At 58.7% G+C, this 56,139-nt stretch carries 56 protein-coding genes (2 of these 56 cut by a window edge); 38 read left to right on the top strand and 18 right to left on the bottom strand.

Annotated elements, in window-relative coordinates; genetic code table 11:
* From HQ945_RS17945 to metH, 8 genes are all read left to right on the top strand, one after another.
* Window positions 1-955: the 3' portion of a LacI family DNA-binding transcriptional regulator gene (locus HQ945_RS17945; RefSeq protein ID WP_174208377.1), read on the top strand. The gene continues 62 nt to the left of window position 1, outside the view; only the last 955 of its 1,017 coding nucleotides appear in the window; the start codon falls outside the window, past its left edge; its stop codon occupies window positions 953-955.
* A 26-nt stretch (window positions 956-981) separates the two neighbouring features.
* Complete coding sequence (locus tag HQ945_RS17940; RefSeq protein ID WP_174208350.1) at window positions 982-2,037, top strand: sugar phosphate isomerase/epimerase family protein; 1,056 nt, start codon at window positions 982-984, stop codon at window positions 2,035-2,037.
* A 10-nt stretch (window positions 2,038-2,047) separates the two neighbouring features.
* Complete coding sequence (locus tag HQ945_RS17935; protein WP_174208349.1) at window positions 2,048-3,220, top strand: Gfo/Idh/MocA family protein; 1,173 nt, start codon at window positions 2,048-2,050, stop codon at window positions 3,218-3,220.
* A 34-nt stretch (window positions 3,221-3,254) separates the two neighbouring features.
* Entirely contained in the window at window positions 3,255-4,808 is a 1,554-nt protein-coding gene (locus HQ945_RS17930; RefSeq protein ID WP_174208348.1) for a sugar ABC transporter ATP-binding protein, read from the top strand.
* A complete protein-coding gene (locus HQ945_RS17925; RefSeq protein ID WP_027232300.1) occupies window positions 4,805-5,818 on the top strand; it encodes an ABC transporter permease in 1,014 nt (337 codons plus the stop codon). Before HQ945_RS17930 ends, HQ945_RS17925 begins: the two co-directional genes overlap by 4 nt.
* Window positions 5,819-5,929: 111 nt before the next feature.
* Window positions 5,930-6,874 carry a substrate-binding domain-containing protein gene (locus tag HQ945_RS17920; protein ID WP_027232299.1) on the top strand — a complete coding sequence of 315 codons (945 nt, stop codon included), beginning with the start codon at window positions 5,930-5,932 and terminating at the stop codon, window positions 6,872-6,874.
* A gap of 194 nt (window positions 6,875-7,068) precedes the next feature.
* The gene (gene hemP, locus HQ945_RS17915; RefSeq protein ID WP_174208347.1) at window positions 7,069-7,278 is read left to right on the top strand and encodes a hemin uptake protein HemP; all 210 of its coding nucleotides are present in this window, start codon (window positions 7,069-7,071) and stop codon (window positions 7,276-7,278) included.
* A gap of 174 nt (window positions 7,279-7,452) precedes the next feature.
* Window positions 7,453-11,241, top strand: coding sequence for a methionine synthase (gene metH / locus HQ945_RS17910; protein WP_174208346.1), 3,789 nt, complete (start codon window positions 7,453-7,455; stop codon window positions 11,239-11,241).
* Here the strand turns inward: metH and HQ945_RS17905 are convergent.
* Entirely contained in the window at window positions 11,226-12,050 is an 825-nt protein-coding gene (locus HQ945_RS17905; RefSeq protein ID WP_027232296.1) for an AraC family transcriptional regulator, read from the bottom strand. The genes metH and HQ945_RS17905 overlap by 16 nt on opposite strands.
* 127 nt (window positions 12,051-12,177) lie before the next feature.
* On the opposite strand from HQ945_RS17905, the gene HQ945_RS17900 reads away from it, so the two are divergent.
* The 3 genes from HQ945_RS17900 (at window position 12,178) to HQ945_RS17890 (ending at window position 15,268) form a co-directional block, all read left to right on the top strand.
* The gene (locus tag HQ945_RS17900) at window positions 12,178-13,392 is read left to right on the top strand and encodes an MFS transporter (protein ID WP_027232295.1); all 1,215 of its coding nucleotides are present in this window, start codon (window positions 12,178-12,180) and stop codon (window positions 13,390-13,392) included.
* 191 nt (window positions 13,393-13,583) lie between these two features.
* Entirely contained in the window at window positions 13,584-14,510 is a 927-nt protein-coding gene (locus tag HQ945_RS17895) for an ABC transporter ATP-binding protein (RefSeq protein ID WP_174208345.1), read from the top strand.
* The gene (locus tag HQ945_RS17890; protein WP_027232293.1) at window positions 14,507-15,268 is read left to right on the top strand and encodes an ABC transporter permease; all 762 of its coding nucleotides are present in this window, start codon (window positions 14,507-14,509) and stop codon (window positions 15,266-15,268) included. Before HQ945_RS17895 ends, HQ945_RS17890 begins: the two co-directional genes overlap by 4 nt.
* Here the strand turns inward: HQ945_RS17890 and HQ945_RS17885 are convergent.
* The 3 genes from HQ945_RS17885 to HQ945_RS17875 all read right to left on the bottom strand — a co-directional run bounded on the left by HQ945_RS17885 (window position 15,265) and on the right by HQ945_RS17875 (window position 16,475).
* Window positions 15,265-15,708 (bottom strand): TA system VapC family ribonuclease toxin, encoded by a 444-nt coding sequence (locus tag HQ945_RS17885; protein WP_113281388.1) that lies wholly within the window; start codon window positions 15,706-15,708, stop codon window positions 15,265-15,267. The genes HQ945_RS17890 and HQ945_RS17885 overlap by 4 nt on opposite strands.
* Window positions 15,705-15,935: a CopG family transcriptional regulator gene (locus HQ945_RS17880; protein ID WP_174208344.1), complete on the bottom strand. Its 231-nt coding sequence runs from the start codon at window positions 15,933-15,935 to the stop codon at window positions 15,705-15,707. The genes HQ945_RS17885 and HQ945_RS17880 overlap by 4 nt, the downstream gene beginning before the upstream one ends.
* An 87-nt stretch (window positions 15,936-16,022) precedes the next feature.
* A complete protein-coding gene (locus tag HQ945_RS17875; RefSeq protein ID WP_113281430.1) occupies window positions 16,023-16,475 on the bottom strand; it encodes a MarR family winged helix-turn-helix transcriptional regulator in 453 nt (150 codons plus the stop codon).
* Window positions 16,476-16,548: 73 nt separating this feature from the next.
* On the opposite strand from HQ945_RS17875, the gene hmgA reads away from it, so the two are divergent.
* Genes hmgA through maiA form a run of 3 tightly spaced genes read left to right on the top strand, consistent with a single transcriptional unit; the run spans window position 16,549 to window position 19,534 of the window.
* On the top strand, window positions 16,549-17,877 hold the full coding sequence (gene hmgA / locus HQ945_RS17870) for a homogentisate 1,2-dioxygenase (protein ID WP_113281386.1): 1,329 nt from the start codon (window positions 16,549-16,551) through the stop codon (window positions 17,875-17,877).
* Window positions 17,878-18,891 carry a fumarylacetoacetate hydrolase family protein gene (locus HQ945_RS17865; RefSeq protein ID WP_113281385.1) on the top strand — a complete coding sequence of 338 codons (1,014 nt, stop codon included), beginning with the start codon at window positions 17,878-17,880 and terminating at the stop codon, window positions 18,889-18,891.
* Entirely contained in the window at window positions 18,881-19,534 is a 654-nt protein-coding gene (gene maiA / locus HQ945_RS17860) for a maleylacetoacetate isomerase (protein ID WP_113281384.1), read from the top strand. Before HQ945_RS17865 ends, maiA begins: the two co-directional genes overlap by 11 nt.
* 88 nt (window positions 19,535-19,622) lie before the next feature.
* On the opposite strand, the gene hppD is transcribed toward maiA, so the two are convergent.
* Complete coding sequence (gene hppD / locus HQ945_RS17855; protein ID WP_113281383.1) at window positions 19,623-20,735, bottom strand: 4-hydroxyphenylpyruvate dioxygenase; 1,113 nt, start codon at window positions 20,733-20,735, stop codon at window positions 19,623-19,625.
* 120 nt (window positions 20,736-20,855) lie between these two features.
* Here hppD and HQ945_RS17850 point away from each other — a divergent pair, with 120 nt between their 5' ends.
* On the top strand, window positions 20,856-21,317 hold the full coding sequence (locus HQ945_RS17850) for an Lrp/AsnC family transcriptional regulator (protein ID WP_113281382.1): 462 nt from the start codon (window positions 20,856-20,858) through the stop codon (window positions 21,315-21,317).
* Here HQ945_RS17850 and pdeM read toward each other — a convergent pair.
* Together pdeM and HQ945_RS17840 are read right to left on the bottom strand one after the other, a co-directional pair.
* On the bottom strand, window positions 21,314-22,030 hold the full coding sequence (gene pdeM / locus HQ945_RS17845; RefSeq protein ID WP_027232283.1) for a ligase-associated DNA damage response endonuclease PdeM: 717 nt from the start codon (window positions 22,028-22,030) through the stop codon (window positions 21,314-21,316). The genes HQ945_RS17850 and pdeM overlap by 4 nt on opposite strands.
* On the bottom strand, window positions 22,027-24,540 hold the full coding sequence (locus HQ945_RS17840; RefSeq protein ID WP_174208343.1) for a ligase-associated DNA damage response DEXH box helicase: 2,514 nt from the start codon (window positions 24,538-24,540) through the stop codon (window positions 22,027-22,029). The genes pdeM and HQ945_RS17840 overlap by 4 nt, the downstream gene beginning before the upstream one ends.
* 313 nt (window positions 24,541-24,853) lie before the next feature.
* On the opposite strand from HQ945_RS17840, the gene HQ945_RS17835 reads away from it, so the two are divergent.
* Window positions 24,854-25,861: a ligase-associated DNA damage response exonuclease gene (locus tag HQ945_RS17835; RefSeq protein WP_091923472.1), complete on the top strand. Its 1,008-nt coding sequence runs from the start codon at window positions 24,854-24,856 to the stop codon at window positions 25,859-25,861.
* A complete protein-coding gene (locus HQ945_RS17830; RefSeq protein ID WP_113281380.1) occupies window positions 25,861-27,486 on the top strand; it encodes a cisplatin damage response ATP-dependent DNA ligase in 1,626 nt (541 codons plus the stop codon). The genes HQ945_RS17835 and HQ945_RS17830 overlap by 1 nt, the downstream gene beginning before the upstream one ends.
* 4 nt (window positions 27,487-27,490) lie before the next feature.
* Here HQ945_RS17830 and HQ945_RS17825 read toward each other — a convergent pair whose 3' ends face one another.
* Window positions 27,491-28,285 (bottom strand): DUF1295 domain-containing protein, encoded by a 795-nt coding sequence (locus HQ945_RS17825; RefSeq protein WP_113281379.1) that lies wholly within the window; start codon window positions 28,283-28,285, stop codon window positions 27,491-27,493.
* Between the two features lie 143 nt (window positions 28,286-28,428).
* The gene (locus HQ945_RS17820; RefSeq protein ID WP_174208342.1) at window positions 28,429-29,613 is read right to left on the bottom strand and encodes a TIGR02281 family clan AA aspartic protease; all 1,185 of its coding nucleotides are present in this window, start codon (window positions 29,611-29,613) and stop codon (window positions 28,429-28,431) included.
* 388 nt (window positions 29,614-30,001) lie between these two features.
* Between HQ945_RS17820 and HQ945_RS17815 the strand changes: the two genes are divergently transcribed.
* The 4 genes from HQ945_RS17815 to HQ945_RS17800 all read left to right on the top strand — a co-directional run bounded on the left by HQ945_RS17815 (window position 30,002) and on the right by HQ945_RS17800 (window position 35,487).
* Window positions 30,002-31,597, top strand: a complete 1,596-nt coding sequence (locus tag HQ945_RS17815; RefSeq protein ID WP_027232278.1) for a peptide ABC transporter substrate-binding protein — start codon at window positions 30,002-30,004, stop codon at window positions 31,595-31,597.
* Between the two features lie 225 nt (window positions 31,598-31,822).
* Window positions 31,823-32,746 (top strand): oligopeptide ABC transporter permease OppB, encoded by a 924-nt coding sequence (gene oppB, locus HQ945_RS17810; RefSeq protein ID WP_027232277.1) that lies wholly within the window; start codon window positions 31,823-31,825, stop codon window positions 32,744-32,746.
* Entirely contained in the window at window positions 32,739-33,878 is a 1,140-nt protein-coding gene (locus HQ945_RS17805; protein ID WP_027232276.1) for an ABC transporter permease subunit, read from the top strand. The genes oppB and HQ945_RS17805 overlap by 8 nt, the downstream gene beginning before the upstream one ends.
* A gap of 1 nt (window position 33,879) precedes the next feature.
* Window positions 33,880-35,487: an ABC transporter ATP-binding protein gene (locus HQ945_RS17800; RefSeq protein WP_027232275.1), complete on the top strand. Its 1,608-nt coding sequence runs from the start codon at window positions 33,880-33,882 to the stop codon at window positions 35,485-35,487.
* Between the two features lie 4 nt (window positions 35,488-35,491).
* Here HQ945_RS17800 and HQ945_RS17795 read toward each other — a convergent pair whose 3' ends face one another.
* The 4 genes from HQ945_RS17795 to HQ945_RS17780 form a co-directional block, all read right to left on the bottom strand.
* The gene (locus HQ945_RS17795; RefSeq protein ID WP_174208341.1) at window positions 35,492-35,782 is read right to left on the bottom strand and encodes an addiction module antidote protein; all 291 of its coding nucleotides are present in this window, start codon (window positions 35,780-35,782) and stop codon (window positions 35,492-35,494) included.
* 114 nt (window positions 35,783-35,896) lie between these two features.
* Window positions 35,897-36,832 carry a carbohydrate kinase family protein gene (locus HQ945_RS17790; RefSeq protein ID WP_027232274.1) on the bottom strand — a complete coding sequence of 312 codons (936 nt, stop codon included), beginning with the start codon at window positions 36,830-36,832 and terminating at the stop codon, window positions 35,897-35,899.
* Window positions 36,829-37,272, bottom strand: a complete 444-nt coding sequence (locus HQ945_RS17785) for an RbsD/FucU family protein (protein WP_091951146.1) — start codon at window positions 37,270-37,272, stop codon at window positions 36,829-36,831. Before HQ945_RS17785 ends, HQ945_RS17790 begins: the two co-directional genes overlap by 4 nt.
* A 1-nt stretch (window position 37,273) precedes the next feature.
* A complete protein-coding gene (locus HQ945_RS17780; RefSeq protein ID WP_425500673.1) occupies window positions 37,274-38,470 on the bottom strand; it encodes an ROK family transcriptional regulator in 1,197 nt (398 codons plus the stop codon).
* A gap of 251 nt (window positions 38,471-38,721) precedes the next feature.
* On the opposite strand from HQ945_RS17780, the gene HQ945_RS17775 reads away from it, so the two are divergent.
* From HQ945_RS17775 to HQ945_RS17745, 7 genes are all read left to right on the top strand, one after another.
* Window positions 38,722-39,756, top strand: a complete 1,035-nt coding sequence (locus HQ945_RS17775) for a sugar ABC transporter substrate-binding protein (RefSeq protein WP_036814663.1) — start codon at window positions 38,722-38,724, stop codon at window positions 39,754-39,756.
* Window positions 39,757-39,848: 92 nt separating this feature from the next.
* Window positions 39,849-40,931 (top strand): ABC transporter permease, encoded by a 1,083-nt coding sequence (locus HQ945_RS17770; RefSeq protein WP_027232270.1) that lies wholly within the window; start codon window positions 39,849-39,851, stop codon window positions 40,929-40,931.
* Complete coding sequence (locus HQ945_RS17765; RefSeq protein WP_027232269.1) at window positions 40,931-41,710, top strand: ATP-binding cassette domain-containing protein; 780 nt, start codon at window positions 40,931-40,933, stop codon at window positions 41,708-41,710. Before HQ945_RS17770 ends, HQ945_RS17765 begins: the two co-directional genes overlap by 1 nt.
* 25 nt (window positions 41,711-41,735) lie before the next feature.
* Complete coding sequence (locus HQ945_RS17760) at window positions 41,736-42,428, top strand: D-lyxose/D-mannose family sugar isomerase (RefSeq protein WP_113281374.1); 693 nt, start codon at window positions 41,736-41,738, stop codon at window positions 42,426-42,428.
* Window positions 42,429-42,561: 133 nt separating this feature from the next.
* Window positions 42,562-42,873 (top strand): DUF3302 domain-containing protein, encoded by a 312-nt coding sequence (locus HQ945_RS17755; RefSeq protein ID WP_343051263.1) that lies wholly within the window; start codon window positions 42,562-42,564, stop codon window positions 42,871-42,873.
* Window positions 42,870-44,018 carry an HlyD family secretion protein gene (locus tag HQ945_RS17750; protein WP_113281372.1) on the top strand — a complete coding sequence of 383 codons (1,149 nt, stop codon included), beginning with the start codon at window positions 42,870-42,872 and terminating at the stop codon, window positions 44,016-44,018. The genes HQ945_RS17755 and HQ945_RS17750 overlap by 4 nt, the downstream gene beginning before the upstream one ends.
* A gap of 78 nt (window positions 44,019-44,096) precedes the next feature.
* The gene (locus HQ945_RS17745) at window positions 44,097-44,720 is read left to right on the top strand and encodes a nucleoside triphosphate hydrolase (protein WP_174208375.1); all 624 of its coding nucleotides are present in this window, start codon (window positions 44,097-44,099) and stop codon (window positions 44,718-44,720) included.
* A gap of 4 nt (window positions 44,721-44,724) precedes the next feature.
* On the opposite strand, the gene HQ945_RS17740 is transcribed toward HQ945_RS17745, so the two are convergent.
* Window positions 44,725-45,525: an IclR family transcriptional regulator gene (locus HQ945_RS17740; protein WP_027232264.1), complete on the bottom strand. Its 801-nt coding sequence runs from the start codon at window positions 45,523-45,525 to the stop codon at window positions 44,725-44,727.
* 167 nt (window positions 45,526-45,692) lie between these two features.
* Here HQ945_RS17740 and HQ945_RS17735 point away from each other — a divergent pair, with 167 nt between their 5' ends.
* From HQ945_RS17735 to HQ945_RS17695, 9 genes are all read left to right on the top strand, one after another.
* The gene (locus HQ945_RS17735) at window positions 45,693-46,460 is read left to right on the top strand and encodes an SDR family NAD(P)-dependent oxidoreductase (protein ID WP_113281370.1); all 768 of its coding nucleotides are present in this window, start codon (window positions 45,693-45,695) and stop codon (window positions 46,458-46,460) included.
* The gene (locus HQ945_RS17730; RefSeq protein WP_113281369.1) at window positions 46,457-47,368 is read left to right on the top strand and encodes a 2-dehydro-3-deoxygalactonokinase; all 912 of its coding nucleotides are present in this window, start codon (window positions 46,457-46,459) and stop codon (window positions 47,366-47,368) included. Before HQ945_RS17735 ends, HQ945_RS17730 begins: the two co-directional genes overlap by 4 nt.
* A 13-nt stretch (window positions 47,369-47,381) precedes the next feature.
* Window positions 47,382-48,020, top strand: coding sequence for a 2-dehydro-3-deoxy-6-phosphogalactonate aldolase (locus HQ945_RS17725; protein WP_027232261.1), 639 nt, complete (start codon window positions 47,382-47,384; stop codon window positions 48,018-48,020).
* 9 nt (window positions 48,021-48,029) lie between these two features.
* Window positions 48,030-48,899 (top strand): SMP-30/gluconolactonase/LRE family protein, encoded by an 870-nt coding sequence (locus tag HQ945_RS17720; protein WP_113281368.1) that lies wholly within the window; start codon window positions 48,030-48,032, stop codon window positions 48,897-48,899.
* Window positions 48,900-49,029: 130 nt separating this feature from the next.
* Window positions 49,030-49,536, top strand: a complete 507-nt coding sequence (locus HQ945_RS17715; protein ID WP_091923442.1) for a YciE/YciF ferroxidase family protein — start codon at window positions 49,030-49,032, stop codon at window positions 49,534-49,536.
* Window positions 49,537-49,769: 233 nt separating this feature from the next.
* A complete protein-coding gene (locus HQ945_RS17710; RefSeq protein ID WP_091951123.1) occupies window positions 49,770-50,615 on the top strand; it encodes a transporter substrate-binding protein in 846 nt (281 codons plus the stop codon).
* 85 nt (window positions 50,616-50,700) lie between these two features.
* Entirely contained in the window at window positions 50,701-51,363 is a 663-nt protein-coding gene (locus HQ945_RS17705; protein WP_027232257.1) for an amino acid ABC transporter permease, read from the top strand.
* Window positions 51,364-51,367: 4 nt separating this feature from the next.
* Window positions 51,368-52,030 (top strand): amino acid ABC transporter permease, encoded by a 663-nt coding sequence (locus tag HQ945_RS17700; RefSeq protein WP_091923429.1) that lies wholly within the window; start codon window positions 51,368-51,370, stop codon window positions 52,028-52,030.
* A gap of 11 nt (window positions 52,031-52,041) precedes the next feature.
* Complete coding sequence (locus HQ945_RS17695) at window positions 52,042-52,809, top strand: amino acid ABC transporter ATP-binding protein (protein ID WP_113281367.1); 768 nt, start codon at window positions 52,042-52,044, stop codon at window positions 52,807-52,809.
* Here the strand turns inward: HQ945_RS17695 and HQ945_RS17690 are convergent.
* The 4 genes from HQ945_RS17690 to HQ945_RS17675 all read right to left on the bottom strand — a co-directional run bounded on the left by HQ945_RS17690 (window position 52,787) and on the right by HQ945_RS17675 (window position 54,619).
* Entirely contained in the window at window positions 52,787-53,194 is a 408-nt protein-coding gene (locus HQ945_RS17690; protein ID WP_027232254.1) for a DoxX family protein, read from the bottom strand. The two genes, HQ945_RS17695 and HQ945_RS17690, sit on opposite strands and share 23 nt — an antisense overlap.
* A 137-nt stretch (window positions 53,195-53,331) precedes the next feature.
* The gene (locus tag HQ945_RS17685; RefSeq protein ID WP_027232253.1) at window positions 53,332-53,508 is read right to left on the bottom strand and encodes a Flp family type IVb pilin; all 177 of its coding nucleotides are present in this window, start codon (window positions 53,506-53,508) and stop codon (window positions 53,332-53,334) included.
* 351 nt (window positions 53,509-53,859) lie between these two features.
* Window positions 53,860-54,036 carry a Flp family type IVb pilin gene (locus tag HQ945_RS17680; protein ID WP_081815911.1) on the bottom strand — a complete coding sequence of 59 codons (177 nt, stop codon included), beginning with the start codon at window positions 54,034-54,036 and terminating at the stop codon, window positions 53,860-53,862.
* A gap of 226 nt (window positions 54,037-54,262) precedes the next feature.
* The gene (locus HQ945_RS17675; RefSeq protein ID WP_113281366.1) at window positions 54,263-54,619 is read right to left on the bottom strand and encodes a hypothetical protein; all 357 of its coding nucleotides are present in this window, start codon (window positions 54,617-54,619) and stop codon (window positions 54,263-54,265) included.
* Window positions 54,620-54,844: 225 nt separating this feature from the next.
* Here HQ945_RS17675 and HQ945_RS17670 point away from each other — a divergent pair, with 225 nt between their 5' ends.
* A protein-coding gene (locus HQ945_RS17670) for an LLM class flavin-dependent oxidoreductase (RefSeq protein WP_113281365.1) crosses the window boundary here: on the top strand, window positions 54,845-56,139 show its 5' portion. Its footprint extends 61 nt past the window's final position; the window shows 1,295 of its 1,356 coding nt (coding positions 1-1,295); its start codon is at window positions 54,845-54,847; the stop codon falls past the right edge of the window.

Raw genomic sequence — 56,139 nt, 5'->3', positions numbered from 1 at the left:
GAACGGGAGGATGGGCGTGCATGCACGCACCATCGAGCGCGTCAATGCGGCCATAAAACAGCTTGGTTTCCTGTCGGACCCACATGCCTCGCGCCTTGCACGCGTGCGTGACTACGACTTCCGCATCATCTTGCCGACCGGCGAAAACGAATTCATGCAGAACCTCGACGCTGAGTTTCGCGCAACCCGCGAGCGCCAGCTGCAGGAGCGCGTGCGACTTTCGATCGAGCATGTCGATACCTTTGACGGCGTCGCCGTTGCAGCGGCGCTGGAAAGCCTTCCTTCCGGAATAGATGGCGTCGCCGTCGTCGCGCTTGATCATCCGGCCGTGACCGAGGCGATCAACGCGCTCGCTGACTCCGGGGTCGTTGTACTGACACTCGTATCGGACGTTCCGAATTCCCGCCGCGCCCACTATGTCGGGATCGACAATTTTGCTGCCGGTCGCACGGCAGCCTCGCTCATTGGCCGCTTTGTCGGGCCGCGCGAGGGCAAAGTCGGCATGATCGCGGGGTCGCTCGCCCTGCGCGATCACATCGAACGCCAGTTTGGCTTTGAGCAGATCATTTCACGCGAGTACCCGAACCTCGAAGTATTGCCGGTGCGCGAAGCCCGCGACGAGAACGCCCGCGTCGAAGCGGCGGCAGGCGCGCTTTTGAAGGACCATTCGGATCTTGTCGCAATCTATAATGCCGGCGGCGGACAGGCGGGCGTGATCAAGGCGCTTGAGGCAAGCGGCCACGTCTCCGACGTGATTTTCGTTGCCCACGAACTGACGCCCTCGACGCGGCGGCATCTGGTGCGTGGCACCGTCGATGCGCTTATCAACCAGGATGCAGGCCATATGGCGCGCAGCACCGCACGCATCCTGACGGCGCTGCGCGAGGGACGCCCCATCGTTCCGGGGCAAGAGCACATTCGCATCGATATTTTTCTCAGGGACAACATGCCCTGACGGCAGGAGACTTAAGGGAGGAATTCATGAAGACGATCAAGGGACCAGCCATTTTTCTCGCACAGTTCGCGGGCGATGCGGCGCCGTTCAATTCCTTCGATGCCATCTGCGGATGGGCCGCATCCCTCGGTTATAAAGGGGTACAGATTCCGGCTTGGGATGCGCGCTTGATCGACCTGAAGAAAGCGTCGGATTCCAAGGATTATTGCGACGAACTCGCCGGTACTGCGGCGGCGCATGGCCTGACCATCACCGAGCTTGCCACCCATCTTCAGGGGCAGCTCGTGGCGGTTCATCCCGCCTATGACGAAATGATGGATGGCTTTGCAGCACCGGAAGTGCATGGCAATCCCAAGGCGCGTCAGGAATGGGCGGTTGATCAATTGAAGCGCGCTGCGCGGGCGTCAAAACATCTCGGCCTGAAATCCATGCCGACCTTCTCCGGCGCCCTTGCATGGCCGTATATTTATCCGTTTCCGCAGCGTCCGGCCGGTCTGGTCGAAACAGCGTTCGATGAACTTGCCAAACGCTGGACCCCCATCCTCAACTATCTCGACGAGCAGGGTATCGACGCCGCCTATGAAATTCATCCTTCGGAGGATCTCCATGACGGCATAAGCTACGAAATGTTTCTGGAGCGCGTGAACAATCATACGCGTGCCAATCTGCTCTACGATCCCTCGCATTTCGTACTGCAGCAGCTCGACTATCTCGACTACATCGACATCTATCACGAGCGGATCAAGGCGTTCCACGTCAAGGATGCAGAGTTCAATCCGACGGGACGCCAGGGTGTCTATGGTGGGTTCCAATCATGGGTCAACCGCGCCGGTCGCTTCCGTTCGCTGGGCGACGGTCAGGTGGATTTTGGCGCGGTGTTCTCGAAATTGACCGCCCATGATTTTGATGGCTGGGCTGTTCTGGAATGGGAATGCGCGCTGAAGCACCCCGAGGATGGTGCACGCGAGGGCGCCGAGTTCATTAATGCGCATCTCATCCGTGTGACCGAACGCGCGTTCGACGACTTTGCCGGAGCCGGCACCGATGAGGCCGCAAATCGCCGCATACTTGGCTTGAAGTAAGGGGAACGAGATGGTCATCGGAGCATCGAAGGAAAAGCCGCCGTCACGCCGCATTCGCATCGGCATGGTCGGCGGCGGGCAAGGCGCCTTTATAGGGGCGGTGCACCGCATCGCCTTGCGTATCGACGATCAATATGAGCTGGTCGCCGGCGCCCTATCGTCCGATCCGGAACGAGCCAAGGCGTCGGCACGCGAGATCGGCATCGCCGAGGACCGCGCCTATACCTCCTTCGAGGATATGGCCAAGGAGGAGGCCAAGCGGCCGGACGGCATAGAGGCGGTTTCCATCGTCACGCCCAACCACATGCACGCTCCAGCCGCCAAGGCATTCCTGAAGGCCGGCATTCATGTCATCTGCGACAAGCCGCTAACGACGACGGTGAAGGAAGCCAAGGAACTGGTCTCGCTTGCCGGCAAGAGCGGCAAGCTGTTCATCCTCACCCACAATTACACCGGGTACCCGATGATCCGACAGGCGCGGGCCATGGTGGCAAAGGGTCTGCTCGGCGACCTGCGCGTGGTGCAAGCTGAGTATCCGCAGGACTGGATGACTGAAAAGACCGAGGCCACGGGTTCCAAGCAGGCCGAATGGCGCGTCGATCCGAAACGCTCGGGTGCTGGCGGAGCCATCGGCGATATCGGCACGCACGCGTATAACCTTGCCTGTTTCGTTTCGGGGCTGAAGCTCAAGCAGCTATGTGCCGAGTTGACCAGTTTCGGCGAGGGCAGGGTGCTCGACGATGACGTGCAAATCCTGCTCCGCTTTGACGGTGGAGCAAAGGGCATGATCTGGGCAAGCCAGGTGGCGCCCGGCAACGAAAACGGGCTCAAGCTGCGCGTCTACGGCACCAAGGGCGGTCTCGAATGGACCCAGGCCGACCCGAACTATCTCTGGTACACGCCATTCGGCAAGCCCAAGCAGTTGCTGACCCGGGGCGGGGCGGGGGCTTCGCCCGAGGCGGCGCGCCTGACGCGCGTGCCAAGTGGCCATCCTGAAGGCTATCTGGAAGGTTTCGCCAATATTTACAGCGAGGCGGCGCAGGCGATCATCGCTGCGCGCACCGGCAAGAAGGCGCCAAAGGATGTGGTGTTCCCAACCGTGGAAGATGGTCTCATAGGCATGGAATTCATCGAAGCCGCGGTGAAATCGTCGAAAGCCGGCGGCGTCTGGACGAAGTTGTGATGGGCAATCGGCAGGACAGAGGGAGGTGCCAATCATGAGCGTGGCACCCACAGGAGAGACCAGCACTTTGCTCCCCGTCCTCGAGGCGCGTGGCATCGCCAAGGCATTCGGCCCGGTCGAGGTCCTGACCGATATAACCCTGTCGGTCATGCCGGGCGAGGTGCATGCCATCATCGGCGAGAATGGCGCCGGCAAGTCGACCCTGATGAAGCTCCTGAGCGGCCACCTTGCGCCGACGCGTGGAACGGTGGCGATTGACGGAGAGCCCGTCATATTCAACGGTCCCGTAGATGCAGAACACCGCGGCCTCGTGCTCGTCCACCAGGAGATTTTGCTCGCGCCGGATTTGACGGTTGCCCAGAACATCTTCATGGGCCGGGAACTGAAGCGCGGTCTGATGGTCAACGACCGCGAAATGAACCGTCAGTCCGCAGAAGCGGTGCGCAGCCTCGGTGCAGAAATTGAGCCGACGACGCAGATTGCGCGGCTATCGATTGCCCGCCGCCAGTTGGTCCAGATCGCGCGCGCCCTGCAGGTGCCGCATCGTGTCGTCATCTTCGACGAACCCACTGCCTCGCTGACGCCCTTCGAGACGGAAGCCCTGCTCAACGTCATCCGCGATCTGCGCGACAAGGGCGTCGCCGTGCTCTATATCTCGCATCGCCTGCCGGAAGTCGCGGCAATCGCCGACCGCATCACCGTGTTGCGCGACGGCAAGCTGATTGCAACCCGCCATGCGGCCGAACTGCAGCCAGTCGACATGGCGCGCCTCATGGTCGGGCGCGACATGTCGAAGCTCTATCCCGAACGCGAGGAGACTGCGACTCGGCAAAACGTTCTCGAGGTAAAGAATTTTGAGGTGCCGGGCTATGCCAGCGATGCGAGCTTTGTCTTGCGCAAGGGTGAAATCCTCGGCTTCGCAGGCCTGATCGGCGCCGGGCGCACGGAATTGTTCGAGGGTCTTGTCGGCCTGCGCACTGCCCATGGCGAGGTCAAACTCAATGGCAAGCCGGTCAAGTTTCACAGCGTGCGCGACAGCATGTCAGCGGGCATCGTATACCTGAGTGAAGATCGCAAGGGCAAAGGCCTCTTGCTGGCCCAAGACCTGCGCACCAACCTGACGTTGGCGACGCTCGGCAAATTTACCAACGGGCCGCTCATCGAGCGCAAGCGCGAGGACAAGAGCCTCGACAAGGCAATCGCTGATTTCGACATCAGGGCGCGCCGGCGCGACCTTCTTGCTGGACAGCTTTCAGGCGGCAACCAGCAGAAACTGCTCCTTGCCAAGATGATGCTGCTTGAGCCGAGCATCGTCATCATTGATGAGCCGACGCGCGGTATCGACATCGGCACCAAGGAACAGATCTACAGGTTCATTGCCGATCTCGCGAAGGCAGGCAAATCCGTCGTCGTCATATCCTCCGAAATGCAGGAACTCATCGGCATCTGCCACCGCATTCTCGTCATGCGTTCGTCGCGCATTGTCGGCGAGGTTACCGGCGACGCGATGACGGAAGACGAGATCGTCGTCTACGCCACCGGCGTCAAGATCAACGAAGCAGAGCTTTACAGTGCGGGGAACGCATGAGCGACACCAAGGTAATCACCGACACACGCGGTTTTGGCCGCAAACTGGCGGATCTCGACAAGACGGCGGTTGCGCCATTCCTGGCGTTGGCGGCGCTGTTCGTCCTCGGCGCGCTCGTCAACCCGAACTTCCTTTCGATCGACAACTTGCTCAATGTCTTAACGCGCTCGTCATTCATCGCCATCATTGCCGTTGGCGCGACTTTCGTGATTTCCGCGGGCGGGCTCGATCTTTCGGTCGGCTCGATGGCGGCGCTCGTCGCCGGCATCATGATCCTGTTCCTGAATTCAGGTGCGGTCGATGGCGACATGGCGATGCTTGCGGCAGGCGTCGTTGTTGCCATCGGCGTCGGTGCGCTGGCGGGTCTGCTCAATGGTGCTGTGATCACCATCGGCAAGATCGAGCCCTTCATCGTAACGCTTGGCACCATGGCGATCTTTCGCTCCGTGACCGTGTGGCTGGCGGATGGCGGCTCGATCGCCATGAAATCGATCGCGATGCGCAACATGTTCCGGCCCGTCTACACCGGCGTGTTTCTCGGCCTGCCGATACCGGTCTGGATCATCATCATCGTCGGAGTTCTTGGCGCCTTCATTCTCTATAAGACGTCCTTTGGCCGCCACGTGATTGCTGTCGGCTCGAACGAAGACGTCGCGCGCTATTCGGGCATTCATGTCAACCGCGTACGCGCCATGACCTATATTCTTCAGGGCATTTGCGTCGCCATCGCGGTCGTCGTCTACGTGCCGCGTCTCGGCGCAGCGACGACGACAACGGGCATGCTGTGGGAATTGCAGGCGATCACTGCCGTCGTCATCGGCGGTACGGCGCTGCGCGGCGGCGTCGGCCGCATCTGGGGAACGATCTGCGGCGCCTTCATGCTGGAAGTCGTCGGCAACATCATGGTGCTCTCCAACATTGTCAGTGAATACCTGATCGGTGCGGTGCAGGGCACGATCATCATCATCGCCATGCTGGTGCAGCGCACGCTGCAGAAGAAGAAGGCGTGACGCTGGCAGAGGCAAACCGGTGGCAGGGCCACCGCAACGAGACCGGACGGGGGAACAGGGCCACCCACCGCGCCGCAATCAAGGCCCGAGCAGAAAATTGGGAGAAGACAAATGCGTAAACTATTGATCGGTCTTGTTGGAGCGGCGCTCGCTTCGACGATGACCTTCGCCTACGCGCAGGACAAGAAGGTCAATATCGCCGTCTCTATACCTGCGGCCGACCACGGCTGGACCGGCGGCGTCGTCTATCATGCAGAACGGGCCGCCAAGCTTCTAGAAGCCGCTCACCCAGGCCTGAAGATCACCATCAAGACTTCGCCGGACGGTGCTGCGCAGGCAAACGCGCTTGAAGACCTGACCACACAAGGCATCGACGCGCTCGTAACCCTGCCGCACAATTCGGACGAACTGACCGATCCGATCCGCGCGGTAAAGGAAAAGGGCGTCTTCGTGACGGTCGTTGACCGCGCTCTTTCCGATCCGACGATCCAGGATCTCTACGTTGCCGGCAACAATCCGGAGCTCGGCCGCGTCGCGGGTGAATACCTGAAGGATACGTTGAAGACCGGCGACGTCGTTGTCATACGCGGCCTCCCGATCGTCATTGACGAAGAGCGCCAGAAGGGTTTCGACGATGCGATTGCCGGCAGCGGGATCAAGGTTCTCGACAAGCAGTTCGGCAACTGGTCGCGCGATGATGCCTTCAAGATCATGCAGGACTATCTGACCAAGTTCCCGAAGATCGACGCCGTATGGTGCCAGGACGATGACATGGCGGTTGGCGTGCTCGAAGCCATCGATCAGGCCAAGCGCACCGACATCAAGATGGTCATCGGCGGCGCCGGCATGAAGGACATGATCAAGCGCGTTGCCGACGGCGACAAGATGACCCCGATCAACGTTCTCTACCCACCATCAATGGTTGCAACGGCGATGGAACTGACGGTTGCGAACTTCTACGATCAGGTTCCGGTGCGCGGCAAGTACATCCTCGACGCAACCCTTGTGACCAAGGACAACGCCAAGGAATTCTACTTCCCGGATTCACCGTTCTGATTAAGGCTGGTCTGTCCAGCTTGCGATCGAAAGGCCCGCAAGGGCCTTTCTTTTTGACTGAAATCCGGGTCCAGCGATGTTGTCTGACTTTCGACTGATTGACTTGATCTGAGTGTTCGGATTAAATATGAGTATAGTTATCAAGTTTATTGAACGGCGACCGACGTGGGTTGCCGTTCAACGAGAGGCTCAAAATGTCCCGCCGCCAGGTCATCGACCTTCAGGTCCGCCTTCCAAATCCTGTCTCGCGACCTGCCGCGCCTGTCCAGCCATCAGCGCCTGAATTCCGCGTCCTAGGTAGTGAGGTGCTTTTCAAAGGCAATAAGGAAGTTGGTATCGAACATGGCGGCTCCTTGTATCGGTTGAAGATCACGCGCCAGGGCAAACTCATTCTCAACAAGTAACCGAGCGATTTCTATGTCTTGGACGAGCATCGCGAGGGCCGCGTCGGCAGGATGGTGCGCGCCTGCGCGGCGTTGCGACATTTTTTGCCGCCATTAGAACTGACTTGTTGACATAAAGATATCTTTATGTGACCGTGGCGCCTCTCTAAAAATCATTATGAGGCATTTCGAGTCATGGGTATTGCATCTGAAACCATTGGCGAAAAATTGCTCGGCCCGGAAGCGGCACCCCGCGACGGTTCCAAGGTTTTTGCAGCGCTGACGCAGGCAGCAAAAGAGCGAATCCTTATCCTTGACGGCGCCATGGGGACGCAGATCCAGGGCCTCGGCCTGAAGGAGGAAAACTTTCGCGGCGAGCGCTTCGCCGATTGCGCCTGCCACCTCCAGGGCAACAACGATCTTCTCATCTTGACCGAACCGCAGGCGATTGAAGACATCCACTACGCCTACGCCATGGCCGGCGCCGACATACTCGAGACCAATACCTTTTCCTCGACCACGATCGCCCAGGCCGACTACAGCATGGAGGACGTGGTCTATGAGCTCAATCGCGATGGCGCCCGGCTTGCGCGCCGCGCCGCGCTGAAGGCGGAGCAGAAGGACGGCAAGCGCCGCTTCGTTGCGGGCGCGCTCGGACCGACGAACCGCACGGCATCGATATCGCCTGACGTGAACAACCCGGGCTACCGCGCGGTGACGTTCGATACCCTACGAGCGGCCTATGCCGAACAGGTGAGGGGATTGATCGACGGTGGCGCCGACATCATCCTCATCGAGACGATCTTCGACACGCTGAATGCCAAGGCTGCCATCTTCGCGACGCAGGAAGTCTTCGAGGAAAAGGCAATCAACCTGCCGGTCATGATCTCCGGGACCATCACAGATCTTTCCGGACGCACCCTGTCGGGACAGACGCCGACCGCCTTCTGGTACTCCGTACGTCATGCCAGGCCCTTCACCATCGGTCTCAATTGTGCGCTCGGGGCCAGTGCCATGCGCGACCATCTGGCCGAGATCGCGGCAGTCGCCGATACGTTCGTGTGCGCCTATCCCAATGCAGGGCTCCCGAATGAATTCGGTCAATATGACGAGAGTCCTGAAGCGATGGCGGCGCAACTCGAAGAGTTCGCCAAGGACGGCCTGCTGAACATTGTCGGCGGCTGCTGTGGCTCGACTCCGGAACACATAAGAGCCATTGCTGAAGCGGTCGGCAAATACCGGCCGCGCCCCATTCCCGAGACCGAAACCCATATGCGGCTATCGGGCCTGGAGCCATTCACGCTGACCAGGGATATCGCCTTCGTCAATGTTGGCGAACGCACCAACATTACCGGCTCGGCGAAGTTCCGGAAGCTGATTACCGCAGGCGATCTGCCGGCGGCGCTCGATGTTGCGCGCGACCAGGTCGCAAATGGCGCGCAGATCATCGACATCAACATGGACGAGGGACTGATCGACAGCGAGAAGGCCATGGTCGACTTCCTCAATCTGATCGCCGCCGAACCCGACATCGCACGCGTGCCGGTAATGATCGATTCGTCGAAGTGGGACGTGATCGAGGCCGGCCTCAAATGTGTCCAGGGCAAGCCGCTCGTCAATTCGATCTCAATGAAGGAAGGTGAAGACGCCTTCATCGCTCATGCAAGGAAGGTTCGCGCCTATGGGGCGGCTGTCGTCGTCATGGCGTTCGATACCGAGGGCCAGGCCGATACGCTCAAGCGCAAGGTGGAGATTTGTACGCGCGCCTACGAACTCCTGACACGTGAGGCTGGTTTCGCGCCCGAGGATGTCGTGTTCGACCCGAATATTTTCGCGGTCGCTACCGGCATCGAAGAACACAACGGTTATGGCGTCGCCTTCATCGAAGCCACACGGCAGATCACGCAGACCTTGCCGCACGCTCATATTTCCGGCGGCGTTTCCAATCTTTCCTTCTCGTTCCGTGGGAATGAACCGGTGCGCGAAGCGATGCACGCCGTTTTCCTCTACCATGCCATTCAGGCCGGCATGGACATGGGTATCGTCAACGCCGGACAATTGGCGGTTTACGAATCGATCGATCCGGAATTGCGCGACGCCTGCGAGGATGTGGTCCTCAACCGGCGCGACGATGCGACTGAACGCCTGCTCGACCTTGCCGAGCGCTACAAGGGCTCGGCCGGCAGGGAAGCACGCGAGCGCGATCTTGCCTGGCGCGAATGGAGCGTAGAAAAGCGGCTCGAACACGCGCTCGTCAATGGCATAACCGAATTCATCGAAGCCGACACCGAAGAAGCGCGCGCACGGGCCGAGCGCCCGCTTCACGTCATCGAGGGACCGCTGATGGCCGGCATGAACGTTGTCGGCGACCTGTTTGGTTCCGGCAAGATGTTCCTGCCGCAGGTAGTGAAATCCGCCCGCGTCATGAAGCAGGCCGTCGCCGTGCTGCTGCCCTACATGGAGGCAGAGAAGCTTGCCAATGGCGGATCGGGAAAACGCGAAAGTGCCGGCAAAGTGCTGATGGCGACCGTCAAGGGCGATGTCCACGACATCGGCAAGAACATTGTCGGCGTTGTCCTCGCCTGCAACAATTACGAGATCATCGATCTCGGGGTCATGGTGCCGTCAACGAAGATTTTGCAGACAGCGCGCGACGAGAATGTCGATATTATCGGCCTTTCGGGCCTTATCACGCCCTCGCTCGACGAGATGGTCCATGTTGCGTCTGAACTCGAGCGCGAGGGCTTCGATGTTCCGCTGCTGATCGGAGGCGCAACCACGAGCCGTGTGCATACGGCCGTCAAGATCAATCCGCGCTACAGCAATGGCCAGACCGTATATGTGACCGATGCAAGCCGGGCGGTGGGTGTCGTTTCGAACCTTCTGTCGATGGATGCCAAGCCCGGCTATGTCGATACGATCCGCGCGGACTATGAGAAGGTTGCGGAAGCGCATGCCCGCAACGAAGCCGACAAGCAAAGGTTGAGCCTAGAGAAGGCGCGCGGCAACGCGCATAAGGTTGACTGGTCATCCTATGTGTCGCCCGAGCCGCAATTCACGGGCACACGCGTTTTCGAAAATTACGATCTTGCGGAAATTGCCCGCTACATCGACTGGACGCCTTTCTTCCAGACCTGGGAGCTAAAGGGTCGCTATCCTGCGATCCTGCAGGACGAGGCACAAGGCGAGGCGGCGCGCCAACTCTTTGCGGATGCGCAGGCGATGCTGACAAAGATCATCGATGAGAAATGGTTCAATCCAAAGGCTGTCATCGGGTTCTGGCCCGCAGGGTCCGTCGGGGATGACATTCGCCTCTTTGCCGACAACGCCCGAGATAAGGAGATCGCAACGCTGTTCACGCTGCGCCAGCAGCTTTCAAAACGCGATGGCCGGCCGAATCTCGCTCTTGCTGATTTTGTCGCGCCGGTGTCGAGCGGTGCACAAGACTATGTCGGTGGCTTCGTCGTCACGGCAGGCATTGAGGAAATCGCCATCGCCGAACGGTTCGAGCGGGCAAATGATGATTATTCCTCGATCCTCGTCAAAGCGCTCGCCGATCGCTTTGCCGAAGCCTTTGCCGAACTCATGCACGAGCGCGTCCGCAAGGAATTCTGGGGCTATGCGCCGGAAGAAACATTTGCGGCGGATGAACTTATCGGCGAGCCCTATCGTGGCATCCGTCCCGCTCCCGGCTATCCGGCGCAGCCGGACCACACAGAAAAGGATACGCTGTTTCGTCTGCTTGACGCGGAAGACAAGATTGGCGTGCGGCTGACGGAAAGCTATGCGATGTGGCCGGGCTCCTCCGTGTCGGGCATCTATATCGCTCACCCGGAATCCTATTATTTCGGCGTTGCCAAGGTCGAGAGCGATCAGGTGGCTGACTATGCGAAGCGCAAATCCATGCCGGTTGAAGAGATTGAGCGTTGGCTGGGTCCGATCCTCAACTATGTTCCGGGCCCCCGCGTTCAGGCGGCGGAGTGAAGATAGTGGCGCGGCGGAGCGCCCAGCATGCGCTTGAACATGGTCGTGAAGGCAGGAACGCTGTAGCCGAGATCAAGTGCCACGCTGGTCACAGGTTCGCCCTCGGTGAGGCGGGGCAGGGCCGCGAGCAGACAGGCCTGCTGACGCCACGTCGAGAGGCTTAATCCTGTTTCGCGGCGGAACATACGGGTAAACGTGCGCCGGCTCATGCCGAGCCGGTCCGCCCAATTGTCGATATTGGTGTGCGGTGAGGGATCTTTCAGGAAACCCCGACAGAGCATGGCAAGCCGCCGATCCTCGGGAAACGGCAGGCCAAGTGGGCGCTCCTCAAGGTTCGGAATCTCATGCAACAACAGTCCCATGACGAACATCGTGCGTTCCTCCGCCTGCCTCTCGGGCGCAACGGCGACTGCTTCGCGAATGAGATTGTCCATCAGCGGTGTCAGGCCGACGACGTGCAGGTGATCCTTCAATCCCGCCACGGCATCCGGCCGCACATAAATCGAATGCATCGAAACATCGCCAAGCATGTCCACCGCGTGTTCGACGCCGGCCGGCAGCCACAGCGCGTGGTGCGGAGGCACCATCCAGCGGCCGAATTTCGTGGTCACCATCGCGACGCCGGAAATTGCGTGGAGCAATTGCGCCTGGATATGGTGGTGGTCGGGAATGTGGTGGCCTGACGGATAAAGCGTGGCCAGCGCGAAAACATCACCCTCGGCCTGCTCCAGCCATTGCAGCCGCAACCTGTGCAACTGTTCGAGCTCCAACCCGGCGGCATTACGCGCAACGAAGGTTTGGTAACGCATGTTTTGGCCCACTTGCGAAAGAATTGGACCAAACCACGAAAGCAGGTTGATGGCAACCGATATATCAGTTTGAAAAAGGGCGGGCAATCCTTGCGACGACGCCCTTGTTTTTCGATGGAACGCCTTGATGACCGATACGACCTTGCCCGCACAGCGGACCTCCGCTGACACGACCGTCTTTGCGATAATTTTCGCCGTCAGCTTCTGCCATTTGCTCAACGACATGATGCAGTCGCTACTTGCCGCGATCTATCCGATGCTCAAGCAAAATTACGGTCTCGATTTCAAGCAGATCGGCTTTCTGACGCTGACCTTCCAGGTCACCGCCTCGCTGCTGCAGCCGATTGTCGGAACGTATACCGACAAGCGGCCCATGCCGTATTCGCTCCCGGTTGGCATGGCGTTTTCGCTCGTCGGCCTCGGACTTCTTTCGGTCGCAACCCACTACGCCATGCTTCTTGCCGGCGCAGCCTTCATCGGCATTGGTTCATCCATTTTTCACCCGGAATCATCGCGGGTGGCACGTCTTGCCTCGGGCGGCCGCCACGGTCTTGCGCAATCCTTCTTTCAGGTGGGAGGCAATTTCGGTACCGCACTCGGTCCGCTGCTCGCAGCTTTCATCGTGCTGCCTCGCGGCCAGCAGAGCATTGCGTGGTTTTCCGCCGCGGCCCTCATCGGAATGATCGTCCTTTATCAGGTCGGCAACTGGTACCAACGCTATCGCAAGGCCAACGCGAACAGGCCGGCTGCAAGCAAGCAACTCAAACTGCCGCGCGGCAAAGTTGCCATGTCGCTGATCATCCTGACCTTGCTTGTCTTTTCCAAGAACATCTATCTCGCAAGCATATCGAGCTATTACACATTCTATGTCATCCACAAGTTCGGGATCTCGGTGCAGCAGTCCCAGATGATGCTGTTCCTGTTCCTTGGCGCAGCGGCAGTCGGCACCATTGTCGGCGGGCCGATTGGTGACAAGATCGGCACGAAAGCCGTGATCTGGTTCTCGATTCTCGGTGTCTTGCCGTTCACGCTGATCATGCCCTATGCGGACCTCTTCTGGACAGGCGTCCTCACGGTCCTGATCGGCCTTATCCTGTCCTCAGCCTTCCCTGCGATCGTTGTCTTCGCTCAAGAACTGGTGCCCGGCCGTGTCGGCATGATTGCCGGCATCTTCTTCGGCTTCGCCTTCGGCATGGCCGGCATAGCGGCGGCGGTGCTCGGCTTCGTCGCCGACAACAAGGGCATCGACTACGTTTACATGATCTGCTCGTTCTTGCCCTTCCTCGGCCTGCTCACAATTTTCCTGCCGAGCATGAAGGAAGTGCGCGGCGAACAGGCTTAACAATTGAAGGCCCGGTATCGTCTGGGCCTTTTTCTCAATTTTTGGGCTCTGCTGACGCCGAATGTCAGGAGAGGTGGTTTGAAAATCCCGGCTTAACCCCATATAAGGAACACCATTCCCCTGGCGGCCTCCGCCAAAGGGTTTCGTTTCGCTCGCCGCATTCAAACCCAAAGTCCTCCCCGGGAAGCTTCATGTCCTCAGCCATTTCCGTCTCCAGCCTCAACAAAACCTATGAGTCCGGTTTTGAAGCGCTGAAGAATATCAATCTCGATATCCGCCACGGCGAAATCTTCGCACTGCTCGGGCCGAATGGCGCTGGCAAGACGACGCTGATCAGCACGATTTGCGGCATCGTCAATCCGACCTCCGGCACAATCCTCGCCGATGGTCACGATATCATCAAGGAATACCGCGCGGCGCGTTCCAAGATCGGTCTCGTGCCGCAGGAGTTGACGACAGATGCATTCGAGACCGTGTGGGCAACGGTCAGTTTCAGCCGCGGCCTTTTTGGCAAGCCCGCCAATCCCGCCCACATTGAGAAGATCCTCAAGGAACTTTCGCTATCGGACAAGAAGGACAGCAAGATCATGACGCTCTCGGGAGGCATGAAGCGGCGCGTCATGATCGCCAAGGCGCTGTCGCACGAGCCGGAAATCCTTTTTCTCGATGAGCCGAGCGCTGGCGTCGATGTCGAATTGCGGCGCGACATGTGGAATGTGGTGCGGGCGCTGCGCGAATCGGGCGTCACCATCATCCTCACGACGCACTATATCGAGGAGGCCGAACAGATGGCCGATCGAATCGGCGTCATCAGCCATGGCGAGATCATTCTCGTCGAGGAGAAGGACGCATTGATGCGGTCGCTCGGCAAGAAGGAGTTGCGCCTGCTTCTCCAGGAGAAACGCGAGGAAATACCCGAAGCTTTGGCGGCCTACGGGCTTGAACTTTCGCCCGACGGGAGCGAACTCGTTTATCACTACGATACCCGCAAGGAACGAACGGGCATTACGGCGCTCCTGAAGGATCTCGACAAGGCGGGTGTCCGCTTCAGCGATATTCAGACGCGGGAAAGTTCGCTCGAGGAAATTTTCGTCAACCTGGTGAGGGAACGCAAATGAACCTTTACGCGATCAAGGCGATCTATCTCTTCGAAATGCATCGCACCTGGCGCACGCTCATGCAGAGCGTCATTTCGCCGGTTCTGTCGACGAGCCTTTACTTCGTGGTTTTCGGTTCGGCGATCGGCGGCCGTATCCCCGAGATCAACGGCGTAAGCTACGGTGCGTTCATCGTGCCGGGCCTGATCATGTTGTCGCTGTTGACGCAGAGCATTTCCAACGCGTCGTTCGGCATCTATTTCCCGAAGTTCGTCGGCACGATCTACGAACTCCTCTCGGCACCTGTCTCCTACGTGGAGATCGTGATCGCCTATGTCGGGGCTGCGGCGACGAAGTCGATCATTCTCGGGGTGATCATCCTTGCGACTGCGGCGCTATTTGTACCGCTGCGCATCGAACACCCCTTCGTGATGCTGCTGTTCCTGGTGCTGACAGCGGTAACCTTCAGTATGTTCGGTTTCATTATCGGCATCTGGGCGGATGGCTTTGAGAAGCTGCAGCTCGTGCCGCTGATGATCATCACACCGCTGACGTTTCTCGGCGGTAGTTTCTATTCGATCGACATGTTGCCGCCATTCTGGCAGACCGTGACGCTGTTCAATCCCGTCGTCTATCTTATCAGCGGGTTTCGCTGGAGCTTCTTTGGCCTTTCAGATGTGCATATCGGAACGAGCCTTGTCATGACAGCCGTGTTTCTCCTCGCGTGCATTCTGATCCTGCGCTGGATATTCAGGACGGGGTACAGGCTGAAGAGCTAAGTGGTTCGTTCGCCAATGACATGCAGACAATTTCGGCCATCCCGTACCGCATCGGTTACGAGGCGCCGATCAAAGGTCGCCAATTTCCCTTGGTGTGCCTGAGCAAGCGCCAGGAGGTATGTATCCGTGACCTGACCGGCATTCAACAGCCGCGACGGATCAATGGAATTGTCCATTAAGCTGATGTCATCTGGCCAAAAGACATGACCCGGAATGGCACGTAATCCGGCCAGAAGCGCAACAACCGCGGCTGGCGTGCCCGGTGAGTTAAGGTAGCGGGCGCTGCTGATAATACGGATCGCACCGTTCTCGGTTATTGGGCAAGTGGCCCAACTGGACCGTCCTATATCAGCAAACCACTCATGTGCAGGATCGTGATGGACATGTGCGGGATCGAATAGGGCAATCAGCACATTGACGTCCAGGAGATATGGCGTCACGGCAATTCATCGCGAAGTTGGTTCACCAGTTCCATCGTTACCGGCGTGGAATTGGTGCCTGCTGGGAGGAGCGGCACGCCGTTTCGCATCGCTTGACGTGCCGTTGGAGCTTGCAGACCTTTGCGGGCGAGTGTCGATATGACTTCACCTACAGTTTTGCGCTGGCGCTCCGCGAGGCCCTTGGCCGCCGCTAGGACGTCATCATCTATTGCAAGCGTTGTTCGCATCGTCTTGCCCCTCATCACGCATCAAGCATCACGCATCATATATGCGAGATCGTTGCCCATATCAATTGCGGCGCCGCTTCCAGCGGTCTATCCCGCGAGTTTCTCCAGCGCCTCGAGGCCATTCTTCAACGCTGCTGCTCCACGCGGTCCCAGTTGCTGCAGCAGTTCGGCCTCGAAGTCATGCGCAACTTTCACAAGGTCGAGATAGGCCTTCCGCCCGGCCGGCGTCAGCACAAGATTTTCGACACGGCGGTCGGTCTCATCGCGCTTTCGCAACAGCCAGCGCCGCTGTTCGAGGGCAAGCACGGCGCGCGAGACTTTTGTCTTGTGCATTGACGAATGAGTCCCGATCGCCGTGGCGGTCATGGTGCCAAACTGGCCCAGCGTTGCAAGTGTTCGCCACTCCGGCCGTGTCAGTCCATACTGATCCCGGTAAAGGCTCGCGAAACGATGGCTCACGGCTTCTGCCGCCTTGTTGAGACGGTATGGGGTGAACGCCTCCAGTATAAGCGGCGGGTCGATGTCGATCTTCCTTTTCATGTCCACAATCCCGATTGTCATTGATAGTTACAAAATAGATCGTCACAATTGCAACTAAATTGGAGGTTCGATCATGGCTCTTCACTATATGCCGGGCTTCGGCAACGACTTCGAGACGGAATCGCTTCCAGGCGCCCTGCCGCAGGGACAAAACTCGCCGCAGCGCTGCGCTTACGGGCTCTACGCCGAACAACTCTCCGGCTCCCCCTTTACCGCGCCGCGCGGCACGAACGAGCGATCCTGGCTCTATCGCATTCGCCCATCGGTCAAGCATAGCGGGCGCTTTTCGCCCGCAAAGCGTGAGCACTGGAAGACCGCGCCAAACCTCGATGACCATGAATTGCCGATTGGACAGTTACGCTGGAATCCGACGCCAATACCGCGCGATTCCATCAACTTTATTGATGGCATTCGCACCATGACCACGGCTGGCGATGTCCACGGTCAGGTGGGCATGTCCGCACATGTGTACGCGTTCAATACTGGCATGGACGACGACTACTTCTACAATGCGGATGGCGAAATGCTGCTTTTGCCCGAGAAGGGCAAGCTCAACATTTTCACCGAGATGGGCAAAATCGAAATCGAACCTTCGGAAATCTGCGTGATCCCACGCGGGATGATGTTCAAGGTGTCGGCGCCTGACGGCGAGGCCAGGGGCTATATTTGCGAGAATTACGGGGCAAAATTCGCCCTGCCGGATCGCGGTCCGATTGGTGCCAACTGCCTGGCCAACCCGCGCGACTTCAAGACACCGGTTGCAGCCTTCGAAGACAAGGAAGTTCCTTGCCGTCTGCATGTGAAATGGTGCGGCAAGTTCTATCAGACGACACTCGATCATTCCCCGTTGGACGTCGTCGCTTGGCACGGGAATTATGCGCCCTACAAGTATGACCTGCGCACGTTCTCGCCGGTCGGAGCGATCCTGTTCGATCATCCCGATCCATCGATCTTCACCGTGCTCACCGCGCCGTCGGGCGAGGAGGGAACGGCCAATGTCGATTTCGTTATTTTCCCGCCGCGCTGGCTGGTTGCCGAGCACAGTTTCCGGCCGCCCTGGTACCACCGCAACATCATGTCCGAATTCATGGGGCTGGTGTATGGTCAATACGATGCCAAGGAGGAGGGGTTCGTGCCTGGGGGCATAAGCCTTCACAACATGATGCTGCCGCATGGACCGGACACGATGGGGTTCAACAAGGCATCCACGGTGGAGCTCAAGCCGCAGCGGCTGGACAACACGCTTGCCTTCATGTTCGAGACGCGCTTCCCCCAGCACCTTACCCGCTATGCAGCTGATACGCCGACGCTGCAAGACAATTACGCCGACTGTTGGAAAGGTCTCCGCAAGCGGTTCAACGGGACGCCGGAAGGCGACTGGTCGGAGGAGATCGTAAAGTAAATGAAACTCGCCTCTCTCAATAATGGAACGCGCGATGGCAAACTGGTCATCGTGTCGAGGGATCTGACCCATTATACCGATGCCTCGTTCCTCGCGCCGACGTTGCAGTCCGCGCTTGACGACTGGTCGCGTATCGCCCCGCACCTCGCGGCGCTTGCCTCCAGCCTTGAACTGCGGGCTGTTCCCCTGGAGCGCTTTCACGAACATGATGCGCTGTCGCCCCTGCCGCGCGCCTACCAGTGGGCCGACGGATCAGCCTATGTCAATCATGTCGAACTGGTCCGCAAGGCGCGCAATGCGCCGATGCCCGAGAGCTTCTGGACCGACCCGCTCATCTATCAGGGTGGGTCCGACAGTTTCCTTGCTCCGCGCGAACCCATCCGCATGGCCGACGAAGCCTATGGCATCGACATGGAGGGAGAGGTTGCGGTGATTGTCGACGACGTGCCCATGGGCGCGGGTCTCGACGAAGCGCGGGCCGCGATCCACCTGATCATGTTGGTCAACGATGTCAGCCTGCGAAATCTCATTCCGGCCGAGCTTGGCAAAGGGTTCGGCTTTTATCAGTCAAAGCCGTCGTCGGCCTTCTCGCCCGTGGCGGTCACACCCGATGAACTCGGCGAGACCTGGGATGGCGGCAAAGTGCGCCTGCCGCTCTGCGTCGATCTCAACGGCCGGCCCTTTGGCCGCGCCAACGCCGGCATCGACATGACGTTCGATTTTCCGACGTTGATTGCCCACGCGGCGAAGACACGCCCGCTTTGCGCCGGCACGATCATCGGATCGGGGACGGTGTCGAACAAGCTTGACGGCGAAGCGGGCAAACCCATTGAAGAGGATGGCGCCGGCTACTCGTGCATCGCAGAAATCCGGATGATCGAGACGATTGCCACCGGCAGTCCGCGAACGCCATTCATGCGTTTCGGCGACACAGTTCGCATAGAGATGAAAGACGCATACGGCCATTCGATCTTCGGCGCCATCGAACAGCAGGTGACCCGCCATGAGCGCTAAAGCCATCCTCTATGACTATTGGCGCTCGTCGGCGAGCTATCGCGTGCGCATTGCCCTTAACATGCTCGGGCGTGAGTATGACAGGGTGCCGGTCGACCTCTTGAGCCAGGAGCATAAAGGCATCGATCACCTCTGTCGCAATCCGCAGGGGCTCGTGCCGACGCTCGCCATCGACGGGCATATGATGACGCAGTCGCTTGCGATCATCGAATACCTCAACGAATCCCACCCCGAGGCTCGCTTCCTGCCTGACGATCCTTTGGGGCGACAACGGGTTCGCGCGCTTTCCTACGCGATCGCGATGGAAATCCATCCCGTCTGCAATCTGGGTGTGGCATCGCATGTCATGCAGCTTGCAGGGGGCGATGAAGCGGCGCGGCGCAACTGGATGCATAAGTTCATCTCTGAAGGTCTGGGCGCATTCGAGACCATGCTCGACCACCCCGAAACCGGGCACTTTTGCCATGGCGATACCCCTTCCATGGCCGATTTCTGCCTCGTGCCGCAGGTCTTCAATGCGAGGCGCTGGGGAGCCAAAATCGAACGTCTGGAGCGCGTCAATGCCATCGCTGCCCGTTGCGATGCGATCGGTGCCTTTGCCGCGGCGCATCCTGATCGGCTAAGGCCGGGATCACCTCGTTAATCGCCGGACGGGTCTCGCGGTTATCTGTAGTCATCGGTTTCGGGACCGCGTTGGGTAAAGTGTCCGGAGTTCCAGCCTAAATCTTTACCTACTCCGCCGCTTCGATCTTGATGACGCCGCGCCGGATCTGGTCTTCTTCGATCGATTCAAACAAGGCGCGGAAATTGCCTTCGCCAAAGCCTTCGTCGCCCTTGCGCTGAATGAATTCGAAGAAGATCGGGCCGATCACGGTCTTGGAGAAAATCTGCAGAAGGATCTTCGTCGTGCCGCCATCGATGACACCTTCGCCGTCGATCAGAATGCCGTGCGTCTTCATGCGTTCGATCGGCTCGTCATGGCCCTGCACACGCTCGTGCGACTTCTCATAATAGGTTTCAGGCGGGCCGGGCATGAATTTGAGCCCGTTTAGGGACAGCTTGTCGGTAGCTTCGTAAATCGCCTCTGTCCCGACCGCGATATGCTGAATGCCTTCGCCCTTGTATTTCCGCAGATACTCCTCGATCTGGCTCTTGTCGTCCGTCGATTCATTGAGCGGGATGCGGATCTTTCCGCAAGGCGACGTGATCGCGCGGGAGACGAGCCCCGTCAGCTTCCCGGCTATATCGAAGAAGTGGATCTGCTTGAAGCCAAAGAGCTCGCGGTAGAATGCCCACCATTTGTCCATGTTGCCGCGATAGACATTGTGGGTGAGGTGGTCGAGGTAATAGAACCCGACGCCTTCCGGCTTCGGATCGCGTTCGCCGAGCCATTCGAATTCGGCGTCGTAAGCCGATCCGCGCTCGCCATAGGTTTCGATGAAGTACAAAAGCGAACCGCCGATCCCTACGATGGCAGGAACGTGTAGGGTCTTGTCCTCGCCTTCATACGGGGTCGCACCCTTGGCGACCGCGTGATTGAAGGCATGATTGGCATCGACCACGCGCCAGGCCATGGAAGGGGCGCAAGGGCCATGCTTCGAGACGAAATTGGTCGCATGAGAATTTGGTTCGGCGTTGAGAACGTAATTGATGTCGCCTTGGCGCCAAACTGTGATGTTCTTGCTCTTGTGGCGCGCAACCGGCACATAGCCCATGCGTGCGAATAACTCTTCGAGCTTTTCCGGCTCGGGATGGGCAAATTCCACGAACTCGAATCCGTCGGTGCCAGCTGGGTTTGCCTTGGTGATTGCGGCTTTCGGTGCGTCGTGCGGAAACGGTCCCATATCATCCTCCATGTACCACCCTCATTATCGCGCAAATCAGCCGCATGGTGCTTGCATTTCAACGCCGTCTGGGCGTAAATAATGCACGTTGTATGCATATTGGCGTTACAAGGAGCACGAATGGAGCATCTTGACGCATTTGACCGCAAGATACTGTTCAGCTTGCAGGAAGATGGACGGCTGACAAACAACGAACTTTCGGAAAAGATCAATCTCTCGCCCTCGCAATGTTCGCGCCGCCGGTCTCGCCTTGAGGAGGAGGGCTATATTCGCGGCTACCGCGCGGAGATCGACCGCGAAAAACTCGGCCTTGGCATCGTCAACATTATTTCGGTGACGCTCGCGACACACAATCGCGACAACGCCCGGCGCTTCTCCGACCTTATCTCGAGATTGCCGCAAGTGATGGAGGCCCATGCGCTCACAGGCGAAATGGATTACTTTATCAAGGTAGTGACGCCTGATCTGCGGGCGCTCTCCGCTTTCGTCAATGAGGTATTGCTGCCGCATGAATCAGTTCAGAATGTCAAAACCGCTATCGTGCTCGACACGCTGAAAGAGGATGGGCGGTTGCCAATCTAAAGATAAAGCGCCTTGCCGGCCATCGCGTAGACGCGGGCGCGCCCGAGCATATAGGCGGTGAGGGCATGGATATCGAAGAGGCCGTGGAATGCGCGGCTCATAATGTTCATCCCGCCCGTATAGGCGCCGAATGCCGGCATGATCAGCCGCGAATGGTCGCTGACGAAGCAGCGCCGCTGCACTGACTGGCCGCGGTGCACCACCTTGGCTGCCGGGTGGAGGTGTCCGGCAATTTCGCCGCGGCACGCGAATTTCGAGGGCTCATGGCGGAAAATGAGATTGCCGAATGCAAGTTCCGTGAAGGTTTCGCCCGGAAGGTCGGCCGGATGTTCGGGGTCGTGGTTGCCTGTGATCCATATCCATTCGCGCCCCGCCATCAATGCGGCAAGCTGCGCCGCATAGACCTCTGGCAGGCGCGCCGCGGCCTTGCCGTCATGAAAACTGTCGCCGAGGCTGATGACGCAGGCCGGATCATAGCGCGCCATCACCTTGGCAAGCGCCGCGAGCGTCGACGCTGTATCATATGGCGGCAGCATCATGCCGCGCCGCGCGAACGACGATCCCTTCTCGAAGTGCAGATCCGAAACGATGAGGACACGGTCGTCTTCGAGATACAGCGCGCCTGAGGGATCCCCGATCGCCGGATGTCCCGCAACGGCAATCTGCGCCGAGCCGTGGAGTGCTGTCTTCGTTGTGTGGAATGCCGGATTCACTTCTGTTCCATCTCGCGGGTAAGCTCGTCGGCAATCTCCTCGAGGATCCTTTCATGCGCCTCGCCCGGAACGCGTTCCCTGCCGATTTCCAGCATGACGGGAACGGCAAGCGGCGAGATCTGATCAAGATCCTTGTGAACGATATTGCCCTTGATTCGCCCAAGCATATCGGCAAGTCGGCGAATGTCGAGAAGGCCGGTCGCCGCATCGGCCCGCGTCGCCTGAATAAGTATGTGATCCGGCTCGTGCTCGCGCAGGACATCGTAGATAAGATCGGTCGAAACCGTCACCTGCCTGCCCGTCTTCTCCTGCCCGGGATGACGCTTTTCGACAAGGCCCGATATCAGCGCGCAGTTGCGAAAGGTGCGCTTCAGCATCCAGCTTTCCGCCAGCCAGGCTTCGAGGTCATCGCCCAGCATGTCCTCATCGAAAAGCTCGGCCAGCGGCAGTTCGCCCTTCTTGAACATGCGGCCCATGTCGCGCATGCCCCAGATCGTCAACGCATAGTCCGTTGCGACAAAACCGAGTGGACGCGCCTTGGCCCGTTCAAGACGCCGGGTCAAAAGCATCCCGAGCGTCTGGTGCGCCAGTCTTCCTTCGAAGGGATAAGCCACCATATAGGAGCGCTCGCCGCGCGGGAACGTCTCGACAAGCAGGCTGCCGGGTTGTGGAATGATCGACCTGTCCCTCTGGATGCGCAGCCAATCGCTCACCTGATCCGGGAGCGCGCCCCAACGCTTCGGGTCGGCGAGCATTCCTCGCACCTGATCCGCGAGATAGGTGGTCAGCGGGAACTTGCCACCGGCATAGGAGGGAATCTTGGCGTCGAAGCCGTCCGCTTTCGATACGAGGCACTCGTTTTCGCGAATGCCTTCGAATCGCAGCACGCGCCCGGAAAAGAAGAAGGTATCGCCCCGCGACAATGCTTCGATAAACGATTCCTCCACCTTGCCGAGAACCGGCCCGCCGCGCACAGCGCCCTTGCTCCCTTGCCGGACGAGCCTGACATTGAGCGCCGGAGCTTCGATGATCGTGCCGACATTGAGCCGATATTGCTGGGCAAATCGCGGATGCGTCACCCGCCATGTGCCGTCGGCGGTCTGCCTTATCTTGGCGAAGCGCTCATAGCTCTTGAGGGCGTAGCCGCCGGTTGCCACGAAATCGATGATCCGGTCGAAGGTTTCGCGCGCCAGTTCGGCATAGGGAAGGGCCGTGATCACTTCAGCATAGAGATCGTCGGCGCGGAACGGCGCGGCGCAGGCCATGCCGAGAACGTGCTGCGCCAGCACGTCGAGCGAACCCGCTCCAAGCGGCGGGGTATCCTGTGCGCCGATGTAGTTCGCATCGAGCGCGGCCTGGCATTCCATGACCTCGAAGCGATTTGCGGGAACGAGGATCGCGCGCGACGGCTCGTCCATGCGGTGATTTGAGCGGCCGATGCGCTGCGCAAGGCGGCTGGCGCCCTTCGGCGCGCCGACATGGATGACGAGGTCGACGTCGCCCCAGTCGATGCCGAGGTCGAGGGTCGAGGTGGCCACGACGGCACGCAGGGTATTAGCGGCCATCGCCTGTTCGACCCTGCGGCGTTTGCTGACATCGAGCGAACCGTGGTGCACGGCGATTGGCATGTTGTCTTCGTTCGCCATCCAAAGGTCATGGAACAGGCGCTCAGCCTGACTGCGGGTATTGACGAAGATCAGTGTTGTCCGGTGCGCCTTGATCGCCTCATAGATACCGGGGATCGCATAGATCGCCGAATGTCCGGCCCAAGGCACGTGGTCCTCGGTATCTAGGATGGTGATATGGGGTTTGGCGCCGCCCTCCACGGTCACGAGGCTCGCTTGTGGCGCGTCCTCAGTCTGTGGCAGCAGCCATCGCCGCAATCCGTCTGGGTCGGCGACGGTCGCGGACAAGCCCACCGTTTGCAATCCGGGCTGCAGTTGCCGCAGGCGTGCCAGGCCGAGGGCAAGCAGATGACCACGTTTCGAGGTGACGAGCGAATGAAGCTCGTCGAGGATGACGTAGCGCAGGTCTTCGAAGAACTTGCCGGCATCCTTGCCGGATATGAGCAGAGCGAGCTGCTCGGGGGTGGTCAACAGAATGTCCGGGGGGGCGAGTTTTTGCCTCTGACGCTTATAGGTGGGCGTATCGCCGGTGCGTGTTTCCAGCGAAATATCGAGGCCCATCTCGTCGATCGGCTTTTCGAGGTTGCGGTGGATATCGACGGCAAGGGCCTTCAGCGGCGAGATGTACAACGTATGGACGCCGCGGCTTGGCGCATTGCTCTTGCCGCGGGTGGACAGGTCTACGAGAGCGGGCAGAAATCCTGCGAGGGTCTTGCCGGCGCCGGTCGGGGCAATCAGAAGCGTCGATCTTCCCGCCTGCGCCTCCTCGAGAAGCTCGAGCTGATGCGCGCGCGGCGACCAGCCCTTCGACTGGAACCAGTTGAGAAAGGCCGGCGGCAATAGGGGTGTGCCGGTTTCGGCTATGGCGGCTTTGCTGGTGCTCACTTGCGCGAATGTAATGGCGCGGTGTCGATGCGCCAAGTTTTCTTTGTCAGGATTGTACGGAGCCAAATGCGACCTATGTTCGTTGTCGCAAGATCCAAGTGATTGATGAGATGATGATGGTGATATTACCCCCCTCTGTCCTGCCGGACATCTCCCCCACAAGGGGGGAGATCGACTTGCAGAAATCTCGCAATCAACCGGCGACGTTCGCGGAAGAAGAATTTCGTTTGCATCAATATGGTCTCCCCCCTTGTGGGGGAGATGTCCGGCAGGACAGAGGGGGGTGTCTTTATCGCGCTCCCAATTTGCAATGATGCGCCCCGAAGCACTCCTATGCTCGACCCCCGCCGGGCTCTACTCGCCGGCCGGTGATTTCTATATCGATCCGGTACGCCCAGTTGACCGCGCGTTGATCACTCACGGACATTCCGATCATGCCCGCTCTGGACATGCGAAGGTCATGGCCACAAGGCAGACGCTCGATATCATGGCCCTGCGCTATGGTGCGGGCTTCGCCGGCCAGACCCAGGCAGCAGAGCTTGGTCAGACCACGGAAATCAATGGCGTATCCGTGAGTTTCCATCCGGCGGGGCATGTGCTTGGTTCCGCCCAAATTGCTGTTGAAAAGGAAGGAATGCGGATCGTTGCCTCGGGTGATTACAAGCGGCGTCCTGATCCGACCTGCCTCGGTTTCGAGCCAGTTGCATGCGATGTTTTCATCACCGAAGCAACCTTCGCTTTGCCGGTCTTTCGCCATCCAGACAGTCGCGATGAGATCGCCAAGCTGTTGAAATCTGTCGAGCAGTTTCCCGAGCGTTCGCACCTCGTCGGTGCCTATGCGCTCGGCAAGGCGCAGCGGGTTATCCGTATGCTCCGCGATGCGGGCTATGACCAGACGATCTACATTCATGGCGCGCTGGCAAAGCTGTGCGACTATTACCAGTCGCAGGGCATCCACCTCGGCAAGCTTGCGCCCGCGACGGTCGAGAACGGAAGTTCCGATTTTCGCGGAGCCATCATTGTCGGGCCGCCATCGGCGTTTCTCGACCGCTGGGCCCGCCGATTTCCTGATCCGGTATCATGCTTCGCCTCGGGCTGGATGCGCATCCGCCAGCGGGCGCGTCAGCAGGGCGTCGAACTTCCGATCATCCTTTCGGACCATTGCGACTGGGATGAGCTCACGCAGACCATCGGCGATCTCGGGCCGAAGCAGGTGTGGGTCACCCATGGCCGCGAGGAGGCGCTGGTGCGCTGGTGCGACCTCAACCATATCGCGGCGCGGCCGCTGCATCTCGTCGGCTATGAGGACGAGGGCGACTGATGGAAGAATTCGCACAACTCCTCGACCGGCTTGTTCTTACCCCGGCACGCAACGGCAAGATCACCTTGCTGGTCGATTACTTCCGCGTGACGCCGGACCCCGATCGCGGTCTTGCGCTAGCGGCGATCACTGGCGATCTCGACATTGCCAATGTCAAGCCGGCCATGCTGCGCGCGCTGGTAAATGAGCGCATCGATGAGCAGCTCTTCGCCTATTCCTACGACTATGTCGGCGACCTTGCCGAGACCATTTCGCTTGTCTGGTCGGCGGATGAGGCGGTGCGCGCCAATGCGGCGCCTTCGCTCGGCGATGTCGTCGCATCTCTCGCTCGGGCATCGCGCAGCGACGCCCTCCGACTGGTCGAGCGCTGGCTCGACCAACTCGACGCTTCGGCACGCTATGCCCTGATCAAGCTCGCCACCGGCGGCCTGCGTATCGGCGTGTCGGCGCGCCTTGCCAAGCAGGCGCTGGCGCAGTTCGGAAATGTCGATGTCGTAGAGATCGAGGAACTTTGGCACGGGTTGAAGCCGCCCTATGAGGCGCTGTTCGCCTGGCTGGAAAATACCGCGGAGAAGCCGCAAAGTCTTGCAGCCGCTCCCTTCCGTCCGGTCATGCTCTCGACGCCGCTGGAGGAGCCAGACTATACCCGCATCAATGCTGAAGACTATGCGGCGGAATGGAAATGGGACGGTATCCGCGTGCAGTTGACGGCGGAGGGCGGGCAAAGGCGCATCTACTCGCGCACGGGAGACGATATCTCCCATGCCTTCCCGGATATCGCCGATGCCATGGATTTCGAAGGCACGCTCGATGGCGAACTTCTCGTCGGTCGCAGTGCCGTAGACGGTATCGAGATTGGTGCATTTGGCGACCTGCAGCAAAGGCTGAACCGCAAGGCGGTCTCGGTCAGGCAACTTGAAACGCATCCGGCTTTCGTGCGGGTCTATGATATTCTTTTCGACGGACCTGATGATGTCCGCGCTTTACCCTTTGCCGAGCGCCGCGAACGCCTCGAGACGTTCGTCAAGAAACTCGACCCAACGCGCTTCGATCTATCACCGCTCGTTCCATTTGCTGGTTTTGAAGATCTTGTCGAACTGCGGCGCAACCCGCCACATCCGATCATTGAAGGACTTATGCTCAAGCAGCGCTCGTCATCCTATGTTCCCGGCAGGCCGAAGGGGCCGTGGTTCAAATGGAAGCGCGATCCGTTCATCATCGACGCTGTGCTCGTTTACGCGCAGCGCGGCCATGGCAAGCGCTCGAGCTACTATTCGGACTATACTTTTGCGGTCTGGACGGGTCCTGAGACGGAGCCGCATCTCGTGCCTGTCGGCAAGGCCTATTTCGGTTTCACCGACGAGGAATTGAAACGGCTCGACGCCTATGTGCGCAACAACACCACCGAACGCTTTGGCCCGGTGAGGTCGGTGCGGGCCGAGCCCGAACATGGACTTGTGCTTGAAGTCGCCTTCGAGGGGCTCAATCGTTCGAAGCGCCACAAGTCGGGCGTCGCCATGCGGTTTCCGCGTATCTCTCGCCTGCGCTGGGACAAACCGCCCATCGAGGCGGATCGGCTCGAAACCCTTGAAGCCTTGCTGCGCGATACCGAGGCGGTCGACTGACTGGTCAACGTGGCGGGCGCGGGAAGAAAATGCTGGTGCGCCGTTGGTAGTCGCGAAAGGCACTGCCCCGTGTTGCCAGCATGTGCTGCTCGAGTGGCGGAACCCCGGAAACGTGACGCAGAAGCACATACATCAGGACGGGCGCGACCAACGTCAGCCAGCCGTGGGCATAGTCGCCGTCGAAATCGGCACCGATAAAGACATAGGAAGTCCATCCAAGCCACTCGAAGAAATAGTTGGGATGGCGCGACCATGCCCAAAGTCCGGCATCGCAGACCTTGCCGTAGTTGGCGGGATCACTGCCAAACTTTCTTAGCTGCCAATCGGCGATGGCCTCGCCCAGAAGCGCAACAAGCATGATCAGCGCGCCGAGATAATCCGGAAATTCGAGCTCCGCATCGGGACGTGAAGCCGCTACGTAGACGCAGATTACGAGCATCGCCCCGGCGAAGGCCTGGCTTTGCAGGAAGAAGAACATGCGCGAAGCGGCATTGGGTCCCCATTCGTGCCGCAGCCTGACATAGCGGGGATCGTCGCCATTCTTCAACGTCCGGACGAGAATGTGGCCGCCGAGTCGGAGGGACCAGATGAGGACGAGTGCAATGACCAGATATTTGCGGTCGGCAGAAACTATATCGCTTGAGGCAGAAACGGCGAGCGCCGCTATCGTTCCGACACCGAAGGACCAGAATGCATCGGCCCATCCATCGTTGCCAGTGACCCGCTGCACCAGCCACGCCACCGCCATAACCGCCGAGAATGCGATCGTCGCGATAATTAGAATGGCCACTGCCGACATTGGAACCACAACCCCTTCCAACTTGCGCGTGAAGTGAAGCTCGTACTGGAACGAGCGACTCACCGCTCATGAGTATACGTCACGCCGGACAATTCGGACTACCGGCCACAAAAGCGACTAGCCGCTCTGTCTGGCCAGGGAAATCAGTCGCGTTGCTTCTTGCTCTCGATGCGCCATTCCTTGGCGCCGAACGTTACGTCGAAGCGCGACAGGAACGAGCGCCCGAGCAAGCCGTCGGTACCCTCGCCCAAGGCATGGTCGTCGGCATGAACAACAGCTGCTACATCGTCGGCCTCGACTTTTCCAAGCTTCACTTTTTCCAGCGAAGTGCGCTGCGCCATGGCGATCCCGTTCGCCGTTTGCAACCGGACCATGTGATCGCGTCCAAGGCGTATCTCGGCCCTCTCGGCAAACGATTTGCTGAGCGAGACTGAGCTTGCACCTGTATCGACGACGAATGTTCCGGTCACGCCGTTTACACTGACCTGGGCGGTGATGACATCCTTGCCCTGGGTGGGAAATCGATCGCTGCCCGTGGCATAGCTTTCGGCACATTTACCCTTGCGGCTATAGTCCTTGATGATCGATTGGGTGCGCGGAGTGTCGTTTTCAGATGGATCAATGGAGATCCATGTCTGGATCGGCGTGATGGCCTGGCAATATTGACCGAGAGCCGCATAGCTCAGCGACAATCTACGAAAAACGGTGCTGTTGAGCGATTTCAGATCATCGGTCAGGCCAATTGTCGAGTCGTACTCGTCTATGGCTTCCTGGTAGCGCTTGGCGTCCTCGAGAATTTGTGCCCTCATGTAATGGTTCTGGGCCAAATCGGGCGACATAACGATGAGATCGTTCGACACCTTCAACGCCGCATCCAGATCGCTCAGGCCGTACAATATGTCCGCGGCATTGTAGAGCGCGACGTCAGAGGGATTGCACTTGGCGGTAAACGCCAGAAAGACCTTCGCGGCCTCGCGGCGATAGCCTTCTTCGCGAAGGTCGTCCGTAAACTTATAGGTGGCTTGCCAATCGCACGGTTCTCTTACGAGGATGGCGAGATTCCTGGCCATGGAACCGCTGCCCGCAACCTCGGCAGGCAAGGGCTGAATATCGAAGCGCCCATAAAATTCCGGTGAAATCCCGTTCTGAGCTTGGCCCGCAACGCCCTTCGACGGACGACCATTCAAGAGGTCTTCGCCGAATAAATAAAGCGCGATTCCACCGGCTGCGATGAGCAAGATGACGATGATAATGAAGCTGTATGCGCTCCAGAAGGTTTCGCGTGGCGGCATTCCGCCGTTCCGGTCGTTCCAATCGACGTTAAGCATGGGCCGCTTTCAAAATTCATTATGAAAAAGTCTTGAGTAACCCACTATGCAACAGGAGGTGGGAGCCATGAAATACGACCTAAGTGCTACGAATTTATGCTATCCGGCAGCCGATCCGATGGGTTTCGCGTCCGAAATCGTGTCCTAGACAGCAGTTTTCCACATGATCCGCGGTTGTTTTGTCCCGATTCCGAATCTGCCGCATTTTCCCGATAAAGCGCCGCCAAATGACCATTTGGTCCATATGGTGCAACAATTTTTTGACGTGCTCGTAAGCCCCGTGGGATCAAAATATTACGACTAAAGTATTATACCCTCCTTGCGTTTGGGAAAATTTTGTCATTTGTTCATGCCTTCGCAATTCTCTTAGAGGGGAAGGAAAAGAAAAATGACCTTTATGAAACTGAATATCCGCGCGGCAATGCTGCTTGGATCGCTGATGATGGCGGCAAGCCCGGCGCTGGCCGAAGCCGTGCTGCATCGCGGCAATAGCGGTGAGCCGCAGACCCTCGATCAGTCACAGACTTCCATCGATATCGAAGCCTTCATACTGAAGGATCTTTACGAAGGCCTGACGATCTATGACGCCAATGGCAAGATCGTTCCGGGCGTAGCCGAAAGCTGGACTGTATCCGACGACGGCCTCGTCTATACGTTCAAGCTGCGTGAAAACGCCAAGTGGTCCGATGGTTCGCCGGTCGTTGCTGAAGATTTCATCTTCTCGATGCAGCGTGAGGAAGACCCGAAGACGGCTGCCGGCTATGCCAACATTCTTTATCCGATCAAGAATGCCGAAGCGATCAACAAGGGCAAGATGCCGGTGGACCAGCTCGGCATGAAAGCCGTCAACGACAAGACGCTTGAAATCACGCTGGAACGCCCGACGCCTTTCTTTATCGAACTTCTGTCGCACCAGTCCGCACTGCCAGTCAACAAGGCGAGCTTCGAGAAGAACGGCGCCGAATTCGTCAAGCCAGGCAAGCTGGTCGGCAATGGCGCCTTCAAGCTGGTGGAGCACGTTCCGAATGACCACCTCACGGTCGTGAAGAACGAAAACTACTGGGACGCTGCCAACGTAAAGCTCGACAAGGTCATCTTCTACCCGCTCGAAGACCAGGCCGCTGGCCTGCGCCGCTACGAGGCCGGCGAACTCGATCTCGTCTATAATTTCTCCTCCGACCAGATCAAGCGCCTGCGCGACGCCAATCCGAAGCAGGTTCATGTGACGCCTGCCGCCGCGACCTATTATTATCCGTTCGACACGCGTACCGAACCCTTCAACGATGCCCGCGTGCGACGCGCCTTGTCGATGGCGGTTGATCGCGACTTCCTCGCCAAGGACATTTACGACGGCACGAAACTTCCGGTCTATTCGCTGGTTCCTCCGGGCCTTGAAAATTATGGCGAGCCGTCCAAGGCCGATTTCGCCGGAATGTCGCAGCTTGACCGCGAAGACAAGGCTATCGAGTTGATGAAGGAAGCCGGATACGGCGAGGGCGGCAAGCCGCTCAACATCGAAATCCGCTACAACACCAACCCGAACCACCAGAAGGTTGCGACAGCCGTCGCCGACATGTGGAAGAAGACCTTCGGCGCCAATGTAACGCTGATGAATCTCGATATTTCGTCGCACTACGCCTACCTGCAGGAAGGCGGCAAGTTCAACGTTGCGCGCGCCGGCTGGACCGCCGACTATGCCGACGCCGAGAACTTTCTCAATCTCAACGTCAGCACCAACAAGACCTTCAATTACGGGCACTATGAAAACCCCGAATTCGATGCGCTGATGAAGAAGTCCTACGAGGAGCGCGACCCCGCGGCCCGCTCCAAGATCCTGCATGAGGCCGAGGCGCTGATCATGAAGGATCAGCCCATCGCCCCCTTGATGAACGATGCCAATCTCTGGCTCGTCTCCGACAAGGTGAAGGGTTGGGGTGACAACGCCAACAATGAACATCTGAGCAAGTATCTGAGCGTCGAATAGCATCGTGGGCGCAACCCGGTTTTTCCCGGGTTGCGCCGTTCGTTTGCCCGGCTCGCAATGCGGCACGTTCCGACAGAACAACAGTCAAGAGCGCCAAACCGGTGATCCTCATGGGTCGGCCGAGCGGAACCATTTGCGCGGTGCAACGGGATGATGCAGTCTTCAAGTTGAGAGAAACACAACCTCATTCTTGAACTGTTCCGACAAGAAGAAGAGACTAGTTCGATGTTTCATTTCGTCCTTCGCCGACTGGCGAGCGCCGTGCCGACGCTGTTTATTGTCGTCACGATTTCCTTTTTCCTCATGCGCTTTGCGCCAGGCGGACCATTCAACCTGGAACGACCTTTGCCGCCGGCGACGATGGAAAACCTGATGCGGGCCTACCATCTCGATCAGCCGCTATGGAACCAATATCTGCAGTACCTGAAGAACGCGGTTACCGGCGATTTCGGGCCGAGCTACATCTATAAGGACAACACCATTGCCGAGCTCATTGGCAAAGGTCTTCCTTACTCGGTCCAGCTTGGTACCTACGCCTTGCTGTTTGCCTTGATCGGCGGTGTGTTGATCGGAACAATCGCGGCGCTCAGGCAGAACAGTTTTATCGATTTCCTCGTCATGTCCGTGGCAACGACCGGCGTCACCGTGCCAAATTTTGTCGTCGGCCCGATCATGACCCTGATCTTCGCTCTCATGCTTGCCTGGGTTCCGGCCGGCGGCTGGGGCGACGGATCGCTTAAATTCCTCATCCTCCCGGTGATCACGCTGGGCCTGCCCCAGCTCGCGGTGTTTGCTCGCCTTACGCGCGGGTCGATGATCGAGGCCCTCCATGCGGATCACATCCGCACCGCGCGCGCCTACGGCCTGCCTGCGAAGGTGGTGGTCGTAACCCACGCCATGCGCGGCGCGCTCCTGCCGGTCGTTTCCTATCTCGCGCCTTGCGCCGCCGCCTTGCTGACTGGCTCGGCGGTCGTCGAGTCCATCTTCACAATTCCCGGCGTCGGTCGCTATTTCGTTCTGGGCGCAATTAATCGCGACTATACGCTAGTGATGGGAACGGTCGTACTCGTCGCCATTTTCGTCATTGTTTTCAATCTTGTGGTCGATATTCTCTACGGCCTTCTTGATCCGAGGGTCCGTCATGACTGATCTGATCGATGTTCCCACTACCACCATTCCTCCAGAGGAATCAAAGGGTCGCAGCCTGTTCCAACTTGCAGTCATGCGCTTTCGCCGCAATTACGCGGCGATGGCCGGCTGCGTCATGCTTGCGCTTATCACGATATTTTCCTTTGTCGGTCCCTATTTCCTGAGCCACACCTATGACCAGGTGTTTCCGTCCTACGTAAACATGGGTCCGAGCCTCGAGGCCTATCCGAAGGCCGATACCCTCAACGACGTGATGAAGGGCGTAGCAAGCCGGGCTCGCGTCGAGCTGAACGAGTTTGCCGTGGATGGTAACAACTTCACCGCGAGCGTCAGCTCCGAGCAGCCGATCGATACCCGCGTTACGCGCTATTTCGACCGGGCCAACGAGTTCGAAAACACCAAGGTCACGGCCACCGAAAATGACGGCAAGACCCTGAAGCTCGCGGGCGAGGTCAAGCGCGAATATTTCCTTTTCGGCACGGACGACAATGGCCGCGATCTCATGGCGCGCGTCATGCTAGGCGGACAAATCTCGCTCGCCGTTGGTTTGCTTGCCAGCCTGGTTTCCCTGGTTGTCGGCGTCGTCTACGGTGCCATCTCCGGTTATATCGGCGGGCGTCTCGACAATGTGATGATGCGTCTTGTGGAAATTCTCTATTCGCTGCCCTTCGTCTTTCTCGTCGTCGTGCTTGTCGTTTTCTTCGGACGCAGCTTTATCCTGATATTCCTGGTGATCGGCGCGGTGGAATGGCTCGACATGGCCCGCATCGTGCGCGGCCAGACGCTCGCGCTGAAGCGCCGCGAATTCATCGGCGCTGCGCAAGCCCTGGGACTGACCGATTGGCAGATCATTCGCCGCCACATCATTCCCAACACGATCGGTCCGGTCATCGTTTTCGTCACTGTGGTGGTGCCGAAAGTCATCCTGCTCGAAAGCTTCCTTTCCTTCCTCGGATTGGGCGTGCAGGAGCCGTTGACGAGTTGGGGCGCATTGATCTCGGCCGGCGCCAACAAGATGCAGTCTTCACCGTGGTTCCTGATCTTCCCCGCGATTTTCTTTGTCCTGACGCTGTTCTCGCTCAACTTCATTGGCGACGGATTGCGCGATGCTCTCGACCCGAAGGACCGCTGATATGACGGACACCAAAGAAAATATCTTGTCCGTACGCGGGCTGAAGGTCGACTTCACGACACCCGACGGCGACGTCAATGCTGTCAAGGGGATCGATCTCGACGTCAAAGCGGGCGAAACCCTTGCGGTCGTCGGTGAATCCGGCTCGGGCAAGAGCCAGACCATGATGGGCATCATGGGCCTCCTTGCCAGGAACGGCAGGGTAACGGGCTCAGCGAAATACCGCGGCAAGGAACTGGTCGGTCTGCCGCTGAAGCGCCTTAACGAGGTGCGCGGTTCGAAGATCACCATGATCTTTCAGGAACCAATGACCTCGCTGGATCCGCTCTATACTGTGGGTCGCCAGATCGCCGAGCCGCTCGTCCACCACAAGGGAATGACTTTCAAGCAGGCAAAGGTGCGTGTCCTGGAGTTGTTGAAGCTCGTCGGCATCCCCGACCCGGAGCGGCGCATCAACAGCTATCCGCATGAAATGTCAGGCGGACAGCGCCAGCGCGTCATGATCGCCATGGCCCTTGCCAACGAACCGGATCTGCTGATCGCCGACGAGCCTACCACGGCGCTCGATGTGACGATCCAGGCCCAAATCCTCGACCTGTTGCGATCACTGCAAAAGCGTTTCGGCATGGCCATCGTGCTGATCACCCATGATCTTGGCATCGTCAAGCACTTCGCCGATCGCGTCGTCGTTATGCGCCGCGGCGACGTCGTCGAACGCGGCAGCATCAAGGATATCTTTGAAAATCCGCAGGAGGATTATACCAAGATGCTGCTTGCCGCCGAGCCGAGCGGCACCAAGGAGCCGCCGGCCGACAATGCGCCAATCATCCTTGAGGGGCGCAATGTCGCGGTCGACTTCGCCATTGGCGGCGGATTCTTTACCAGCGCGAAGACCATGTTCCGCGCGGTAGACGGCGTTAGCGTCCGGCTGAAAAAGGGCCAGACAATCGGGATTGTCGGCGAATCCGGTTCAGGCAAATCGACCCTGGGCAGGGCGCTGCTGCGGCTCCTGCCAAGCAGCGGCCAATATCATTTCGGCTCGAAGAATATCTCCAATTTCGACCGATCCGCCATGCGCCCTTTGCGGCGCGAATTGCAGCTGGTATTTCAGGACCCATACGGGTCCCTGTCGCCGCGCCAGACCGTCGGTGAAATCATAACCGAGGGCCTGTTCATCCACGAGCCCCAATTATCACGCGCCGAGCGCGACAAACGGGCAATTGCTGCGCTCAAGGAGGTCGGGCTCGATCCCGCAGCGCGCAATCGCTATCCGCACGAGTTTTCGGGCGGCCAGCGCCAGCGCATCGCCATTGCCCGCGCTGTGATCCTCAAGCCGAAAGTGGTCATACTCGACGAGCCGACGTCAGCGCTCGACCGTTCCGTGCAGGGACAGGTCATCGATCTTCTCCGAGACCTCCAGGACAAGCACGACCTCTCCTATATCTTCATCAGCCATGACCTTGCAGTGATCAAGGCAATGTCCGACTACGTCATCGTCATGAAGAACGGCAAGATTGTCGAGGAAGGCGATACCGAGGACATTTTTGAAACGCCGACCCAGAACTATACGAAAACCCTGATGGCCGCCGCGTTCGATCTGGAAATATGAGAGCTCAAGCAGCGCGCGTCGTGGTAACCGTCAGCTTTACCCCGAGTGCGCTGACAATTTTTTGGACAGTTTCGTATCGAAGCTTTGAACTGGGCCTGAGCGCTTTATAAAGGCTCTCTCGACCCAGGCCCGATACTTCGGCGATTTTGGCCATTCCCCGGGCCTTGGCGACGTCTCCGAGCGCTGCGATAAATACTTCTGGATTGCCGTCTTCAAGGGCTGCGGCGAGGTATTCAGCAATCATGTCGTCGCTATCGAGAAACTCCGATGCGTCGAACTTGGTAAACTCGGTCATCCGTTGCCTTTCCCATGTCCCTTGCCATCTCCCGGGCCAGCGCTATGTCGCGTTTTTGTGATCTTTTGTCACCACCGACCAGAAGCAAAAAGACCGCTAGAATTGTTTGCCGAACTACACCAACTCCGATCGCCACGGCGGGTTAGCGCCCGCGCGCGATACCGTCACCGCGGCCGCTTTCACCCCCAGCGACAACGCCTCGCGGACTTGGCCCTCAGTGAGGCGCGTGACCGCGTTCTTGGTTAAAAGGCCCGCTTCTTCAAGGGAAGCCAGTACACCGGCGGTAAAGGTATCGCCAGCGCCGACCGTATCGACGACGGGAACTTTCTGGGCCGAGACGTGCACTGTAAGGTCCGCCGTATAACCTGTGACACCGTCGGCGCCGTGGGTAACGAGGATTAGTTTCGGTCCGCTCTTATTCGCCGGCACGATCCAGCGCCGGGCGATCTCGTCCATCGTTCCGCTCTCGCCGAACCAGCGCATGTCCTCATCGGAGATCTTGAGGATGTCGGTCATGGCGATCATGCGGCGCATACGGGCCATGTGCTTTTCACGGTCAGGAATGAAGCCTGGGCGAATGTTGGGGTCAAGAATGGTCACACGCTTCTCGTGCTCGCGTGCCATCAACGCTTCATAGGTCGAGCCGCAGGGCTCCGGGATAAGGCTAATCGCGCCAAACTGTAGGGCGGTTATATCGTCGCCCAGCTGTGGAAGATGTTCGACTGCAAGCGAACGTCCGGCGCTGTTTTCGTCATAGAACATGTAGCTTGCCTGACCGTCGGTCAAACGGACGAAAGCGAGGGTCGTCGGCTGCTCCGAAATATGGGCATAGGTGGTGCCGACCTTGTTGGCGGCGAGACTGTCGAGCAGCATCTGCCCGAAAAAATCCGACGAAATTCCGGAAAAGAACTCCGTTGCAATTCCGAGCCGGCCGAGCGCGATGGCGGTATTGAAAACAGCGCCGCCCACATAGGGTGCAAAGGCAGGCTCTCCTGCCTCGCTCTTGCGCTGCAACATGTCGATCAGGGCCTCGCCACAACATAAAATCATAGGTCAATCTCTCTTGGATAAATGACACCCTTGCGGATGATAATATTGGCATAGAGCCGCGGTTCACTTGTCGCAATGATCGTGTGCGCGGCTTTTACACGTGCATAGAAGGCATCGCCGGCCAGTGCAACAAGCTTGAAACCCTTGGCACGGCGGGCACAGACTTGCGTCATTTCTTCGTGTACCGGATCTGCAAGAGCGGGATCGCCTTTTACCGAGGCACGAAACAGCGCCTCCGCGACGAAATCGTCGACGGGCAAGACTTGCAGGATAGCGTCGAGGAGGGGAATGAGCGGCAGGCCGTCCGCGCGAATAAGGCGCCTTGCGTGTTCCAGCGCCGGGTAATTGCCGTCGACAAGTGCGATTTCGTCCCCATGGCCCATGGAGCGCAGGGTGAAAAGCAGTTCCGGCCCCAGCATCGGCGGGATTCCGATGAGCATGTCAGTCCACCTTCCTGTAGATCTTCTGCCCGATCAGGAAGCGGTCGGCGAGCGGAAGGCTGGCCGCCCCGATGGCGCGGGCGTGGATGCCGACAGTCCCCTCGAAAATCGCCGGCAGTTGCAGCCCTTCAAGATCGAAAGTCCCGACATGGAGGCGTACAGCGGCAACGATTCGCGCGCGCACGTCTGCAGGCATCCAGCCGTCGATGATCGCCGCCTCGAAATCCACCACGGATGAAGCAGCGACAACCGCCTGCGCGATGGCTTTGGAAGCCTGGTTGATCCATGCGTCGAGTTCGCCGCCCATCGGCCCCCAATCCTCGGGCGAAGCCCAAAGCGGGGAGGGGTCGCGGCCGAGGCTCGCGACGACCTTCTCGAGTGCGGTGATCGAGGCCACATCGATCAGCTGGCGCGGCGCGCCGTCGGGTCCCGGTACCGGCATCGAGCCGAGCGCGCCTGCATTGCCGCTGCGCCCCGGATAGAGATTGCCGCTGATGACGATGCCGCCGCCGATGAACGAACCGATATAGAAGTAGACGAAATCGCTGATGTCCTTGGTCTTGCCGAACACGAGTTCCGCGCCGCAGGCGGCCGTCATGTCGTTCTGCAGGTAAACGGGATAGGGACACAGCGCTTCGATGCGCGCGCGGATATCGCAGTCGCGCCATTGATCCATGACTTCCTGTGGACCTCCGAGCGTGTCGGCCCATTTCCAGAGTTCGAACGGAGCGGCGATGCCGATGCCGGCAATTCTGTCCCGCTGCCTCTCCGTCAGGTCCTTTGTCATATCGTCGATCGCCTCCTCGGCAAATGCGAAGATCGGCTCAGGGGCTGGATAGTCGTAGGAAATATGCAACAGCGAGCGGATGTTGCCGACAAAATCGATCAAAACGAGATGTGCGCTGCGCCGCCCGATCTTAAGTCCGAGGAAGAAGGCACCTTCCGGATTGAGGGACATCGGAATAAGTGGCTGGCCGATCCGTCCGCGCAGGGGCTCTTCGCGGGTCAGGAGTTCATCCGCTTCAAGCATGCGCATGATTATAGAGCTCGTTTGAGCCGAGAGGCCCGTCATCCGGGCGATCGCAGTTTTGGCAAGGCTGCCATGCTGGCGCAGCAACGACAGCACAACGCGCTCATTGTGCTCGCGCATCCCGCTTTGATTTGTGCCGTGGTGAAGCGGTGGCCTGGTTCCTCCCATGCCTGCCCGCTCAGTAGCTCGAATGCCCAAGTGGGACTCCTCCCGATGTCCACCGACAATGGCGGCATGAAGCCGGAGTGTCAATATTAAATCAGAGTGATTTATTAATGTTGACAGCCCGAGGCGAGTGGTATTTGCTAGGCGGAACACTTGGCCGGGAGGATAACTGTCCGAGGTGTTAGGAGTTGAACAAGGGACCGGCAGGGCGCCGGCCTATCGCGGACTGGCGCGATTTTTTGGGAGGAAGTGACATGCTCAGAAGCATTTATCTGAAATCAAGCGTTTTTGGTGCCGCCGCGGTGGCGATTACCGCTTTTGCTGCTCCGGCGCAGGCGGCGGATGTCGGGGCCTGCCTGATCACCAAGACCGACACCAATCCGTTCTTTGTCAAAATGAAGGAAGGCGCCGTCGCCAAAGCCAAGGAACTTGGCGTTAATCTGAAGACTTACGCCGGCAAGATCGACGGCGACAGCGAAAGCCAGGTCGCTGCAATCGAGACGTGTATCGCTGACGGCGCCAAGGGTATTCTGCTTACTGCGTCCGATACGGCCGGCATCGTTTCGTCTGTCAAGCAGGCGCGCGACGCCGGCCTTCTGGTCATCGCACTGGATACGCCGCTCGACCCTGCTGATGCCGCCGACGCAACCTTCGCCACCGACAACCTCCTCGCCGGCGAACTGATCGGCAAGTGGGCCGCCGGTACGCTCGGCGACAAGGCGAAGGACGCGAAGATCGCCTTCCTCGATCTGACGCCGTCGCAGCCAACCGTCGATGTCTTGCGCGATCAGGGCTTCATGAAGGGCTTCGGCATCGACGTCGTCGATATCAACAAGATCGGCGACGAAAAGGACCCGCGTATCGTCGGCCATGACGTCACCAACGGCAATGAAGAAGGCGGCCGCAAGGCGATGGAAAGCCTTCTGCAGAAAGACCCGAGCATCACCGTCGTCCATACGATCAATGAACCGGCAGCTGCCGGCGCCTATGAGGCTCTGAAGGCTGTTGGCAAGGAGAAAGACGTTCTCATCGTTTCCGTCGACGGCGGCTGCCCAGGCGTCAAGAACGTCGAGGCCGGCGTCATTGGCGCGACGTCACAGCAATATCCGCTGCTGATGGCATCGCTCGGCATCGAGGCGATCAAGAAATTCGCCGATACCGGCGAAAAGCCGAAGCCCACGGAAGGCAAGTCGTTCTTTGACACGGGTGTTGCGCTCGTCACCGACAAGCCGGTTCAGGGCCTCGAGTCCATCGATGTCAAGACCGGCATGGGCAAGTGCTGGGGCTGATCCAGGTTTGAGCCAGCAATAAAGCAAGCAGGGGGAGAGAGGAGGGTGTAACCTCCTCTCTCCGACTTCAGCGGTTCAGGGAGGGCCCAGCCATGACGGAAACCAACACTACATCTCAGACCGGGCAAGAGTTCGAGCGCGTGCTGTCGCAAAGTGCGACGACGGTCGCGAGCTTCGACCAGCATGAGCGAAGCCCCCTCGAAAAGCTGCGGCACTTTCTGCACTCGAGTCCGGCCTCGGTACCCCTGATCGTTCTCGTCCTGTCACTGCTGATCTTCGCAGTCATCGTCGGGTCGCGATTTTTCACGCCCTTCGCGCTGTCGCTTATTCTTCAGCAGGTGGCCATTGTCGGTATCGTCGGCGCGGCGCAAACCTTGGTCGTGCTTACCGCCGGCATCGACCTTTCGGTCGGCGCGATCATGGTGCTGACTTCCGTGGTCATGGGCCAGTTCACCTTTCGCTACGGAATGCCGGTTGAACTTGCGATCCTCTGCGGCGTTGCGCTCGGCGCATTGTGCGGCTTCATCAACGGTTTTCTTATCGCGACCGTGAAGCTGCCGCCCTTCATCGTCACCCTCGGCACCTGGCAGATTTTCCTCGCAACGACATACATCTATTCCGCCAATGAGACGATCCGGGCCCAGGATATTGAGACAAACGCGCCCTTGCTCCAGTTCTTCGGTCAGAAGATCAATATTGGCGGGGCCACTTTCACCTATGGCGTCTTTGCCATGCTCATTCTGATTGCCGTTCTCTGGTATGTCCTCAACCATACGGCGTGGGGCCGCCACGTTTACGCCATCGGCGACGATCCCGAGGCGGCGAAGCTTTCCGGCGTCCGGACGAAGCGTGTCGTGATCACTGTCTACGTGCTTGCCGGTCTCATCTGTGCACTGGCCGGGTGGGCCTCCATCGGGCGCAACGGTTCGGTTTCGCCGCAGATCGGCCAGTTTGCCAACATCGAATCCATCACCGCCGTCGTGATTGGCGGTATGTCGCTCTTCGGCGGACGGGGCTCCATCCTCGGCATGCTCTTCGGCGCGCTCATCGTCGGCGTGTTCTCGTTCGGAATGCGCATGTACGGCACTGACGTGCAATGGACGTACCTGATCATCGGCGTCCTGATTATCCTTGCCGTCGCAATCGATCAGTGGATCAGAAAGGTAGCAGGCTGATGCAAAGCGAACCCCTTCTAACCGCGCGTGGACTGGTAAAGCGTTATGGCCGGGTCACAGCCCTCGATTACGCGGATTTCGACCTCTATAAGGGCGAGGTCCTCGCGGTGATCGGCGACAATGGCGCTGGAAAATCTTCGCTCATCAAGGCGATTTCCGGCGCTATCCACCCCGATGACGGCGAGATCAAGCTGGACGGCAAGCCCATCCACTTCCGCTCCCCCATGGAAGCCCGCGACGCAGGTATCGAGACGGTGTACCAGAATCTTGCCCTGTCGCCGGCGCTTTCGATCGCCGACAACATGTTTCTCGGCCGCGAGATCCGCAAGCCCGGCATCATGGGCAAGTGGTTCCGCATGCTTGACCGCAAGGCCATGGAGAAGCGGGCGCGCGACAAGTTGACGGAGCTCGGCCTGATGACCATCCAGAATATCGGCCAGGCTGTGGAGACGCTTTCGGGCGGGCAGCGCCAGGGCGTTGCGGTCGCCCGTGCCGCGGCGTTTGGCTCCAAGGTCGTGATCATGGACGAACCGACGGCTGCCCTCGGCGTCAAGGAATCGCGGCGCGTGCTTGAACTCATTCAGGACGTGAAGAAACGCGGACTTCCGATCGTACTGATTTCGCACAACATGCCGCACGTCTTCGAGGTGGCCGACAGAATTCATATCCATCGCCTCGGAAAACGTCTTTGCGTCATCAATCCGAAGGAATATACGATGTCCGACGCCGTCGCTTTCATGACTGGCGCAAAGAGCCCGCCGGCCGAACTGGTTGCGTAATTTACATGAAGGAAAAATTTGAAAAATGAAGCGTTCCGAAGTCAATGAAATCATCCGCGAGAGCGACAAGTTCATCCGCTCTTTCGGCTATGTTATGCCGCCCTTCGCTTATTGGTCACCGGAGGAATTGAAGGCGCGTACCGCCAGCGATTCAAAGGCCATTCTGCAGGCCCGCCTCGGTTGGGACATTACCGACTACGGGCAGGGCAAGTTCGATGAACTCGGCCTCTTTCTGTTCACGACCCGCAATGGCAACCAGGAAGACCTGAAGAAGGGCGGCGGCATGCTCTACGCGGAAAAGATCATGATCTCGCGCGAAAAGCAGCTGTCCCCGATGCACCGCCATATCGTCAAGGCGGAAGACATCATCAACCGCGGCGGCGGCACGCTTGTGCTCGAACTTTTCAATTCCAACGCCGACGGCAGTGTCGATGAGAAGACCGATGTCGAAGTCGCGACAGATGGACGTATCGTCAAGCTGAAAGCTGGAGGTTTGCTGAAGCTGCAGCCGGGTGAAAGCGTAACCCTGCTACCGGGCAACTGGCATGCATTCTGGGGCGAAGGTGGTGACGTGCTGATCGGCGAAGTGTCGACTGTCAACGACGATCTGACCGACAATATCTTTCGCGAGCCCATCGGCCGTTTCTCGTCGATCGACGAAGACGAAGCGCCGCTGCATCTGCTGGTTTCCGATTACGACAAGTGGCTCACCGCCTGAGGTAGCAGCTTCCGGTACCTTCCCCGCCGCTTTTTTGCGGCGGGGATTCGGTCCTTGTTACGGTTACGTACTTTTTAAACATACCAATCCGAGCTAATCGCTTCGCATTTGATATACCCATTGCGAGGTTGATATTGTGCTTGACTATGTTGCGCTCGCGCTTCTGTTTTTTCTGGCAGTTACTCTCGTCTACGGCATTATCGCGATCCACGATGTTCCCTATAAGATAGCCAAGGCGCGCGACCATCCGCACCAGGATGCGATTGAAGCTGCAGGTTGGGTCAGTCTCTTTACGCTGCACGCGATTTGGCCGTTCCTCTGGATCTGGGCGATGATGTACCGGCCCGACCGGGGATGGGGCATGGGTTCTAGCGGGTCGAGAGCGCTTGAAGACCGGATTGCCGCGCTGGAACGCCGGCAGGCTACCGGGCCCTCCGCGAAATGACCACGCTCCTTTGCCTCCTTTATGCGGCTCTCTGCATTGTCGCATTCCGGCTCCTGCGGCTGCCGGTCAATCAGTGGACACTGACGACGACCGTGCTCGGCGGCGTCGTTCTCATCGGCGGCATCGTCATCGCCATGAACTATAACCACCCATTCACGACCGAGGCCCGGCTCTATTTTTATGCGACGCCTATCAGCCCGGCCGTCAACGGCCAGGTGGTCGATGTTCCCGTCGCACCCAATACCCATGTAAAGAAGGGCGACGTCCTGTTCCGGCTTGATCCGCGACCTTTCGAATATGCGCTCGCCCACCGGAAAGCGGCTCTGGCCAAGGCACAGCAGGACGCACTCGAACGCCAGGCGGCGCTTAAGGCTGCCAACGCAGCCGTCGATGGCGCGCGCGATTCACGCGACCGCGCCAAGGATGACTACGACCGGCATGCGACGGCCAACGCGCGGGCGGGCGGGAAGGGCGATGCGCCGTTTTCTGAGGCTGAGGTGGTCAACCGGCGCGACCTCTATCTGGCAGCGCAAAGCGCACTTGCGAGCGCCGCCGCACAGGCCGATCAGGCGCGTCTTGCCGCCAACGCGCAGATCGGTGGTATCGATACGACGGTCGCACAACTCGAGGCCGAGGTGGCGCGAGCGGAGTTCGATCTCGAGCAGAGCGTCTACCGCGCGCCTACGGATGGCTATGCGGCGCAGGTGTTCCTGCATCCGGGGATGATGGCCGTCTCCCTGCCGCTCCGTCCTGTCATGACTTTTGTGCACACCGACCGGCGCGTCTTTGCAGCGGCCTTCAACCAATTGTCGCTGCAACGGGTCGCGGCCGGCGACGAAGCGGAGATCTCCTTCGCAGCTGTTCCAGGCCAGGTCTTTCGCGGCACGGTAAAGACCGTGGTTGAAACCATGGCGACGGGACAGCTTGAACCCTCGGGTACGCTTCTTGCTCCCGACGACCGCCAAGCGCCTGGACGCATGATTACGGTGATCGATCTTGGCGAGGAGGTCGCCGCCTATAATCTGCCGGGTGGCGCAACGGCGGAGGTTGCTGTTTATACCAAAAGCATGGCGGCGCTCGCCATCATCCGCAGGATACTGCTCAGAATGCGTGCATGGGAAAACTATCTCGTCTTCGACCGCTAGTCCCAAGAAAATACTTCCTCCGCATCGTTGGGAACGGTAGAAGCGGTAGCGTAGAACATCGCAGAGTATCGCCCCATGATGATCACCGTCGAAGATCTCGTTCCCGAACTTCTTGCCCGGGCGGCCAGGACCGACCGTCTGATCGTCGCGATTGCGGGCGCGCCCGGCGCCGGTAAATCGACTGCTTCGGCGGCGCTTTGCGAAGCCATCAATGCTCGCGAACCCGGTGCGGCAATCGTCGTGCCGATGGACGGGTTTCACCTCGACAACGCCATTCTCGACGCCATGAACCTGCGCAAGCGCAAGGGTTCGCCGCCGACCTTCGACTGTGCCGGCTTTGAGGCGCTGCTGAACCGCCTGCGGCATATCGGCGATGATGTGGTCATCCCGCTATTCGACCGCAAGCTCGATCTGGCGCGGGCCGGTGCCGATATCGTGCGTGCCGGGCAGCGCATGATCCTCGTCGAAGGCAACTACCTTCTTCTGGATCAGGCGCCATGGGACCGGCTCGCGCCGCTCTTCGACGTTACCGTCTTTCTTGAAGTCGATCGCCTCGAACTCGAAAACCGTCTCGTCCAGCGCTGGCTGGGCCTTGGCCACAATGTCGGCTCGGCCCAGCAACGGGCACTTTCCAACGACATGCCCAATGCCGAACTCGTTCTCGAAGAGTCGCGCGAGGCGGATTTTACCATCCGCAACTAGTCGCTCAGGCTGAACGGCGCGGCGAGAACTGGATCGCCATGTCATGCATGATTGCTGCCGCCGCTGCGCGGGTGATTCCGGCCCAGGAGGAGAGGATTTCCGGCGTGATACGGTATGCGGGCCCCGTCACCGATACGCCGGCGATGAGCTTTTTGTCAGTCGACGAGACGGGTGCGGCCACGCAGCAAATCCCGAGTTCATGTTCTTCTCGATCATAGGCGTTGCCCGCCCTGCGGATCGTGGAAATCTCGTTCAGCAGGCTCGGTGCATCGGTAATCGTATGCGGTGTAAAGCGGATAAAGTTTATTTTGCCGATACGGTCGTGCAAATCTTCATCGGCCATCGCCGACAGTGCGGCCTTGCCGACACCGGTACACCAGGCTGGCGCCGTATTGCCGATTCGCGAGACGAGGCGGATATTTTGCCGGCTTTCGATCTTGTCGAGGTAGACGACCTCGGTGCCCTGCAAAACACCGAGATGCACGGTTTCGCCCGTCGCCTCGTGCAGTTTGCGGATATGCGGTTCGGCGATAGCGCGCAATTCGTTGCTCGCCCATGCCCGTGATGCAAACTGCAGCAGCCGAAGGCCAAGGCCGTAGGACTGATCGCGATTGACTGTAAGCAGGCCCTCTTCAATAAGGTTTGAAATCTGCCGGTGAAGCGTGCCGCGCGGCTGACGGGTAAGACGCAGAACATCGGTAAATCGTAACGGCTCGCTCGCGTTGGCGATGATATCGAGCACGCTGACCGCTTTGCCGAGTGTGCCCGTATCTCTGGCGCTGGCAGTCGTTCGGCTCTTGCTCACTCGCGCTCTCCATGCACCTTCACCTTGAATCGGGGCTCACTACACAAATGTGAGTTGTCCGGGTGCGGAATTCAGGGTCACATCTTGACTTCCGGGAGCCTACGAGATCAATTCGATATAGTCAAACACTGTTCCAAATAATGGAACTTCTGCTGCGAGTTCGAGCCATGATGCCTTCTGCCGTTTTCCCCGACCTGAAGAACCGCTCCGTGCTCATAACGGGTGGCGGGTCCGGCATCGGCGCTGCCCTCACGGAGGGTTTCGTCGCGCAAGGTGCACGCGTTGCTTTCATCGACATTGCTGAGGCTGCTTCACAGGACCTGGCCAACGCGCTCGACAACAAATACGGCAACCGCCCGTTTTATTTGAAGGCCGATCTCACCGACATCGAGGCCCTGCGCAACGCTGTTGCCACGGCAATTTCGAAGAACGGACCCGTTACCGTTCTCGTCAACAATGCCGCCTGGGATGACCGGCATGACATTGACGATGTGACAGAGAATTACTGGGACGGGAACCAGGCGATAAATCTTCGCCCGCACTTCTTTACCGCCCAGGCTGTCGTATCCGGCATGCGAACGGCAGGTGGGGGATCGATCATTAATTTCACGTCGATCTCCTTCATGATCAACCAGGGCAACCTGCCAGCCTACACCGCTGCCAAGGCTGGAATCATAGGCCTGACAAAGGGATTGGCGGGTAGGCTCGGACCGGAGAAGATCCGTGTCAATGCCATCGCCCCCGGCTGGGTGATGACGGAACGGCAACGCACGCATTGGGTCACGGAAGAAGGGCTGGAAGCGTATATGAAAAGGCAGGCCATTCCTGAGGAATTGCTGCCAGGCGACATGGTGGGACCTTGCCTCTTCCTGGCCTCGGACGCATCACGCATGCTGACAGCACAAACGCTCATCGTCGATGGAGGCTGCCTGTGACGTCTGCACCCGCCTATGGCCTCGCCGATTGGGGAACGAGCCGTTTTCGCCTCTGGCTTGTGGATGGCACGGGGAACATCATTGCCGAGAAGCGTTCGGATGATGGGCTCGATGCGTCGCGGGAACGCGGATTCGGCACGACACTCGAAGCTCACCTAGCAGAGCTTGGTGCGCCCGAGCAGTTGCCGGTTATCGTCTGCGGCATGGCGGGCTCACGCCAGGGTTGGGTCGAGGCCAACTACGTTGCCGTCCCGGCGGATCTCAATGCGATTCTTTCTGGTGCCGTGAAAATTACAGGGATCGACCGTGATGTGCGGATCATCCCGGGTCTGTCGCAATCCGGGCGCTTTCCCAACGTCATGCGGGGCGAGGAAACCCAACTCCTTGGCGCCATGCTGGCTCGAAACATCACGGACGGTGTCGTCGCCATGCCCGGTACCCACTCGAAATGGGTCGAACTCCAGAGCGGCAGGGCAAAGACGTTTTCAACCTATTTGACGGGCGAACTCTATGCGCTTCTCGCCTCGCAGTCGATTCTGCGGCACTCCGTGCAAGGCGCTGTGAGTTCTGCCTCTGCCGATCATCCGCAATTTACCGCGGCAGTGGAGTTGATGCTGTCTGGAGAAGCGATGCTCGGCGAACTCTTTCCCATCCGCGCGGCGATGTTGCTCGAGAACCTCTCGCCTGAGGGAGCGGCCTCACGACTTTCTGGTCTGCTTATCGGCGCGGAAATCGCCGGCGCAAGATCGAAGCATCAGGGCAGGGTGGCGCTCGTTGCTTCCGGCAGCATGGCTACGCTCTACGGCAAGGCAATTTCGCTCGCGGGCATCGAATTTGGTGCGGTCGACGCCGATGAAGCCGTGCGCAAGGGCCTGTTTGTCGCCGCCTCGGCCATCTGGCCCCGTTGATAAGGACTAAGCAATGACAAGCGCATCCACCCCATGGCCCAAGCTGCAACGCGATCTCATCGCCATTTTGCGCGGCGTGAAGCCGGATGAAGTTCTGGGCATTGGTGAGGAACTGGTGAGAGCCGGCATTGAAGCGATCGAAGTCCCACTGAATTCACCTGATCCGTTCCGGTCGATCGAGTTGCTGGCGACGAAATTGCAGTCCTCCGTTCTGGTTGGTGCCGGAACGGTGCTTGACGCCGCGGATGTCGCGCGTCTGGCGGAAGCGGGTGGACGTCTGATGATCAGCCCGAATGTCGATTTGGCCGTATTGAGAGCGGCGGTCGCGGCAGGCATGGTGACTATGCCTGGCGTTTTCACGCCCACCGAAGCCCTGGCGGCCTTGAGCGCTGGTGCATCCGGCTTGAAATTCTTTCCTGCAAGCGTCCTCGGGCCTGACGGTATCAAGGCCATCAGCGCGATCTTGCCCAGGGGAACGGTCATCGGCGCCGTTGGCGGTGTCGACGAAAATGGCTTTGCTGCTTATTCGAAGGTCGGGGTGCGAACGTTCGGCCTTGGATCGAGCCTTTACAAGGTGGGCGCATCGGCCGCCCTTGTCGGCGAACGCGCAAGGGTTACTGTGGCGGCCTATGACCGCGTGTTCGCCGCCTAAGGGCCATCGATGACGAAGATCAGCATATTTCATGACGAACCCTGCGAACTTGGAGAAGGGCCGGGATTTGATCCACTGACCAATACGGTGTGGTGGTTTGACATTCTTGCCGGTCGGCTCTTTGAAAAGCCGCTCGCCGGCGGCGAAGCGCGCATGCATAGCCTCGGCCAGATGGCGAGCGCGCTTGCAGTCGTCGACAAAGAGCGCCAACTCGTCCTGACGGAGACCGGGCTCTTCGTTCGCGATCGCTCGACAGGGCACACGATGATGCACCAGCCGATCGAAGCCGATAATCCCGCAACGCGGTCCAATGATGCGCGCGTCCATCCGGCCGGCGCGTTCTGGGTCAGCACTATGGGCAAGAAGGCCGAGCCGAGCGCGGGCGCCGTTTATTGGTATCGCGAGGGCGAGCTGCGCAAACTGTACGGCAATATTTCGATCGCCAACTCGATCTGTTTCGCACCTGATGGGCGGGCTGCCTATTTCGCGGATTTGGCGCTTAATATCGTCTGGCGGGTGAATACGGATCCTGAGACGGGACTGCCGAACGGCGAGCCCACCGAGTTTCTCAGGAATACCGGGAGCGGGGGCTTTGACGGTTCGGTGGTTGATGCTGACGGCAACCTTTGGAATGCCTCCTGGGGCGGCTCCCGTATCGATGTCTTTGCTCCATCGGGAAATCGCATCCGAACGATCGGACTGCCCATTCCGCAGCCGACCTGTCCCGCATTCATCGGCACGGATAGCGCGAGCCTGGTCGTGACCAGTGCCTATGCCGAGATGGATGAGGCTTCACGCTTGGCGTATCCCGATGCCGGCAAAACCTTCCGCATCGAGATCGCAGGGAAGGGCAGGCTGGACCCGCAAGTGAGAATTTAAAAACCTGAAAATTATCTCGGAACAATAAGCAATACCTCCCGTTTCCTCTGGGCAATCGAAACACACTGACTGCATGCCGACGCCTTTTGGGCGCCGAATGTCGATGCATGTCCTAACAAGGGAGAATGACATGGGTTTCTTTTCTAAAGACATCAAAACGATGGACGATCTTTTCGTTCATACACTGCGCGACATTTATTATGCCGAGAACCAGATCGTAAAAGCCTTGCCTGAAATGATCGACAAGGCATCGGATCAAGAATTGAAGATGGGGTTTGAAAAACACCTGCAGGAAACCGAGACCCAGATCGACAGGCTTGAGCAGGTCTTCAAGCTGCATGGCGTGGACGTCAGCGGCGTGAACTGCCCGGCAATCGATGGTATTCTCGAAGAGGCCGACGAGGTCAGCGGCGAAGTCGATGACGATCAGGTTCTCGATGCCGCGCTGATCGCCGCCGGTCAGGCCGTCGAACACTACGAAATCACCCGCTACGGTACGTTGATCGCGTGGGCAAAACAGCTTGGACGCGAAGATTGCGCTTCGCTTCTCCAGCAGAATCTCAACGAAGAGATGAATGCCGATAAGGCCTTGACCAAGATTGCTGAGGGTCACGTCAACGCTGCTGCCGCAGCATAAGACGAAATTCGCAATCAACGTAAAGAATCCAAGCTCGCATCCGCCGATGCGAGCTTTTCTTTTGGGCCGCGCGAGCGCCCATTTCAAGCACCCCGAGGCGCCCAGAGAGCAGCGGTAAATGCCGCTTGACAAGTTCAAGCCGCTGTAATTTTATATGTCATCCATTATTAGGTATTATATTCCACTATAATGGATAACGACACAAGATTCGGTTTGACGAATAGGGGAACAAAATGTCCAAACGACTTTACATTGCGGCCCTTGCAGCCGCTCTCGTTGCGCTGCCTTCGATTGGCGCATTCGCTCAAGAAACCAAAAGCAAGCTCGACGAAGTGTTGGCGCGCGGCCATCTGGTCCTGGGAACCGGCAGCACCAATGCGCCCTGGCATTTCAAGAGTGCCGACGACAAGTTGCAGGGCTTCGATATCGATATGGGCCACATCATCGCCAAGGCCCTGTTCAACGACCCGGACAAGATCGAATTCGTCAACCAGTCTTCCGATGCGCGCATTCCCAACATTACCACGGATAAGGTGGATATCACCTGCCAGTTCATGACGGTGACCGGCGAGCGGGCGCAGCAGATCGCATTTACAATCCCCTATTATCGCGAAGGCGTCGGCCTCATGCTGAAGGCCGACGGCAAATATGCCGACTACGCCGCGCTCAAGGCGGGCGGCTCCGGCGTGACGATTTCGGTTCTGCAGAACGTCTATGCCGAAAGCATGGTCCACGCGGCGCTCCCCGAAGCCAAGGTCGACCAATATGAATCGGTCGATCTCATCTATCAGGCGCTCGAATCTGGACGCGCCGACGCTGCCGCCACCGACCAGTCGTCGCTTGCCTGGTACATGACGCAGAATCCCGGTCGCTACAAGGACGGTGGCTATGGCTGGAACCCGCAGACCTATGCTTGCGGTGTGAAGCGCGGCGATCAGGATTGGTTGAACTTCGTCAATACGGCCCTGCATGAAGCCATGACCGGCGTCGAGTTCGACTACTACGCCAAGTCCTTCAAGACCTGGTTCGGCAAGGACCTTACCCCGCCGCAGATCGGCTTCCCGGTCGAATACAAGTAACCGGCATCGCGCAACGGCTCCGGGTCTCTCCGGTGCCGTTGCGTGAGTGCTGCGCATCGGTCCGGTTCCATCGGGTGGGAACGCAATGGGATATACGCTGAATTTCGCTGCCGTCTGGCGCAGCTTCGACCTGCTCCTTCAAGGCCTGGCCCTCAGCCTCGCACTTGCATTCGGTGCAATCCTCATCGGCGCCATCATCGGCCTGATCACCGCGTTCGGACTGATCTCGAAAAACGGCTTGATCAAGCGGCCGGCCGGTATCTACGTAACGATCATCCGCAACACCCCGATCCTGGTGCTGGTGCTCTTCAGCTATTTTGCCCTGCCGCAGCTCGGTTTGCGGCTCGGCAAGATCGAGAGCTTCGTCTTCACCCTCGCGCTCTATTCCGGCGCCTATCTTGCGGAAGTGTTTCGCGCCGGACTTCTGTCGATACCGCCGGGACTTCGTGAAGCGGGCCTCGCCATCGGCCTTACGGAAATGCAGATTCGAACGTCAATCATTGCGCCACTGATGTTCCGCAACATCCTGCCGTCCTTAAGCAGCACGATAATTTCGCTGTTCAAGGATACCTCGCTCGCCGCCGCGATCGCTATTCCGGAACTGACCTTCGAAGCGCGCAAGATCAATGTCGAAAGCTTCCGTGTCATCGAGACCTGGATCGTCGCCAGTTGCCTCTATGTATTCACCTGCTCGATCCTCGCGGCGCTGATGCGCAGCGTCGAACGCCGCTTGTCCTTGCCGAGGTGAGCCGATGGACATAGCCCACTTCCTCGATGTCCTCTGGCTCGCGCGCTTCCCGATCCTCAAGGGTCTTGGCGTCACCATATCGATATCGCTCCTCGCCATCTGCTTCGGCACCGTGCTCGGCGTATTCGTCGGGCTCGCCCTGACCTACGGTGTGCGCCCGCTGCGCTGGATCGTTCGCGGCTACACGGATTTCATCAGGGGCACGCCGGTCCTCGTCCTTGTCCTTGCGAGCTATTACGTGCTTGGCACGATCGGGCTTGATCTTGGCCCCTTTCAGGCAGGCGTTCTTGCCCTTGCGGTATTCTGCAGCTCGCATGTCGGCGAAATCGTCCGGGGCGCCCTGCAATCGATCCCCAAGGGGCAGACCGAGGCGGCCAAGGCCATTGGTCTCACCTTCCCGCAAACATTCGCCTATGTTCTAGGCCCTCAGGCATTGCGCCAGGTCCTGCCGGCCTGGGTGAACACCGCGGCGGAGATGGTCAAGGCGTCGACGCTCCTTTCGATCATCGGCGTTGCCGAACTACTGCTGCGCACACAGGAATTGATCTCGCGCTCGTTCATGAGCCTTGAGTTCTATTTCTTCGCCGGTTTCCTCTATTTCGTCATCAACTACGCCATCGAGCGCTTCGGCCGCTATGTCGAGCGCAAGACCGCCGTTCCATCGTAAGGCATTCTCCGATGTCCAACCTTCTTGAAATCCGCAACCTGCACAAAAGCTACGGCGACGTGGAAGTTCTGAAGGGCGTCGACTGCACCATGGCGCAGGGAGATGTCATCAGCATTATCGGTTCGAGCGGTTCGGGCAAGACCACGATGCTCCGCTGCATCAACATGCTGGAAGAGTTCCAGGGCGGTTCGATCAGCATCGATGGCGAAGAGATTGGATATGAAACCGCTGGTGGCCAGCGCCATCGCAAGAAGGAGAAGGAAATTGCCCGCCAACGCGCCCTGACCGGGATGGCCTTCCAGCAATTCAATCTCTTTCCGCACATGACCGCCGCCCGCAACGTCATGCTGGGGCTGATGAAGGTGAAGAAGCTTGGCAAGGACGAAGCGCGATCCATAGCCGAAAAATGGCTCGATCGTGTCGGCTTGCGATCACGTGCCGACCATTTCCCGGGTCAGCTGTCAGGCGGGCAACAGCAGCGTGTCGCTATCGCCCGCGCCATCGCCATGAACCCAAGGCTGATGCTCTTCGATGAAGTGACATCCGCGCTTGACCCCGAACTCGTCAACGAGGTGCTGCAGGTGATCAAGGCGCTGGCGCAGGACGGCATGAGCATGCTGCTCGTCACCCACGAAATGCGCTTTGCCTATGAGGTTTCCAACCGCGTCATCTTCATGAACCAGGGTCGCATCGGCGAGGAAGGCAATCCGCGCGAAATGTTCCACAAGCCGCAAACGGAACGCCTTGCCGAGTTTCTCAAGACATCGAGTTTTGGATAACGCCGCGCTTCATTGCGTCGATCGACCAGGCGCCCGGCCCGAAGGCCATGAGGGCGAGAAATCCACCGGCAATGGCGATATTCTTGTTGAAGTTGATGACCTGCTCGATATTGCCGAAATCGCTATGGAAGAGCAGCGCCGTCAGGAGGCAGAAGCCGGCAAGCGCGAGCGCGGCATAACGGGTCATAAATCCTGCAGCGATCAGCAATCCACCGCCAAGCTCGGTCAGGATGACAAGTGGCAATAGACCGGGCGTGACACCGTTGGTCTGCATGTAACTTGCGGTTGCCGAGTAGGCGGAGATCTTGCTCCAGCCTTCGACAACGAAGATATAGGCGAGAAACAGTCGCGCCAGCAGCGCGAGCGGAGCCTGCAATCTTTCCATCTCTTCCTCCAGATATTGGACTGAATATGGAACACGCAAATCCGCCGCTTTATTCATATGTCGGAAAAGCGAAAGAGCCACCTCGCGGTGGCTCTCCGGTAGTACGAGGTCGCCGGTAAAGGCGACACTCAAGTAAATTAGTTGGCAGCGTCGGTCATCGTCGTGCCGAGGGTATTGAAGGTCGAGCTCAGGCTGGAGCCGAGGCTGCGTACACCAGCGATGATGCCGACGGAGATGAGGGCTGCAATCAGGCCGTATTCGATTGCCGTTGCGCCAGATTCATCCTTGAGGAAGCGTGCGAAGAGGTTGCTCATGATCATGTATCCCTGTTTGTTTGTTGACGCGGTTTCGTTGAACCGTCTCGAACTTAGGCGGCGGCCATTTACGGCCGACTTAAGGAACATGGTTGAGAAATAGCTAATCCACGTCGTGATTAACACGCGATTACATCAGATGGTTGTATTTGTGTAAAATGCCGTGAGCGTTGCATGGCCGGTTTGCAAAGGTGCTAGCGTTCGTACTTGGACATGGTGCCGGAATAACTGGAGCCAAGGCGCAATTACTTCGAAACTGATGAGAAAGTGAGTAAATCCTCATACTCTCAGTCGACGGTCTAACTTTCGACCGCAGGTTTGCATGAAATGCTAGCAGACGCCCCTGCCGGCTTACTTGCCGTTCTTCTCTATCGTGGTGCCAAGTGTGTTTAAGGTTGTGCTGAGGCTGGAGCCGAGGCTCCTCACTCCGACGATGATGCCGACGGAGATCAGGGCTGCAATCAGGCCGTATTCGATTGCCGTTGCGCCGGATTCATCCCTGAGGAAGCGTTTGAAAAGCTTGTTCATATCTATATCCCTGTGTGCGAAATAAAGTGGTGTTAAAACGCCTGAACCTAAGTCGCAGCGGTTTACACACCTCTTAAAGAATGCGGTTGAACAATCTTTAGCACACCTTGCAACAAATGAGGTATTACTTTAAATATTCGTATTTATATCGATGTTTACTATATTTTTATTAAAGATTTAACAAAAATAAACTCTCTGAGGAGCAAGACTAGCCGAGTTTGCCGCGTTACCAAATCCATGGGTAGCGTTCTGAAAGCAGACGGACGGAGTCGATGACGATTGCCACGAAGACGCCCGAGCCGGTTATGACGATGCCAATCAGGAAATAGCGGCTCGCCCGTTCATAGACGGACTTTTTCAGGGATTCGGTTTTCAAGAGGAGCGCGAGGGAACGCAGCTGGAATGCAATGCCGATCGATATGAGAAAGAGGGTTGGCAAATCCGTGATTTTCCAGGGTACCGGATTGCTTGCCCACTGGGTGAGGAACCCAAGCGAAAATGACAGGACGACGCCCACGACAGTGATCGTGCCGTTGCGAAACACCGTTTCAATAAGATGTTCGTCGTGATCGTTGCGGTTCATCCCAAACCCTCCGCGTGATTAGCTTAGCACGATATCGGACCGGCGACGCGGGCAATCAATCACTGCGGGCACGTCGGCGCCACCGTCATCGAAAATCAACCTCCGGGGATAAGTCATCTTAAATCAATAAAACCCCGTAGACTGGATTTTAAAGAATACCATTTCTGTCGTGATTAAAATTTGCGGCCTAGGCTTTTCGTCACGCAATGGACGAAAGGCGAAGTCATGGGCAAACGAACCGGCCAAATTAAACTTGGAGCATTCCTCTATCCGACGGGTCATCACATCGCGGCCTGGCGCCATCCCGAAGCGCAGGCAGATGCGGGTTCGAACTTCGCCCATTACGCCGAACTTGCCCGGATTGCCGAGGCCGCAAAGTTCGACCTTATCTTCATGGCCGATGGCGTCGGCACCCGGGGCACCGACACGGAGGCCTTGAGCCGGACGGCTATCCGCTATGTGGCCCAGTTTGAACCACTTACCTTGCTCTCGGCGCTTGCCGCACTCACGACGCGGATCGGGTTTGTCGCAACCGCCTCGACGACCTACAACGAGCCCTATCATATCGCCCGCAAATTTGCCTCGCTCGACCACATCAGCGGCGGGCGCGCCGGCTGGAACCTTGTGACCTCCGCCAGTGAGGACGAAGCGCACAATTTCAACCGGGACCATCACGTTGCCCATGCCGAGCGCTATGAGCGGGCGGAAGAGTTCGCTGACGTCGTGCGCGGTCTTTGGGACACTTGGGAAGAAGATGCCTTCCTGCGCGACAAGGAGAGCGGCATCTATTACGACCCGTCGAAGCAGCACCTCCTCAATCACCGCGGCAAGCATTTCAAGGTCCGTGGCCCGCTCAACGTTGCACGTGCACCACAAGGGCATCCGGTAATCGTTCAGGCTGGGTCATCCGAGCCGGGCAAGGAGCTTGCGGCGCGGACGGCAGAGGTCATTTTTACCGCACATCAGAATGCCGACGATGCACGCGCTTTTTATAGTGATGTGAAGGGGAGGCTCGCCCGCTATGGCCGCTCGCCGGACGAACTCAAGATCATGCCCGGCATCTTCCCGGTCGTCGCGAAAACAGAATCGGAAGCCAGGGAAAAGTTCGAGCAGATTCAGGAGCTTATTCATCCCGCAGTTGGACTCTCGCTTTTGAACGGCATGGCAGGTGACGTCGATCTTTCCAAATATCCGCTTGACGGGCCGCTCCCGGAAGTTACCGAAACCAATGGCAGCAAGAGCCGTCAGAAGCTGATGATCGATCTGGCCCGACGCGAAAACCTCACCATCCGCCAGCTCTATCTGCGGGTTGCCGGTGCGCGGGGCCACTGGCAGGTAATCGGGACGCCCGAGCAGATCGTCGATCAGATGGAGGACTGGTTCGAGACTGGCGCGGCGGACGGCTTCAACGTCATGCCACCACATTTGCCGGCCGGATTGACCGATTTCGTCGAGCACATCGTTCCGGAACTCCGTCGTCGCGGTCTCTTCCGCAGCGAATATGAAGGCCAGACGCTCCG

The organism is Phyllobacterium pellucidum (assembly GCF_013327855.1).
In the GTDB taxonomy this organism is placed as follows: domain Bacteria; phylum Pseudomonadota; class Alphaproteobacteria; order Rhizobiales; family Rhizobiaceae; genus Phyllobacterium; species Phyllobacterium pellucidum.
This window is presented reverse-complemented; position numbering and strand designations above follow the sequence as displayed.

What these genes read in the sequence shown, in the direction of transcription:
- HQ945_RS17935 (WP_174208349.1), top strand. Translation starts at nt 2,048, where the DNA reads ATGGTCATCGGAGCATCGAAGGAAAAGCCGCCGTCACGCCGCATTCGC.
- HQ945_RS17745 (WP_174208375.1), top strand. Translation starts at nt 44,097, where the DNA reads ATGATCACCGTCGAAGATCTCGTTCCCGAACTTCTTGCCCGGGCGGCC.
- HQ945_RS17760 (WP_113281374.1), top strand. Translation starts at nt 41,736, where the DNA reads ATGAAGCGTTCCGAAGTCAATGAAATCATCCGCGAGAGCGACAAGTTC.
- HQ945_RS17830 (WP_113281380.1), top strand. Translation starts at nt 25,861, where the DNA reads ATGGAAGAATTCGCACAACTCCTCGACCGGCTTGTTCTTACCCCGGCA.
- HQ945_RS17695 (WP_113281367.1), top strand. Translation starts at nt 52,042, where the DNA reads ATGTCCAACCTTCTTGAAATCCGCAACCTGCACAAAAGCTACGGCGAC.
- metH (WP_174208346.1), top strand. Translation starts at nt 7,453, where the DNA reads ATGGGTATTGCATCTGAAACCATTGGCGAAAAATTGCTCGGCCCGGAA.
- HQ945_RS17895 (WP_174208345.1), top strand. Translation starts at nt 13,584, where the DNA reads ATGTCCTCAGCCATTTCCGTCTCCAGCCTCAACAAAACCTATGAGTCC.
- maiA (WP_113281384.1), top strand. Translation starts at nt 18,881, where the DNA reads ATGAGCGCTAAAGCCATCCTCTATGACTATTGGCGCTCGTCGGCGAGC.
- HQ945_RS17780 (WP_425500673.1), bottom strand. Translation starts at nt 38,470, where the DNA reads ATGGGAGGAACCAGGCCACCGCTTCACCACGGCACAAATCAAAGCGGG.
- HQ945_RS17930 (WP_174208348.1), top strand. Translation starts at nt 3,255, where the DNA reads ATGAGCGTGGCACCCACAGGAGAGACCAGCACTTTGCTCCCCGTCCTC.
- HQ945_RS17690 (WP_027232254.1), bottom strand. Translation starts at nt 53,194, where the DNA reads ATGGAAAGATTGCAGGCTCCGCTCGCGCTGCTGGCGCGACTGTTTCTC.
- HQ945_RS17735 (WP_113281370.1), top strand. Translation starts at nt 45,693, where the DNA reads ATGATGCCTTCTGCCGTTTTCCCCGACCTGAAGAACCGCTCCGTGCTC.
- HQ945_RS17850 (WP_113281382.1), top strand. Translation starts at nt 20,856, where the DNA reads ATGGAGCATCTTGACGCATTTGACCGCAAGATACTGTTCAGCTTGCAG.
- HQ945_RS17785 (WP_091951146.1), bottom strand. Translation starts at nt 37,272, where the DNA reads ATGCTCATCGGAATCCCGCCGATGCTGGGGCCGGAACTGCTTTTCACC.
- HQ945_RS17890 (WP_027232293.1), top strand. Translation starts at nt 14,507, where the DNA reads ATGAACCTTTACGCGATCAAGGCGATCTATCTCTTCGAAATGCATCGC.
- HQ945_RS17775 (WP_036814663.1), top strand. Translation starts at nt 38,722, where the DNA reads ATGCTCAGAAGCATTTATCTGAAATCAAGCGTTTTTGGTGCCGCCGCG.
- hmgA (WP_113281386.1), top strand. Translation starts at nt 16,549, where the DNA reads ATGGCTCTTCACTATATGCCGGGCTTCGGCAACGACTTCGAGACGGAA.
- HQ945_RS17940 (WP_174208350.1), top strand. Translation starts at nt 982, where the DNA reads ATGAAGACGATCAAGGGACCAGCCATTTTTCTCGCACAGTTCGCGGGC.
- HQ945_RS17675 (WP_113281366.1), bottom strand. Translation starts at nt 54,619, where the DNA reads ATGAACCGCAACGATCACGACGAACATCTTATTGAAACGGTGTTTCGC.
- HQ945_RS17920 (WP_027232299.1), top strand. Translation starts at nt 5,930, where the DNA reads ATGCGTAAACTATTGATCGGTCTTGTTGGAGCGGCGCTCGCTTCGACG.
- hemP (WP_174208347.1), top strand. Translation starts at nt 7,069, where the DNA reads ATGTCCCGCCGCCAGGTCATCGACCTTCAGGTCCGCCTTCCAAATCCT.
- HQ945_RS17800 (WP_027232275.1), top strand. Translation starts at nt 33,880, where the DNA reads ATGACGGACACCAAAGAAAATATCTTGTCCGTACGCGGGCTGAAGGTC.
- HQ945_RS17715 (WP_091923442.1), top strand. Translation starts at nt 49,030, where the DNA reads ATGGGTTTCTTTTCTAAAGACATCAAAACGATGGACGATCTTTTCGTT.
- HQ945_RS17875 (WP_113281430.1), bottom strand. Translation starts at nt 16,475, where the DNA reads ATGAAAAGGAAGATCGACATCGACCCGCCGCTTATACTGGAGGCGTTC.
- HQ945_RS17815 (WP_027232278.1), top strand. Translation starts at nt 30,002, where the DNA reads ATGACCTTTATGAAACTGAATATCCGCGCGGCAATGCTGCTTGGATCG.
- HQ945_RS17710 (WP_091951123.1), top strand. Translation starts at nt 49,770, where the DNA reads ATGTCCAAACGACTTTACATTGCGGCCCTTGCAGCCGCTCTCGTTGCG.
- HQ945_RS17905 (WP_027232296.1), bottom strand. Translation starts at nt 12,050, where the DNA reads ATGCGTTACCAAACCTTCGTTGCGCGTAATGCCGCCGGGTTGGAGCTC.
- HQ945_RS17880 (WP_174208344.1), bottom strand. Translation starts at nt 15,935, where the DNA reads ATGCGAACAACGCTTGCAATAGATGATGACGTCCTAGCGGCGGCCAAG.
- HQ945_RS17725 (WP_027232261.1), top strand. Translation starts at nt 47,382, where the DNA reads ATGACAAGCGCATCCACCCCATGGCCCAAGCTGCAACGCGATCTCATC.
- HQ945_RS17750 (WP_113281372.1), top strand. Translation starts at nt 42,870, where the DNA reads ATGACCACGCTCCTTTGCCTCCTTTATGCGGCTCTCTGCATTGTCGCA.
- HQ945_RS17900 (WP_027232295.1), top strand. Translation starts at nt 12,178, where the DNA reads ATGACCGATACGACCTTGCCCGCACAGCGGACCTCCGCTGACACGACC.
- HQ945_RS17790 (WP_027232274.1), bottom strand. Translation starts at nt 36,832, where the DNA reads ATGATTTTATGTTGTGGCGAGGCCCTGATCGACATGTTGCAGCGCAAG.
- HQ945_RS17825 (WP_113281379.1), bottom strand. Translation starts at nt 28,285, where the DNA reads ATGTCGGCAGTGGCCATTCTAATTATCGCGACGATCGCATTCTCGGCG.
- HQ945_RS17700 (WP_091923429.1), top strand. Translation starts at nt 51,368, where the DNA reads ATGGACATAGCCCACTTCCTCGATGTCCTCTGGCTCGCGCGCTTCCCG.
- HQ945_RS17705 (WP_027232257.1), top strand. Translation starts at nt 50,701, where the DNA reads ATGGGATATACGCTGAATTTCGCTGCCGTCTGGCGCAGCTTCGACCTG.
- HQ945_RS17770 (WP_027232270.1), top strand. Translation starts at nt 39,849, where the DNA reads ATGACGGAAACCAACACTACATCTCAGACCGGGCAAGAGTTCGAGCGC.
- hppD (WP_113281383.1), bottom strand. Translation starts at nt 20,735, where the DNA reads ATGGGACCGTTTCCGCACGACGCACCGAAAGCCGCAATCACCAAGGCA.
- HQ945_RS17795 (WP_174208341.1), bottom strand. Translation starts at nt 35,782, where the DNA reads ATGACCGAGTTTACCAAGTTCGACGCATCGGAGTTTCTCGATAGCGAC.
- oppB (WP_027232277.1), top strand. Translation starts at nt 31,823, where the DNA reads ATGTTTCATTTCGTCCTTCGCCGACTGGCGAGCGCCGTGCCGACGCTG.
- HQ945_RS17865 (WP_113281385.1), top strand. Translation starts at nt 17,878, where the DNA reads ATGAAACTCGCCTCTCTCAATAATGGAACGCGCGATGGCAAACTGGTC.
- HQ945_RS17720 (WP_113281368.1), top strand. Translation starts at nt 48,030, where the DNA reads ATGACGAAGATCAGCATATTTCATGACGAACCCTGCGAACTTGGAGAA.
- HQ945_RS17835 (WP_091923472.1), top strand. Translation starts at nt 24,854, where the DNA reads ATGCGCCCCGAAGCACTCCTATGCTCGACCCCCGCCGGGCTCTACTCG.
- HQ945_RS17680 (WP_081815911.1), bottom strand. Translation starts at nt 54,036, where the DNA reads ATGAACAAGCTTTTCAAACGCTTCCTCAGGGATGAATCCGGCGCAACG.
- HQ945_RS17805 (WP_027232276.1), top strand. Translation starts at nt 32,739, where the DNA reads ATGACTGATCTGATCGATGTTCCCACTACCACCATTCCTCCAGAGGAA.
- HQ945_RS17820 (WP_174208342.1), bottom strand. Translation starts at nt 29,613, where the DNA reads ATGCTTAACGTCGATTGGAACGACCGGAACGGCGGAATGCCGCCACGC.
- HQ945_RS17925 (WP_027232300.1), top strand. Translation starts at nt 4,805, where the DNA reads ATGAGCGACACCAAGGTAATCACCGACACACGCGGTTTTGGCCGCAAA.
- HQ945_RS17685 (WP_027232253.1), bottom strand. Translation starts at nt 53,508, where the DNA reads ATGAGCAACCTCTTCGCACGCTTCCTCAAGGATGAATCTGGCGCAACG.
- HQ945_RS17765 (WP_027232269.1), top strand. Translation starts at nt 40,931, where the DNA reads ATGCAAAGCGAACCCCTTCTAACCGCGCGTGGACTGGTAAAGCGTTAT.